The organism is Fervidicella metallireducens AeB, assembly GCF_000601455.1.
Taxonomy (GTDB): Bacteria; Bacillota; Clostridia; order Clostridiales; family Caloramatoraceae; genus Fervidicella; species Fervidicella metallireducens.
Map to the genome: position 1 here is coordinate 1 of NZ_AZQP01000002.1, position 57671 is coordinate 57671.

Below are 57671 nucleotides of genomic sequence, written 5' to 3' on the forward strand. Positions count from 1 at the left end.
CCTTTTATTAAAAGGGATGATTTAAATGAAAAAACTTACTTGGAGTCAAATTGAAGAAATGAGTGATACAGAGATAACATATTTACTTTATTTAGAAGGAAAGGATATAAAGACAATCTGCAGAATTCGTGGAATAGACAGAGTTGACGCTGAAAGACATATTATAGAAGGAAAGATTAAATATAGAATTTTTGAAGGTACAAAAAATACTGAAGATATAGTAAAAAGATTGTTAAGATGCCATAAGGATGAGAGACAAAATGCTCTTAAAATAATGGGAACCCAAGATATAAAAAAGCTTGAAAGATATGCTTTAGAAAACCTTTATACCTCAACTAGAGATGAATGTCTTTTCTATATTTGGCTTCTTGGTGAAATAAAAAGCAAGGATGCAGTCCAGGCAATAATTACTTTTTTAAGATGCAGGGATGGCAATATAAAAAGAATTTGCTGCTCTGCACTAGGTAAAATTGGAGATTTAAGGGCTGAAGATTCTTTAATTCTTTGTCTGGATGAAAACAGAACTCAGATAAAGGAGTACGCAATAAAAGCACTTGGAAGGATTAAGAGTAAAAAGGCCCTTGAAAGATTGAAAAAAATCAGTCTTGATGAAAATGAAAGGGATTATATTAAAAGGCTGCAGATTTTGCCATTAATGAGATAGAAGAAAAGGGTGATAGAAATGTCTAAAGATAATTATACTATATTAAAACAAGTAGAAGTTTCCTTTGAAGAAAAGAAATCAGTTTTTATATGTAATATAAAGCGAATATCTGATGAAAAGGAAGCTATGGATTTTATAGGGGAAATAAAATCAAAATATAAGGATGCAAGACATAATGTATATGCTTATATAACAAATAATGGTATTTCAATGAGGTATTCAGACGATGGAGAGCCACAGGGAACTGCTGGGCCACCAGTTTTAGAGGTTTTGAGGAGGGAAAATCTCAATGATGTAGCAGTTGTTGTAACCAGATATTTTGGAGGTATACTCCTTGGGGCAGGTGGATTAGTAAGGGCTTATAGTGCATCTTGTAAGCAGGGTATAGATGCAGGGGTTAAAGTAAGAAGGGAAGAAGGCTGCAGTTTTGAAATTAACTTAGACTATGATATGTATGGAAAAATGACAAACTATCTTCAAAAAAAGAATATTTTAATTAAAAATACTGAGTTTTTAGAGAGTATTAAAATGGAAATAATCTGTCTTAAATCAGATTTTGAGGATATAAAATGTGACATAATGGAGATGATGAATGGAAAGAATATAATTGAGTTAAGGGAAGAGTTTTTGTGTTTTGTAGACGATGAAGGTATGTTAATGGAGGTGTAACTATGGCGCTTAAGGAATTTATGGACAGGAAGGTTTGGGCCGTTGTAGGAAGTGTTTCTAACAAAGAAAAATTTGCCTATAAGATTTACAACTTCCTGAAGAAAAAAGGATATAAGGTTTATGCTGTGGATCCATCAGGGAAGGATGTTGATGGAGAAAAAAGTTATAAAACTTTAAGTGAGGTTCCAGAAACCATTGAAGCAGTAGATATGGTTATCAACCCAGTAAAGGGGCTTGACTTCCTTGATGAAGCAAACAGACTTGGAATTAAATATATCTGGTTTCAGCCTGGAGCTGAAAACAGTGAGCTTATTGAAAAGGCTCAGTGGTATGGTATGAATGTTGTATATGACAGATGTGTTATGGTAGATTTTTAATTTCAAAGGAGCTGTGGAAGTAGTATTTTTAGTTGCTAGTAACACAGCTCCTTATATAATTCTATTCTGTTGAACATTTATTTTTTTCTTTAACATTTTTACCTTTATAGAATACTTCATATGTACCCATAATAAACAAAAAGACACCGAAAAGCTTTCTTAAAATTTTAGGAGATAACATTATAGCAAGGTAAGAACCAATTACTGCTCCTAACACCCCACCGATTAAAAGCTTGAAAGTAAGCTTTTTTTCAATGTTTCCCTGTTTAAGATGACAGATTATAGCTATAATTGCAGTTGGAATAAAAGATAAAAGATTGACACTCTGGGCCACCTGCTGCTCAGTTCCAAAAATAATGGTAAGTGAGGGTATCAGAATAGTTCCCCCACCTATGCCCATACCACTTATAACTCCTGTTAAAAGACTGATTAAAAATATAATCATTACCAAAACACCATCCTGACAGAGGCAATAATCATTGAAATTCCGAAAATAATTCTTAAGGTTCTATCGGAGAATTTATTTAAAATCCTAGCACCGATATAGCCACCAATAGAGCTTCCAAGGGCAACTTTTAGCGTTAAACCCCAATCAATCATGTTTTTATAAAAATAAAATAAAACACTTATGATTGAAAGGGGCAAGATAACCGAAATTGCTGTTGCGTGTGCTCTGTTCTCTTTTACCCCTAAAAACATAACCATACATGGAACTAAAACGGTTCCACCACCTGAACCGAAGATGCCATTGCAGATTCCGGTTATAAATCCTATTAATATGACCTTAGTTAAATTAATTTTCATTGTCATACCTCGCTTTGATTTTTCCCGAGTCTTAACTATAATTTAACCATAAATAAAATGCTTATGCGATATTACGTTGCAATATAAAAAATATTGTGTTAATATTTTTTCGAAGAATTAGTATTTTTTGGAGGTGCCAATGATGAAAAATATAGATATAGTGGCAAAGGAACTTGTTGAATGGATAAAAAAATCAGTTGAAGAAGCTGGGGCAAAGGGCGTTGTTCTAGGAATAAGCGGTGGAGTGGATTCAGCAGTTGTAGCTGCTGCTGCAAAAAGAGCATTCAAGGATTCAACTTTAGGTATTGTAATGCCATGTCATAGCAATCCCCAGGATGAAAAAGACGCAATGCTGCTGATTGAAAGCTTAGGCCTTGATTATAAAAAAGTGGTTTTGGATGATGTATATGATACATTTTTAAGGACAATGGGATCGACTGGGGACGAATCAAAACTGGCAACGGCAAATATAAAGCCAAGATTGAGGATGATGACTCTTTATTATCATGCAGCATTAAATAACTATCTTGTACTAGGAACTGGAAATAAAAGTGAGCTTACAGTTGGCTATTTTACAAAGCATGGTGATAGCGGAGTAGACTTACTTCCATTGGCATCCTTTGTAAAACACGATGTCTGGGAATTAGCAAGGTATTTTAATGTTCCTAAGGAGATAATAGAAAAAGCTCCAAGTGCTGGACTTTGGGAAAATCAGACAGATGAGAAAGAAATGGGTATTACATATAGAGAACTTGATAATTATATATTAACTGGAAAGGCTGAAGAAAGAGTTAAAAAGAGGGTTGATGATTTATTTAGAAAGAGTCAACATAAAAGAGAAATGGCAAAGATGTTTGTTCCAACAAGTATAGAAAGATAGATTTAAAACCTACAGGGGTTTGAAAATATATTTAAATTGTGGTAAAATTTATTGTCGATTCCGAAGAAGTAAGGGGGAAAAAACGATGTCAGGTCATTCAAAATGGGCCAATATAAAGCACAAAAAAGGTAAACAGGATGCATTAAGAGGAAAAATATTTACAAAGATAGGTAAAGAAATTGCCGTTGCAGTTAAGGAAGGTGGAGCAAATCCAGAATCAAACTCAAGATTAAGAGATGCTATCGCAAAGGCAAAGGCAAATAACATGCCTTCAGATAATATAAAAAGGGCAATTCAAAGAGCTTCAGGAGAGCTTGGTAATGTAAATTACGAAACAATAGTTTATGAAGGATACGGTATATCAGGTGTTGCTGTTATTGTTGAGTGCTTAACTGAAAACAAAAACAGAACAGCGGGAGATATAAGACATGCTTTTGATAAATTCGGTGGAAACATGGGAACTACTGGATGTGTTTCGTTTATGTTCGATAAAAAGGGACTTATAATCGTTGAGAAGGACGACTCTATTGATGAGGATGAATTGATGATGATGGCATTAGATGCAGGTGCTGAAGACTTTTCTTCTGAAGAGGATGCATATGAGATAATAACATCTCCAGAGGATTTTTCATCAGTTAGAGAGGCTTTAGAAGCTCAGGGAATAAATTTTGCCCAGGCAGAAATATCAATGATTCCAACAACATATACCAAGTTAGATAATGAATCTGCAGTTAAATTTGAAAAGATGATAGATATGATGGAAGACAACGATGACGTTCAAAACGTTTGGCATAATGCTGAGTTCCCAGATGGATGGGGAGAATAATAGAGTATTTTAAAGGACTTTCATGATGACATACACCTTTTGTATTTTAATGTATAAATGTTAATATACAAAAGGTGTATTTTTATGTTGTTCCAATGGACAAGGGACAGTTACTTAAAGTACCAAACAATTACTAAGCACAATACATTTGGTTTAGTTTTGCAGTTAATTTCCATGGATTTATGTTATAATTGATATAATAATTTTAAAGAGAGGTTTAATTATGACAAAAGTTCCACATGTGTTAATTTGTGATGATAATCAAGCTATACACGACACGATAGGACTATATTTAAAGGCGGAAGGAATGACGTATTCTTCAGCTTTTGATGGATTAGAGGCACTAGATATTTTTACAAAAGAAAGACCGGATTTTGTTATATTAGATATAATGATGCCTAAACTTTTTGGCACAGAAGTATGTAAAGAAATTAGAAAAATAAGTGATGTTCCAATATTGATGTTAACGGCAAAGGGGGAAGAAATAGACAGAATAGTTGGACTTGAAATAGGGGCGGATGATTATGTAATAAAACCATTTTCACCTAGAGAGGTTGTTACTAGGGTTAAAACCATTTTAAGGAGATATCAGGTTAATAATAAAGAGTTAGAAGAAACTAAAAAAGTTGTTAAGGTTGATAATTTAGTTGTAGATTTAGAAAAATATACCATAGAGGTGGGTAATCAGCAAATTGAAGCTACACCTAAAGAAATCGAGATTTTATATTTGTTAGCCAGCAATAAAGGAAAGGTGTATACGAGAGAACAAATTTTAGCAATAGTCTGGGGATATGATTATTTTGGAGATACTAGAGCAGTTGATACACATATCAAGAGATTGAGAAAAAAATTGCCTGAAGATGATGTCAACTGGTGCATTAAAACCATTTATGGAGTAGGCTATAAGTTTGAGGTGAATAAATGAAGAAAAGCTTATTTAGAAAACTATTCACAAATATTGTTATAATTATGGTTATTGTTTTTTCTTTATCTTTGTTGGTTGGTAGATTTGTAATTGAAAAATACTATATTGATATTAAGGTGGACGAACTTAAACCGGAAATGCAAAGTATTATAAATGAAATTACAACTAAAGGTAAGAGCGATATAAATCTAAATAGATTGCCTTTTATTATAAAAGCTTATGATGTCTATAAATATGATATGAATGTTTTTAAAAACCCATTTAAGCCAATAGATGATCATGGTGAAAAAGACGAGCCTTATTTTGAAGAAAATATAAAAAAATCCATTGAACCTTATATGAATGATGTTTTTATGGGCAAAGAGATAAAAAAAATAACTACTCTTGTAGCAATAGAAGGTACGTCTGTTGTATTAGGAATACCAATTAAAAAGAATGGTCAAATAATTGGTGGATTATTTTTACTAAAACCAGTAAGTGACTTTACATCAGCATTAAGTGGATTTAATATGATATTTTTGATAATGAGTTTATTAATATTTACCATTATACTTTTATTATTATATATATCACTAAAGCCACTTATAACACCATTAAAAAGTATGACTTACAGTGCAGGGAAAATGGCCAGTGGAGAATACAATATAAGGATAGAAGAAAAAGGATATGGAGAAGTTGAAGAGCTTGCAGATAGTTTTAACTCTCTTGCAGCTAATTTAGAGGAAGCATCTAGGTTGGCAGAGGGACTTGAAAAGACAAGAAGAGAGTATATTGCCAACATTTCGCATGAACTAAGAACTCCAATAGCTTCTTTAAGGGCAATGAGCGAAACTTTGTTAGATGGTTTGATTGAGGATGAGGAAGAAAAACAAAGATATTACCAAATAATGTTAAAGGAATCTATTAGATTACAAAGATTAATAAATGACATGTTAGAACTTTCAAAACTTCAGTCGGGCAATTCATACTTAAAAAAGGATAAGGTTAATATTTCAAAACTTATAGATTCAGTCTATCAAAAGTTTTCTTGTATTGCAGATGATTTAGGAATTGAACTTAGGTTAACAGATGAAATTAATAATTTGCCATTAACTTTTACAAATAGTGAGAGAATTGAACAAGTTTTAGTTATTTTATTAGATAATGCATTTAAATTTACTCCAGAAGGTGGTATTGTAACTATATCTTCAAAAATTGATAATAACAAGATAATTATTAGCGTTGAAGATACAGGAAAAGGTATACCAAAAGAGGATGTCCCCTTTGTTTTTGAAAGGTTTTACAAAGTTGATAAATCAAGAACTACTCAGGGAACAGGATTAGGTTTAGCGATAGCCAAGCAGATAATGGAAGCATTAGATGAAAAAATTTTTGTAATATCTACAGTTGAAAAAGGTACTAAGTTTAGCTTTACAGTTGAAATGACAAAATAAGTTACCTTTTAAATCAAATTACCGCCATTTTTCCGCCACAATTATATTTTATATTTATAGCATAAAGGTAAAACGAAAGGAAAATTGGAGGTAATAAAATGAAAATGAAGAGGTTTATTGTTTTAACATCAGGATTAATTTTAGCGATTTCAACATTAGCAGGTTGTGCCAAAACTTCACAAAACAATACATCAAGTCCTACAAATACAGCACAGACACAACAAATTGCGCCACAAGGGGGAAGACCTATGGGTGGAGGGTTAGGAGGACAATCATTAGATACATCAAAGTATACAAATAAGTATCTTGATATTGCTTATGCTGATAAGTCACAAAGTCAGAAATTAGATATATACTTACCTAATGAGGGGAAAGGACCATTTCCAGTAATAGTTGCAATACATGGTGGAGCCTTTAGGATGGGTAATAAGACAGGTGGTGATTTAGCAGCTATGTTTGAAGGATTAAATAGAGGGTATGCAGTTGTTTCTGTTGATTATAGACTATCAGGTGAAGCAACTTTCCCAGCTGCTGTAAATGATGTAAAAGCAGCAATAAGATTTATAAGACAAAATGCTTCAAAATACAATTTAAACCCAGATAAGATAGCACTTTGGGGAGATTCTGCAGGGGGTAATCTTGCATCTATTGCAGGTACTACAGGAGGTACAAATGAACTTTATGATACTTCATTAGGATATACAGATGTTTCAGATGATGTAACTGCAGTTGTTGATTGGTTTGGACCAATTAATTTCTTAGAGATGGATAATCAGTTTCAGGCATCTGGTATAACCCCAAGGTTTGGGAAAACAAGTAGTGAGACTTCTCCTGAATCTGCATATATAGGAAAGCTAATTACAGAAGCTAAAGAGATTGTTGAAAAGGCAAATCCAGAGACATATATTTCAAAAGATGACCCAGCATTCCTTATAGAGCATGGTACACAAGATGCAAACGTACCAACACAACAATCAATTAATTTTGCACAAAAGTTAGAAAAAGTTTTAGGTAAGGATAAAGTTGAGTTAGTTCTACTTGAAGGTGCTTCACATGGCGGATCGCAATTTGAAGAAAAGAGTAATTTAGATAAGGTATTTGCATTTCTTGATAAGTATATGAAGTAAGAGGGACATATAAGTATTATAGGCTATCTAGGGGTGAGATGTTGGAGAATAGTACAACAACTCACCCTTTATTTTTATTAATGTCCTTTTTTCTTTTCCTTCTTTTTGTTCTGTCTTATTTGAAACTTAAGCTGCTCCAGTTTTTGACGTGTTTCTTTGGATTTCTTTTTATTCTCAAGTTTTTGATTTTCATGCTGAAGTTTTATTGCTTGCTGAGCTTTTGTTCCAATACCAGAGGCTGAGGTTTCTTTTTTTATCATTCTTTGAAGTCTTTTGGGATTTATATGTTTTTCTGAATCCATCTTAACCTCGATACCTCTGCTGAATTTAAGTTTATTATGAGGCAAGAGGGACATATAAGTGGTGTTATAAATAAATGAATAACATCTCCTTTTCAGGGGAATGCTAATAGCAAAATAAACTTTGGAAGGAGATGTTTTGTTATGCCTAGACTGGCAAGGCAAAAGAAAGAAGACGCCATTTTTCATGTAATGGCAAGGAGTATAAGCGAAGTTGATTTGTTTAAAGACAATACGGATAAGCTTAATTATTTAGCTTTGGTTAAAAAATATCAAAAAACCTATGAATTCAGGGTATATGGCTACTGCCTTATGGATAATCATTTACATTTAATTATAGATGCTAATGGAGCAGATATTTCAAGGATTATGCACAGCATAAATTTCTCCTATGCACAATATTTCAATCACAGACATAAAAGACATGGACATCTATTTCAAGACAGATTTAGAAGCAAAATGGTAAAGAGTGAAATATATCTCTATGCCTTATCGGCATATGTTCATAACAACCCTTGTGATATAAAGGGTTATGAAAACTGCCCAGAGAAATATGAATTTTCAAGTCTTTCAATATATCTAGGGCTTAGACACGACCCCTATGAACTTGTTGATGATGGCTTTATTATGGGTATGTTCAGCAAAAATTCAAAAAAAGCCAGGGAAAGCTATATGAAATTAGTATATAAATGTTCAGATAAGGTTTTTAAAGAGGAAGTGGAATTTCTAAACGAAGGTACAGAATATAGAAGCGAAAGAAAGATTTTAATAAGAAACATTAAAACCAAAGAAATACTGGAATTTATCGCATCAAAACTTGGCATTGAAAAAATAAAGCTACATACAAAACACTGCAGAGAAATAGTTGAAGCAAAGGCACTGGCTGTACTTTTAATGAGGAGCCTTTGTAACTTAAAATGCAGTGAAATCTGCCGCGTCTTAGGAAACATAACTCAAAGCAGGGTTTCAAAGCTCAGCAGTCTTGGGGTGAAGCTTTTAGATGAAGAAATATATAGAAATATAACAAAAGAATTCATGGAGCAATATGCCTGAATTAAATAAAATGTAAATAATAAGATTAAATTTAAAAAATATATAAAATAGTTTTATTTGTTAGTGATAAAAGTTGGACAAGCAGAAAAAAATTAAGAAAACAACAAGAAAAGGAAAGTTATATTAAATAAAAAATAAATCTTAGTTGATTTAGAAAAGACTTTTATGTACAAATAAGATAAAATAAATATATAAAATCAAAAGGACAGTAAGTATGTGTCCCAATGAATGAGGAGGTAAAAAATGAAAGTAGTTGCATTTAACGGGAGTCCAAGAGAGAAAGGCAATACATATTATGCCATAAAGACGGTTGCAGATGAACTCGAAAAGGAAGGGATAGAAGTTGAAATAGTTCATGTTGGAAATAAGTTAATAAGGGGATGTACAGCTTGTAATGCATGTGCACGAAATAAAAATGGAAAATGTATTATAGATAATGATGAAGTGAATGAATGGATAAATAAGATGGTAGAAGCAGATGGTATAATTTTAGGATCTCCAGTATATTTTTCAGGAATTAACGGAACTATGAAATCCTTTTTAGACAGGGCTTTTTATGTAGCTAGTAAGCAGCTGAGATATAAGGTAGGTGCATCTGTGGTTGCTGTCAGGAGATCTGGTGGTGTTGCTGTTTTTAATCAGCTCAATAATTATATCAATTATGCCGAAATGCTTATGCCAAGCACTAACTACTGGAACGTTATACATGGAAGGGCTGTAGGGGAAGCCTCACAGGATGAAGAAGGAAATCAAATAATGAGGATTCTTGGAAAGAACATGGCTTATCTTTTAAAGCTTGTAGAAAATGGAAAGGATAGCGTTAAAGAGCCTGAAAAAGAAAATAAAGTATATACCCACTTTATTAGATAGAATATTATTTTAAGGGGTGATTTAATGCTAAAAGTTGTTGCTAAAAATTTTGCTGATAAAAGTAAAATAGAAGAAATTTTGAAACTTTACAAGGAACTGGTGGAGCTTACAAGAAAGGAAGAGGGATGCATCAAATATGAACTTTTTCAGGATGAGAAGGATTCTTCAATTCTTTGTATGATTGAAGAGTGGGAGAGCAGGGATGCATTAGATAAGCATTTAAAATCAGAGCATTTCAGCAGAATAGTTCCGAAGATAAAGAAATTTATGATAAAAGAAACAGAATTAAATGTGTATAATAAATTGATGTAATTTAAGTATGGATTTGCAACCCTTGTTGGTACAACAACTGGAGGGGATGGAATAGGAATAGATCCAGGAATATTCGCCCTTCCTAACAGTGGACTTTTAATAAGACTTCCAATGGATATGGGCCTTAATCCAGATGGAGCTTCCAATGAGGAATACCACACTCAACCGGATATGTATGTTGAATGGAACTTAGATGATTTTATAAAATCCAGAGAATATGCTGAGAAAAATAAAGATTATATAGTAAATCCATATGATACTATATTGAATTATACAATTAATATGTGTAAATAAAAAAATATCCATCCAATAAAAATTTTTATTCCATTATTAGTTAAATATTCCATCAAAGTGATGAAACATGATTTTTATGTTATTACTTCGGTGGAATTTCTTTATTGCCATTGAATAAATTCTCTTATTAAGTTAAATAATAAATATCGAAGTTGAATTTAAGGAGGAATTTAAGATGCCAGGAAAAGCAAAACAATACGTAGATCAAAGCATGAGTACAGTTCAAAATGCTGTAAGTTCATTGCAGCAGGCTCTTACATCAGCAGAAAAGCCAGAAAACAAAGCTAAGATTCAGCAGGCTATTAATTCACTTAACACAGCAGCTGATCAATTAAGACAATACAAAGACTAAGCCATATTTAAGGAATGTTGCACTAACCACTAAGAAGTTTTGGTGCAACATTCCTTTTTATTTTATTATAGATACCCAAAATAAAAGAAAGGAAAGGTGTTGATTAATAAATAAAAAAATAGTAGTATAAATTTGATACAGTAAGGAGGAAGATAAAGTATGGAATATGTTGCAAATGAAAATAAAGAATTAACCAGAGAAGTTGATGATGGAATATACCAAAGAATACCTGTAAAAACAAGGGTAGTGATGATAGGTGATGTTATTGAGGATGTAGTTTATGAATATACTAAGGATATTTTAAAGGAAGATGATGTGGTATTTATATCAGAAAAATGTGTAGCTATTTCCCAAGGAAGGGCTTATAAAATGTCTGAAATAAAACCAAGCAGACTTGCAAAATTTTTATCAAAATTTGTTTATAAATCTCCATATGGTATTGGACTTGGAATACCAGAAACAATGCATTTTGCAATAAAAGAATGTGGATTGATAAGAATATTATTTGCTGCCTTTGCAGCAGCCATTTGTACAAAAGTATTTAAAATTAAAGGTGTTTTCTATAGAATAGCTGGTGAAAAGGCAGCCTCAATAGATGGACCAACACCAGGTACTCTTCCACCTTTTAATGAATACGTTGTACTAGGACCAAAGGAGCCGGACAAAACCGCTAAAAAGATATCAGACAAAATTGGAGCAAGGGTTTGTATAGTTGATATTAACGACTTAGGGGGGAAAGTTTTAGGGGCTTCACATGAAGATATAAACAGAGATAAAATAGTTAAGATTTTAAAGGATAATCCTTTAGGTCAGGGGCATCAGTCAACACCAATAGGAATCATAAGAAAAATAAAGGAATAATGTATAAAATTATATGAAATGGACATAATACCCTTGTGAAGGAGTGGTATTATGTACATAAGAAAATTATATCTGATATTGATATTATTAATAACTTTTATGGCAAGTTTTGCCACAGGTTATTTTATGGTTGAAAAATATGTGGGCAGTTCTATAAAAAACAAAAGCTATAACCTTGAAAAACAACCCAATGTAGTAACTGCAAAGAGTTCCAGCAATAACAATATAGATGCTGTTATAAACTCAAATACAAAGATAGTAAGATTTATTAGCTACCGAAGGGGAGTTGAGTATGAAGTTCCTAAAGTTGAGAAACCAAATGAAGAACTGTTAGGAATGAATTTTGAGTTAGCAAGTGAGTATTTTAAGAAGGATGGATATGTTATAAGCAGCTTTACCAGCGATCAGGTTACAGTAAAAAGATATATTGATGATGTTTGGCCGCCAAACACATATTTAATGATTGCTGAAGATGGGTTGGTTAAATGTTATAAAATAGATGAAAATTCAAAACCTATATTTCTTGAAGAAGTGGAAATTGAATTTGAGGTTCAGCCAGAGGATGTCCAAACTGAACTCAAAAGAGGAAAGATATTTGAAAATCAAGAAAAACTTGAAGAATACATCGCAAACATTGACTCCTGATTTATCAGGAGTTTTTCTATTCTATTTTAATTCCTGAAACTAAGTGATATAATACTATACGAACACATTTTCGATTTGGAGGAAGATAATGATAATAGTTGGAATTGACCCTGGAATAGCAATAGTTGGCTATGGTGTATTAGAATATAAAAACAATAGCTTTAAAGTTGTGGATTATGGAGCTGTTTTAACAACTCCTAAAAATACAATGCCTCAAAGGCTGGAGATAATTTATAATTTTCTTGGTGAGATTTTTGATAAATATAAACCAGATGCAGTTGCCTATGAGGAGCTGTTTTTCAATCAGAATGCAAAAACAGCAATAACGGTTGGACAGGCTAGGGGAGCTGCAATATTGTGTGCACAGGTTAGAAATCTGAATATATACGAATATACACCTTTACAGGTAAAACAGGCTGTAGTGGGATATGGAAGGGCTGAGAAGAAACAGATACAGCAGATGGTAAAGGTTATATTAAACTTAAGAGAAGTTCCAAAACCAGATGATACAGCAGATGCCCTTGCCATTGCAATATGTCATGGCCATTCAAGTCATGCTGGTGAAATGTTCAGAATAAAATAAGGAGTGGTTATATGATAGCCTTTGTAAGAGGGATAGTGGAAGAATATGGAGAAGACTTTGTTGTTTTAGATAATAACGGTGTAGGATATTTAATTTCTATGCCAGTCAGCGAAATAGAAAAATTAAAACAGCAAAAGGGAATAATAAAGATACATACTTATCATTATGTCAGAGAGGATAACATAGGATTATATGGTTTTTTAGATAAAGAAGCACTTAGCATATTCAAACTGCTTATAAATGTGTCTGGTGTTGGACCAAAGGCAGCCCTTTCAATGCTTTCATCATCTACACCGCAGAGTTTAATACTTGCTATAATAACTGATGATGAGAAAACCTTATGTAAGGCACAGGGCGTGGGGAAAAAACTGGCACAAAGAATAATATTAGAGCTTAAGGATAAGTTTAAGGACTACGATTTTATTAAGGAAAAGGAAGTAATCACATCAAGAACAGATGAAGGTGTAGAAGCTATAGGTGCTCTTATGGCCCTTGGATACACAAGGCAGGAAGCTGCTGCAGCTATTTCAAAGGTGGATACAGATAAAGGAATAGAGGAAATTGTAAAACAGGCACTTAAGGTATTAATGAAGGGTTAGGTGTTTTAAATGGAAGAAAGAATAGTAACTGGAGACGTCAGAAGTGAAGATTTAGATATTGAAAGCAGTTTAAGGCCGAAAACTTTTAGTGATTATACAGGGCAGGCAAAGGTAAAGGAAAAATTGTCAATATTTATTGAGGCTGCAAAAAATAGAGGTGAATCCCTGGATCACGTTTTATTATATGGACCACCTGGCCTTGGAAAAACAACCCTTGCAAGTATAATTGCAAATGAAATGGGTTCGGGACTTAGAATAACTTCTGGTCCAGCAATAGAAAGACCTGGAGATCTGGCAGCAATCTTAACAAATTTAGGTGAGAATGATGTTTTATTTATTGATGAAATACATAGACTAAATAGGAGTGTAGAGGAAATACTTTATCCAGCTATGGAAGATTATGCTCTGGATATAATAATAGGCAAAGGTCCAAGTGCCAGATCAATAAGAATTGATCTTCCTAAATTTACCCTTATAGGTGCAACAACTAAGGCTGGTATGCTGACATCTCCATTAAGGGACAGATTTGGAGTAATCGCAAAGCTTGAACTTTACGAAGTAAAGGATCTTGCAGCCATTGTTAAGCGCTCTGCTAAAATATTAAATATTGGCATTGATGAAGAAGGTGCCCTTGAAATAGCGAGACGTTCAAGGGGAACACCAAGAATAGCTAACAGGCTTTTAAAAAGAGTAAGGGATTATGCTGAGGTCAGGGGAAATGGATTTATAGATAAAAAAGCAGCAGATGACGCCCTTAATCTTTTAGAGGTTGATAAGCTAGGTCTTGATAATGTAGATAGAAAAATGGTTTTAGCAATCATAAACAAGTTTGCTGGAGGCCCTGTTGGTTTAGACACACTTGCCTATTCAATAGGTGAAGAAAATGAAACAATTGAAGATGTGTATGAACCATATCTTCTACAAATAGGATTTTTAAACAGGACACCAAGGGGAAGAACAGCAACCAGGGCAGCATATGAACATTTTGGAATAAAACATCCCTGTGAGTAAAAAATGGTTGATTTTTCAGTGTTTTTTAAATATCATAAATAGGTATGTAACAACAGCAAGGGGTGAAAAAATGAAGGTACAGGATTTTTACTTTGACTTACCTGAGGAATTGATTGCACAGGAACCACTGACAGAGAGGGATGCATCTAGACTTCTTGTTTTAAACAAGAGAACTGGTGAAATTGAACATAAAATATTTAGAGATATAATCGAGTATTTTAATGAAGGAGATTGTCTGGTGCTAAATAACAGCAGGGTAATACCTGCAAGGCTATTTGGTGAAAAGGAAGGTACAGGTGCAAGAATTGAATTTGTTCTGTTAAAGAGAATAGATAAAAACAGATGGGAGACATTGGTAAAACCAGGGAAAAAGGCAAAACCAGGAACAAGATTTATCTTTGGAAATGGAGAGCTTAAATGCACAGTTATTGAAACAACTGAGGTTGGTGGAAGGATTATAGAGTTTGAGTATGAAGGAGTTTTTGAGGAAATACTGGATAAATTGGGCCAAATGCCTTTGCCACCTTATATAACTAAAACCCTTGAGGATAAAGAGAGATATCAGACTGTCTATTCAAAGGTAGAAGGATCAGCAGCAGCACCAACTGCAGGTTTGCATTTTACACCTGAATTATTAGAAAAAATTGCTTCAAAGGGCGTAAAAATAGTTTATATAACCCTCCATGTTGGCCTTGGAACATTCAGACCAGTAAAGGCGGAAAATATTGAGGAGCACATTATGCATTCAGAATTCTATTGTATTGATGAAGAGACTGCAAAAACTATTAACGAAGCTAAAGCTAATGGAAAGAAAATAATTTCAGTGGGAACAACATCAACAAGAACACTGGAGACGGCTTCAACTGAAGAAGGACAGGTGGAAGCTAAAAGCGGCTGGACAGATATATTTATTTATCCTGGATATAAATTCAAAGTTGTGGATAATCTAATAACTAATTTTCATCTTCCAGAATCTACTGATAATGCTAGTTAGTGCCTTAGCTGGGAGAGAGAATGTTTTAAATGCCTATAACATAGCAGTTAAAGAAGGATATAGATTTTTTAGTTTTGGAGATGCGATGTTTGTAAAGTAGGAGGATTAAAATGGGAGCAGTTAGATATGAGCTAATTAAACAGTGTAAACAATCAGGAGCAAGACTTGGAAGGCTTCATACTCCACATGGTGTTATAGAAACGCCTATATTTATGCCGGTTGGAACACAGGCTACTGTTAAGACAATGACACCTGAGGAGCTAAAAAATATAGGTTCTCAGATTATATTAAGTAACACTTATCATCTTTATTTAAGACCAGGGCATAAGTTAGTTGAAAAGGCAGGGGGACTCCATAAATTTATGAATTGGGATAAGCCTATTTTAACAGACAGCGGCGGTTTTCAGGTCTTTAGTTTAAGTGATTTAAGGGATATTACTGAGGAGGGTGTTACATTTAAGTCCCATCTCGATGGTTCAAAGCACTTTCTTTCTCCGGAAAGGGCAATAGAAATAGAAAATTCCCTTGGAGCAGATATAATTATGGCCTTTGATGAGTGTTTACCTTATCCCTGTGATTATGATTATGCAAAAAATTCCTTACATAGAACAATCAGATGGGCTGAAAGATGTTTAAATGCACACAAAAACACTGAAAAACAAGCACTCTTTGGTATAATTCAAGGCGGTATGTATAGGGATTTGAGAGAAGAAAGTGTCAGGGAAATGGTTAAACTTGATTTTCCAGGATATGCAATAGGGGGATTAAGTATTGGAGAACCAAAACCAATTATGTATGAGGTTCTTGATTGGACAGCACATTTACTTCCAGAAAACAAGGCTAGATATTTAATGGGAATAGGAAGTCCTGATGCTTTGATAGAAGGAGCTATAAGAGGAATAGATATGTTTGACTGTGTTCTGCCAACAAGAATTGCAAGAAATGGAACTGCATTTACAAGCAGGGGAAGGGTAGTCATCAAAAATGCAAAATATGCTGAGGACTTTGGACCATTAGATGCAGAATGTGATTGTTATACATGCAGAAATTACAGCAGGGCATATTTAAGACACTTATTTAAAGCTGAGGAAATCTTAGGACCAAGACTGGTAACTATTCATAATCTAAGATTTTTACTAAGGCTTATGGAGAATGTAAGGCAGGCAATTTTAGAGGACAGACTTTTAGATTTTAGAGATGAGTTTTTTGAAAAATACGGTTATAATGAAAGTAGCAGGAATTTTTAGAGCAAAATACTGCGATAATAAAAATATTTAGGAGGGTTGCAAATGCCACAGGGATTAAATTTTCTTCCCATCATACTTGTGTTTGTTGTTTTCTATTTCTTTTTAATTCTACCAGAAAAGAAAAAACAAAAACAATTAAATGAAATGTTAAATGCTGTAAGAGTAGGAGACGTAGTTCTTACCAGGGGTGGTATAAAAGGAAAGGTAGTATCAGTTGAAGGAGATAATATAGTTCTTCAGACTGGACCAGATGATGTAAAAATTTCTATGCTTAAAATGGCAATAGGACAAGTGCTTGAGAAGGCTGCTGATGTAAAATACAATGATATTAATGAAGAAAGTAAAGTTCAGGAGATTGCAGCAGAGGAAATAGAAGAAAAAAATGAATAAACGTACATAATAAATAGTTCCACCTCATATTAATTAATAGGAGGTGGAATTATGTTTGATAAAGAAAATACACAGGAAAAAAACTATATAATCTACACAAAGGCAGTCAGCAGGGGATTATTAATTTCAATTATACTTATTTTAATATCTGCAATGTTATTTTATTTTACAGATTTAAATGAAAATTATATGAGTTCAGCTGTGTGGATAATAACGATTTTAAGTATTTGCTACTCTGGAATATATGGAGCCTTTAAAATTGGACATAAGGGATATGTTCACGGAGCTTTATTAGGAGCAATTTATATGCTTATTCTGTTTATCGTTGCCCTTTTAGCTGAAAGGGGACAGGTAAATCTTAAAACTTATTTGATTATGTTTGTAATGTCAATAATAATTGGTGGATTATCTGGAATGATAGGAATTGTCTTAAAAAATAAGTAAAGTCTTTCTGAATACTTGTAGAAACTAGGGGCTTATGCTATAATGTTTGTGGAAACTTTGGCCTGTTATACCATGATGTGATATGAATTGCAGATGGCAAATGGGCAGTACTTAGAAGGAGGAGAAGGATATGAAACATATAAGAACTATAAACTCAGGAGCATTAAAGGCAAGTATCAATAAGCCAGGATGCAAAGAATGTGCAAACTCATGTCAGTCAGCTTGTAAGACTTCAGCAACAGTAGCTAACTTAGCTTGTGAAAACAAGTAATTTTATGGCAGTAACTAGGGAGTTACTGCTTTTAAATTGTAACGGGGAGGAAGAATTTTGAAAATTCATAAATACAAACAATGTGACTTAAATGTAGTTATAGATGTAAACAGCGGTGCAATCCATATAGTAGATGACATAGTGTATGATATTTTAGATTTTGTTGATGATAATCAAGTAAATGAAGAAATTATAATAAAAGGTCTTGGTTTTAAATATTCTAAAGAGGCAATTAATGAGGGAATAAAAGAAATAAAGACACTGATTGAGGAGAAGATGTTGTTTACAGATGATCCCTATAAAGAGATGATTGCAAATGATAAAAGCAAATCCTTTATAAAGGCTATGTGTTTAAACATTGCACATGACTGTAATTTAAGATGTAAGTACTGTTTTGCAGATGAGGGAGACTATCATGGAACAAAGCAGTTAATGAGTTTTGAAGTTGGAAAAAAAGCAATCGATTTTGTTATAAAAAATTCAGGACCAAGAAAAAATATAGAGGTTGATTTATTTGGTGGAGAGCCACTGATGAATTTTGAAGTTGTAAAACAGATAATGGAGTATGCAAAGGAAGAGGGAAAAATTCACAATAAAAATATTCGTTTTACAATAACAACAAATGCCACTTTATTGAATGATGAAAATATGGAATATATCAATGAGAATATGGGAAATGTAGTTTTAAGTATAGATGGCAGAAAATCTGTTACTGATAAAATAAGGGTTAGAAGAGATGGCTCAGGAATCCATGATATTATACTTCCAAAAATAAAAAAGATGGTTAGCATGAGAAACGAAGGCAAACAATATTATGTGAGAGGGACATTTACAAGAGAAAACCTTGATTTTTACGAAGATGTTATGGCTTTAGCAGAGGAAGGCTTTAAGGAGATTTCAATTGAACCAGTTGTATTAGATGATGATCATCCCCTTTCTTTAAGAAAAGAAGATCTTGGAGTAATTTTTGAACAGTATGACAAGCTTACTGAAGAGATGATAAAAAGAGAAAAACAGGGTAGGGGTTTTAAATTTTATCACTTTAACATTGATTTAAATGGAGGCCCATGTGTATATAAAAGAATTTCAGGCTGTGGAGCAGGTCATGAATATGTTGCTGTGACTCCTGAAGGAGATATATATCCATGCCATCAATTTGTTGGTAAAGAAGAATTTAAACTTGGCACAGTTTTTCAGGGTGAAATCGATAAAGAGTTAGAAAATCAATTTAAAAACGGCCATATATACAATAAACCAAAGTGCATGGACTGCTGGGCAAGATTTTATTGTAGCGGCGGCTGCCAGGCTAATAACTATAATTTTAACAAGGACATTCATATTCCATATGAAGTTGGTTGTGAAATGATGAAAAAGAGGGTTGAGTGTGCAATAGTTCTAAAAGCTAAGCTTATGGAGGAATAAGATTATGATTAGAAACTATTATGAAAAGCTTCCAAAGATACATGACAAGGCATTTGTTGCTGAAACATCAGACATAATTGGTGATGTTGTAATTGAAGAGGGAGCAAGTATATGGTATAGAGCTGTTCTAAGGGGAGATATAAATAAAATCACTATCGGAAAGAACAGCAATGTTCAGGATGGAGTTATAATTCACTCTGATATGGATGTTGAAACAATTATTGGAGACAATGTTACAATAGGTCATAATGCAATTATCCATGGTGCAAGGATTTCTGATAACTGTTTAATTGGTATGGGAGCAGTAATTTTGAACAATGCATGTATAGGTGAAAACTGCATAATAGGTGCAGGGGCTGTTGTAACAGGAGGGAAAGAAATACCACCTGGAAGCTTAGTATTAGGTGCTCCTGGCAAAGTAGTCAGACCTTTAACAGATGAAGAAGTTGAATCGATTAAAACTTCAGCTAAACACTATTTAGAGCTTATAGATGGATATAGATATAATGGTTGATAAAATAGTGAGGTTTTTCCTCACTATTTTACTAAAGTTTTTTACTCTAGATTTATATATCGAATAGAAAAAAAATAACCGGAAAATATATTAAAGTAAAATCAAAGAAATAATTATTAAATTTTGAAGGAAAAAAGGCGAACAGATAGAATAATAAAAGGGAGTGCTGCCTGTGATAACATTAGAAATGGTTAAACAAAATGAAGAGATAAAAACTTATATAGAATATGGAAATTTACACTTAGGGGCAATGGGCTTTACTGAACATAGTTTCAGACATGCTAATATTGTTTCAAGTATTGCTTCAAGAATTTTAAAAGAACTTGGTTTTTCTGAAAGAGAAGTTGAATTGGCAGCTATAGCAGGTTTTCTTCATGACATTGGCAATGTTGTGAGTAGACATGATCATGGACAAACAGGAGCAATAGTTGCTATGAGGGTTCTAAGGGAATTAGGAATGGATTTTAAAGAAATAGCATTGATATGTGCAGCTATAGGAAATCACGAAGAAGAATACGGGCAGTCAGTAAATAACATCGCTGCAGCATTAATCCTTGCAGACAAGTCAGACGTTCATAGAGGGAGGGTGAGAGATAAGGAAATCGCAACCTTTGATATTCATGACAGGGTAAATTATGCCGCTAAAAAATCTGAGGTTATAGTTAACAAAGAAGAAAAGTTTATTCAGTTGAACATTGAGATTGATACTGAGATATGTCCTGTTATGGAATATTTTGAAATATTCTTAAACAGAATGTTAATGTGCAGAAAAGCAGCATCTTATCTGGGAACTAAATTTCAATTGACAATAAATGGTGCAAGACTGTTATAAATTAAGGAACAATTAGAAAAGTTGACTAAAAATACTACTGGTTGTATAATTAGCATATCACCAATAACATGGGGGGGAAAGTTATAATGAAAAACAAAAGTAAAATTACTTTTATTATAAGCGCATTATTGATAATTTTCTGTGCTTATGCATTATCATCAGGACTTATATTAGGTGATTATCAGATTTCATCTATTGGTAAAGCTTTAAAGCTAGGCCTGGATTTAAAGGGTGGAGTTTATATTGAAGAGGAAATCGTTGATAAAAACGTAGATAAAGACACAATAAACAGAACAAAAGAGCTATTAGAGCTTAGAGTTAATAATCTTGGAGTTTCTGAATCAACAGTAGTTTTAACTAATCAAAATAGAATCAGAATTGAAATTCCAGGGATTTATGATGCAAAAAAGGCATTAGATGTTGTTGGTAAAACAGGTAAACTAAGATTTGTTGGACCAAACAACGATGAAATAATTACAGGTGATGATGTTAAGGAAGCAACAGTTGGTGTTGATCAAAGAACTAATGCACCTGTTGTTCAATTAAAATTAAAGGATTCAGGAGCAAAGAAATTTGCTGAGGCAACAAGCAAATATGTAGGTAAGGTAATAACCATATATATGGACGATGATGTAGTATCAGCACCACAGGTAAATGAAGCTATTCCAAACGGTGAAGCTATAATAAGCGGAAGTAAGGATATAGAAGAAGCGAAAAGGCTTGCAGGCATTATTCAATCAGGTGCTCTGCCAGTAAAACTTCAAGCTGCAACTGTAAAAACAATAGGTGCTTCATTAGGATCAGAAGCTATACCAACCAGTAAGAAGGCAGCTGTAATAGGTATTTTATTAGTTATGATATTTATGGCTCTTTATTATAGAATACCTGGGCTAATTGCCGATCTGGCACTTGCTGTATATATAATGTTAACATTACTGATTTTTGTTGGTATAAATGCCACACTAACGCTGCCGGGAATTGCAGGATTGCTTCTTTCAATAGGTATGGCGGTGGATGCTAACGTACTGATTTTTGAGAGAATTAAAGAAGAGCTTAAGCTTGGTAAATCATTAAAAACAGCTATAGATCAAGGCTTCAGCAGAGCATTTTCATCTATTTTTGATGGAAACATTACAACTTTAATAGCTGCATTTACATTAAATTTCTTAGGAACAGGGTCAGTTAAAGGTTTTGCCCTTACTCTGATTATAGGTGTTCTTTGCAGTATGTTTACGGCAATTACAATTACAAGATTTTTACTTAAGTCCTTTGCAAATACAGGTTGGATTAAGAACACCAAATTCTACGGAGCTTAAGGGGGGGATTTAGATGTTTAAGATAGTGGAAAAATCAAAACTGTGGTTTTCAATTTCTATCGCAATTATTGTGATAGGTATGGCAACATGGGCATTTAGAGGATTAAATCTTGGTGTTGATTTTAAAGGTGGTACAGTTGTAACAATTAGAATAGGAAAAGCCTTTGATATAACAGAAATAAGACCTATTGCGGAGAAATATGATTCCCAGGCTATTGTAAGGGAGATAGAAGGAAATGAAATAACAATTACTGGTCAGAGTTTAACTCAGGAAGAGATTCCGCAATTATTTAGTGAAATTAAGGCAAAATATAATCTTCAGGATAATGACTTAAGAGAAACAGAACATATAGGACCTTCCATCGGAAGTGAAACAAGAAGAAGTGCATTTATATCTGTAGTTGTAGCGGTTTTTCTAATGCTTGTTTATATTTCCTTCAGATTTGAGTATAAATCTGGTGTAGCTGCAATTCTCGCACTGCTTCATGACGTACTTGTAACTATATCTGTGTATGTATTATTACAGATTCCTGTAAATAACAGCTTTATAGCTGCTATGCTTACGATTCTTGGATATTCTATTAATGATACAATAGTAGTTTTTGATAGAATCAGAGAAAATAACAAGCTAGGTAAATATAAAGACTTTACAACTCTTGCTAATGCTAGTATTACACAAACTTTAGCAAGATCAATCAATACTGTTTTAACAACATTGTTTACAATAACTTCAATTTATATTTTAGGTGTTCCATCAATAAAGGAGTTTGCATTACCTTTAATAGTTGGTATATTAAGCGGTACATATTCATCAATCTTTATTGCAACACCTATTTGGATGTTGTGGAAGAACAAAGGGTTAAAAGCATAATTAAAGCCAGCGTAAGCTGGTTTTTTTTTAGACAAAATTTTGCAATACAATTAATTTAGGATTGCACATATTCCATATCTAAATTATAATATATATGTTTTCAATTATACTAAGGGGAACAATGTTATGGAAAAATGGCTTTTAAATAAGAAATTAGACAGTGGTTATTTATTAGGGAAAAACAACTTAATATGTAAAACAGCGGTTCCCAAGGAGCTGAAAAAGGAATTTTCTAAATCTGGATTTAATGATGTATTCAGATTATATAATCCTTTTTTGCTGAAGGATATGGATAAGGCTGTAGATAGAATAGATGCAGCTATTAAAGGCAGGCAAAGGGTTATAGTATTTGGTAATAACGGCATTGACGGAATTTTAAGCACATCTATTATTTACAAGGCATTAATGAAACTTGGTGCAGACGTTAGCTATTATATACCTGATGGTAATTCTGGGGAAAAGGGACTTAGCATAGCAGCTGTGGAGTATGTTAAAAACCTTGCCTATGATGTTATTATTGTTGTAGGGTGTGGTAATAGTTCAGATTATGAAGCTGAATATGCTAAAGCTCTTGGGATGGATGTAATAATAGTGGATTATAATCAGTCAGTTTCAGGAAAATCTGATGCTATTGTTATTAACCCTAATAGAAATGATTGTGAATATCCATTTAAGGATTTAACAGGATGTGGAGTAGCCTTTAAATTCATTCAGGCACTTTGGCACTATTATGGGTTAAATGGATGTGAAGACTTTTTTAGATATCGTTGCAATTGCTTCAATATCTGAAAAAGTTCCTTTGGTAGATGAAAACAAATCTATAGTTAAGTACGGTTTGAAGTTGATTAACAAAACCCAAAGATGTGCAATTAAATCTTTGATTGCAGGATTAGAAGAGCAGGAAAAAATCTCTTCATATGGAATATTTGAAAAAATTGCAAATAAAATAGATATAGCAGTTAAAGTCTGTAATCCCAGAATTGTAGTTGAACTATTTACTACCTGCGATTATTATAAGGCACTGCAAATAGTAAAATATATTGAGCATGAAAATAGAAATTATTTAAAAGTGCAATTTCATGATGGAATTTATGAAGAGATAAATACAAATTATGATTTATGCAGATGCTTTTAAGATTTTTGTTTAATGAGAAATGTGAATGATATATAATATTCTTATCAAAGAAAAACAATCTCTTTGTTTTAGGAGGAATTATAATGGATTTAAAAGAAAAAATCAGAGTCATTGAAGATTTTCCTAAGGTTGGAATCAGTTTCAAAGATATAACTACTATTCTGGATGATGGAGAAGCATTTAAATACACAATAGATAGCTTAATTGATTTAGTAAAGGATGAAAAAATTGACATAGTTGTTGGACCAGAGGCAAGAGGATTTTTATTAGGTGCTCCTATTGCATATGCTTTAGGAATTGGATTTATTCCAGTTAGAAAGCCAGGAAAGCTTCCTGGTGATACTTTAAGATATGAGTATGCTCTGGAATACGGTAATGATGCTTTAGAAATACATAAAGATGCAATTAAACCTGGACAGAGGGTTCTGATAGTTGATGATTTGCTAGCAACAGGTGGAACAATAGCTTCAGTTGCTAAATTAGTTGAACAGCTTGGTGGAGAAGTTGTTGCAATGAATTTTGTAGTTGAACTCACAGGGCTAAAGGGAAGAGATAAGCTTGAGGGCTATAAAGTTAATTCCCTAGTTCAATATGAATTTTAATATCTTTATTACACTTATATAATGATTGTCGAAAAAATTTGCAAAATGATACAAATTAATATATAATAGTAAAAAATATGGCTGGTAGTGTTACCAGCCATATATTGTAATTTTAAGGAAAGAGGGCTACTATGCTTGAAAGGTTACTGAATAAAATTCAGGAGTACAAACTAGATGTAAATATTGATTTGATTAAAAAAGCATATTATATAGCTGAAAAGGCACATGTCAATCAATTTAGAGATTCAGGTGAGGCTTATATAGTTCATCCTGTTGAGGTTGCCTGTATTCTTGTTGAAATGGGTCTTGATACAGATACTATTTGTGCTGGTCTTCTTCATGATGTCGTAGAGGATACTGAGTATACCTATGAGGATATAAAGCTAGAGTTTAACGAGCAGGTTGCAAATCTAGTTGAAGGGGTAACTAAACTTGGGAAAATTGAATATAAGACTAAGGAAGAACAACAGGCAGAAAATATGAGAAAAATGCTTATAGCTATGGCTAAGGATGTAAGGGTTATACTTATAAAGCTTGCAGACAGGCTACATAATATGAGAACTTTAAAGTATAGACCAGTAGAGAAGCAGAAGTCTACTTCCCAGGAGACAATGGATATTTTTGCACCCCTTGCCCATAGACTTGGTATTTCTAAAATAAAGTGGGAGCTTGAAGATTTAGCATTAAGATATTTAAAGCCAGAGGAATATTATGATTTAGTTAATAAAATCCAAACTAAGAGAGCCGAAAGAGAAAAACTCATCGTTGAAATTGTAAATACATTAAAATCAAATCTTAAAATGTCAGGTATAGAAGCTGATATAGACGGGAGACCAAAACATTTTTACAGTATTTATCGAAAGATGGTTTATAAGAATAAAACCTTTGATCAGATTTTCGATTTACTGGCAATCAGAGTTATTGTAGATACGGTAAAAGATTGTTATGCAGCACTTGGAATCGCACATACATTATGGAAACCAATACCAGGAAGATTTAAAGATTATATAGCTATGCCAAAACCCAATATGTATCAATCTATACACTCAACTGTGATTGGGCCAGGAGGTCAGCCCTTTGAAATACAAATTAGAACCTGGGAAATGCATAGGACAGCAGAATATGGTATTGCAGCCCATTGGAAGTATAAAGAAGGTATTGAGGAAAGTGATATTGAAGATAAGCTAAAGTGGCTAAGGGAAATTGTTGAAATACAAAGGGAGGCCAAGGACCCAACAGAATTCATGGAAACCGTTAAGATGGATTTATTCACTGATGAGGTCTTTGTATTTACTCCAAAGGGTTCTGTTGTTGATTTACCGGTAGATGCAACACCTATTGACTTTGCATATAGAATACACACAGATGTAGGAAATAAATGTATTGGTGCTAAAGTTAACGGAAAGATGGTGCCACTTGATTATAAACTTAAGACAGGGGAAATAGTTGAAATAGTTACTTCAACAACATCAAAGGGACCAAGCAGAGATTGGCTTAATATTGCAAAAAGTTCACAGGCAAAAAGTAAGATAAGACAATGGTTTAAAAAGACTTTTAAAGAAGAAAACGTAGAAAAGGGCAAGGAAAGTATAGAAAAAGAAATAAAAAGGCAGGCTCTTTCCTACTCTGAAGCCATGAAGGGCGAATATATCGATGTGGTTTTAAAGAGGTTTAACTATAATCAGCTTGAAGATTTATATTTATCTGTTGGAAGTGGTGCAATAACTGCTCAGCAGGTAGTTTTAAGAATTAAGGAAGAAATAAGAAAACACGAAGGAATAAAAGAACCAGATTGGAGAGCTTTAGAGAGACAGCAGAACAGGCGAAAGCATAAACCAGAAAACAAGAAGCCTGGAGTTGAAATAAAGGGTGAAAAGGACATTTTGGTGAGATTTGCTAAATGTTGCAACCCTGTTCCTGGAGATGAAATAATAGGATTTATAACTAAGGGCAGGGGCGTTTCCATTCATAGAAAAGATTGTTCAAACTTCAGCTATCTTGCTGCAAGTGAGCCGGAAAGGGTAGTTGAGTCTAGATGGACAGGAGACCATAATACTAACTTCCTTGCTGAAATTCAGATTGAAGCTCAGGATAGACACGGTCTATTAGCAGAAATAACTATGGCTATTGCAAATTCCAAGGTTGAAGTCAGGGGTATAAACGCAAGAACAAATAAAAATAACGAAGCTATAGTTTCCCTAACCTTACAGGTAGTTGATATAGAACAGCTTGAAAAGGTTATGAAGGAGTTCAGGAAAGTACCTGGGGTTGTTGATGTTTATAGAAATAGAAGCTAAGGAGTGGAGAATATGAGAGCTGTTGTACAAAGGGTGAGCAAAGCAAGTGTTAAAGTTGATGATAAAATAGTAGGTGAAATTGGCAAGGGACATGTTGTTTTACTTGGAATTGAGGATGCAGATAATGATGAGGATATTAAATACCTTGCTGAAAAGATTTGTAACCTTAGGGTTTTTGAAGATGAAGATGATAAAATGAATTTGTCCCTTATGGATGTTGAGGGAGAACTTCTTGTTGTATCACAGTTTACTCTGTATGGTGATTGCAGAAAGGGCAGAAGGCCTAATTTTATGATGGCTGCTAAACCACAATATGCAGAAGAGATGTATTTAAAATTCGTAGATGAGTGCAAAAAATACGTAAACAAGGTAGAAACAGGACAATTTCAGGCAATGATGGATGTTGAACTGGTGAATAATGGACCAGTAACACTTATCTTAGATAGCAAAAAAAATTTTTAAGCGTGCAGTCATGCACGCTTTTATTTATTTACATCCCTCTCAGGACTATTCCATTTTCCTGAGTTCTCAAGGCTCCCAAATAGTCCTTTTATAAAAGTTGAAACTACTAAGAAAGCTCCAACAGAGAAGAAAATTAAAGGATACCAGGGAATCCAAAAAATACTCTTAATCAGGCTTTTATCGTAACGAAGATTAATAAAAATTGCGATTAGCATTTGAAGAACACAAATAAAGCAGAGAATTGAGGCAGTCCATCCAAATAGATTTACAGGATTGTGATTTCTTATGACAAATAAAATAATATCTATGGAAAAAACAATAACAAAACAGAAGGCCCATAGATAAGCAGCAACAGTTTCGAGATAAATCGTCCAAAGTTTTTTATTTTCTTTTTCAGTAAATACAGATTTATGGGTTCTTAAAAGATGCCATCCACCTAAAGCCCATCTTTTTCGCTGTTTAATATACTCTTTGAATTTCGTTGGTACTTGTATATATGCAATAGCTTCTGGCTGAAACCAGATTTCATAGGACAATCTTTGAAGTTTCCATGATACGTCAATATCCTCAGTAGCGGTATAGGATGAAAATCCCCCTACATTCTTCAAAGCTGATGTACTATAAAGAGTAATGCATCCAGAGACAGTGAAAATTTTTCCCCAAAATGACTGGCATCTTTTTATTAATCCGATTATAGACATAAATTCAGCAGTCTGAAACTTACTTAACAGATTAGATCTGTTTAACGGTAAAGGGTTGCCAGTAACTGCTGCAAGTTTTGTATTAAAGTAGAATGGAGCCACCAGCCATTTTAAAGATAGATTTAACAAGATTGTATCAGCGTCAAGAACTAAAACAAATGGAGTATTGACATAAGACAGGGCTTTGTTTAGTGCCCCAGCTTTTCCAAGATTTTTTTTTAATGATAACAAATGAAAATAGGCTATGTCCCCTATGAATTCACTGATGATATTACTGGTAGCATCACTACTGGCATCATCAATAAAGATTACCTGGTAATCTAAATAGTTAAGATATCTTAGCCTTTCACAGGTTTTTCTTATAACAGCTTCCTCATTATGACATGGTACCAAGATTGTTACCGGAGGCCAGTCTTTGATTTCATTTAGATTTAAGGGGGCTTTATTTTCAAAGTTTGACCAAAAATATATACCACCTACTATCCAAACTATACTCATTATAAGGGGATAAACAAAAACAAAATAGGAAAGATACTGATAGATAGAATATAAAAACATGCTATTCCTCATCATTATCTTCAATTGATGTTAACGCCAGAAGAAGCTCGCCATATAATCCCTTATCGATGATATTTTCTATTAGTCTTGGTGTTAGTATAGAGTTTTTTTCTACTATAATATTTCCTGATGCGTCGCAAAGATTCTTTTTTAGTTGTTTGCCTAAAAATAATGAAGTATCTATTTTATCCCATCTATCTTCAATTGAATCTAACTTAATATTCTCCTCAGTATTAACATCACATTGTTGATTATAATCAAAATTTTTAGGATAATTGTTCTCATATTTTATAATAACATCTTCTATATCTTTGCAGAAATCCTTTTCTAGTCGCTCTATATGATTTCTTGCTTTAGAGTAGAAATTATTTAAAATCAGCCTTAGATCATGTTCATATCCATAGAAGTATTTGTATATATTTTCTTTAAATTGCGAAGTTTCTTCAACTGTTTTGTCTATCAATTCCTGTCTTTCTTTTTCAGCCTTCTCTATTATTTGTTTAGCTTCATTCTGGGCATTTAGTTTAATTTGTGAAGCAGTCTGCTCAGCTGTGACTAATGCTGATTTTATATATTTTTCCTGATTTGTGTAATCTTCCAGTAATTCTTTACATTTTGTAAGTTCATTTTTCAACTTTTCGTTTTCTGCAATTAGGTTGTTAATAAAAGAATTAACTTCCTCAATTGAATAACCTTTTAAAGTCCTGTTGAATTTAGTGGTAAATTGATTTACAGAGTTACTCATATTTTTTTATCCTCCTTTAACTTAGCTGAGGCATTTTTGCCTTCAATATTTATTACTGAAAATAACTTTTTAAGCTCATGTTCTGAGGCTTTTTTTATTATTGCCGGTGTGGATTCATCTTTTATAAGATGCCTTAATATGCTGACTGCAACTGGAATATTTCCCTTTTTAACTTGAATAAGGGCATATGATATTAAATATTCTGCTGGATATTCGCTTAAATCATGTTTTTTGATTTGTTTATTATTAAGTTTCGGAAAATTTTCTGTTGAACAACTAAGTTCAGATAAATAACTTGTCCAATGTTCACTGACAAACTCACAAGATTTCTGATAGTATTTAGTTTTCACTTTAAATATGTGTTTACTACGTATTTTAAATATAATGGCTGTGATTAAAATCCATAAAATCGATAGTGCAATAGTAAGGATTGTATTTATTACTTTCTGAGGTATAAAAAGTTCGTTGTAGATAAATTTGCCAAGAAGCCACCATATTGTAGAAATAAATATCCAGCATATCAGAAAGCTTATGAAAATCCATAGAATTGAAGTTAAAGCTTTAATAAATGTTTTCTTAAAGAAACTCAAATCAAACACCATGCCTTAGAAAAAATTTATATTAATTTTATTAATACAATATGCTGCTAAACCTTTATTGATGATAAAAACTTTTAATTTCGAAAATAATTTGTGATATCAGTCAAAAAAATTTGCATATAATCTACAAAGTACAGATAAAAGTTTAGGGGATATGTATGAAAAGTTGTTTTAAATTCCTGACATTAACACTCCTTATTTGTCTGATAATTTTTTTTAGTTCATATAAGAAAACTGTCAATCATTATAATGACATTGAATTAAATGGAAGTGGATGTTTAATATTGTGCTATCACAGGGTATTGCCTAAGGATTATTCAACAAAATTGTTTTATAAAATAGTTACGAAATATACAGATGATAATGAACTCAATATATATTCTGTTTTGGGAGAGGACTTTGAGAATCAGATTAAATTTTTAAAGGATAATGGGGCTAATTTTTTAACTCCAGATGAGCTTAAGTTTTACATTTCTAATAAAATAACTATCCCTGAAAAGAGTGTAATCATAACCTTTGATGATGTTGATGAGAGTGTCTATAAAAATGCTTTTCCAATTTTGCAGAAAAATAAAATACCCTTTACTTTGTTTATTATTACTGGGAGAGTTGGGGATAAGAATTTTAAAGGATTGAGACTATGTGATTGGGATATGATTAAAGAGATGTATCAGTCAAATCTGGTAACTGTGGGAACCCATACTCATAACATGCATTATTTAGATAAAAAAAACAATCCCCCCTTTATAAAAACAGAAAATGTAAATCTTTTCGTAGAGGATACTATTAGGTCACAAGAAACAATCAATAATTATCTAGGATTTTCTCCAAAATATTTTTCATATCCTTACGGTTTTGGAATCCCTGAAACTGATGAGAAAATTCTTAAAGTAGGATTTGAGCTAATATTTACATTAAATCCTGGTATTGTTAAATCTGATGACCCTAGTTTCTGTATAAAAAGGGTATTAGTTAATAAATATACCTGGTCAGATATTGAGAAGTGGGTTTTAAACAGAAAATAATTTGCAAGTGTTGTAAAAGGTTACCTAGGCATAATTTGAAAAGGAATAGAAGAAAAAGAAAATAGGAACACTAAATCCTGAAGATTAAAAATTAAGGAGTGAATTTAATGAAAGAAGAGATGTTTTGTTATCAATGCGAGCAGACCATTGGAGGAAAGGGATGTACAAAACTTGGTAACTGCTCTAAGGATCCAGAGGTGGCTGCACTTCAGGATTTGCTTATATATCTACTAAAGGGAATAGGATTTTATGGACAAAAACTTATAGAAAAAGGCATGGTAATTGATGATGAAACCCATAAATTTATGATGGATGCCTCTTTTTCTACCCTTACGAATGTTAATTTTGATTCAGAGAGATTTGTTGAATATTTAAGAACAGCAGATAAGATTAAAGAGGAATTGAAAACAAAGGCTAAAGACATATGTAATGAAGTACCAGAAGCAGCTGAGTATAAGCTTCCAGCTACAAAGGAAGAAATGTTAAGAGATGCTGTGAAAGCCGGAATAATGTATGATCAGACCCTTGATGCAAACATCCGATCCTTACGAGAAATGCTTATCTATGGTATGAAGGGTATGGGAGCATATGCACACCATGCACATGTACTGGGTTTTAATGATGTGGAAGTAAATAACTTCTTCTATAAAGGGTTTGCTGCTACAATTGATAAAAAACTAGGTGTTGATGATTTACTGGCTTTAATAATGGAATTCGGTCAGGTTAATTTAAAGTGTATGGAGCTTTTAGATAAAGCTAATACAAGCTCATATGGTAATCCAGTCCCAACTGAAGTTTTGATTACAATGAAAAAGGGTCCTTTCATTGTTGTTTCAGGCCACGATTTAAAGGATTTAAAGGAACTCCTAGAGCAAACTGAAGGTAAGGGAATTAATATCTATACCCATGGAGAAATGCTGCCTGCCCATGGATATCCTGAGCTTAAAAAATATAAACACTTAATTGGAAATTTTGGTGGTGCATGGCAGGATCAGCAAAAGGAATTTGATGGACTACCAGGATGTATTCTTATGACAACTAACTGTTTAATGAAGCCAAGAGATTCCTATACAGATAGATTGTTTACAACCAGCATAGTTGGATGCCCTGGAATTTCCCACATAAAAGAGGTTAATGGTAAAAAAGATTTTTCCCTTATCATAAATAAGGCATTACAGTTAGGTGGCTGGCCTGAAGATGAACAAGAGAAAAAAATTATAGTAGGTTTTGGACATAATGCAGTTTTAAGCAATGCAGGAAAGATTGTTGAAGCAGTAAAAAATGGAGCAATCAAACATTTCTTCCTTGTAGGTGGATGTGATGGAGCTAGACCTGGAAGAAATTATTATACTGAATTCGCTCAAAAAACGCCGCCAGATACATTGATTTTAACCCTTGCCTGTGGTAAATATAGATTCAATAAAATGGATTTTGGAAAAATTGGCGAATTCCCAAGATTATTAGATGTTGGTCAATGTAATGATTCCTATTCAGCTATAAAGATAGCCCTTGCATTGGCAGAGGCATTTAATTGTGGAGTTAACGATCTGCCATTATCTTTAATACTATCATGGTACGAACAAAAGGCAGTTTGTATTTTAATCACATTACTTTCTCTCGGCATAAAAAACATCTATTTAGGGCCATCTTTACCAGCATTTATATCCCCTGATGTACTTCAGGTATTAATTGATAAATTTAATATTAAACCAATTTCAACCCCAGAGGATGATTTAAAAGTTATTTTAGGACAATAGAATTAAAGTTAGCCACCCAAAGATAAAAACATCTCTGGGTGGCTTTTTTATGAAGGGGAGATAGTCAAAAATATTAATAATATTGAAAAGATGCTGTATTAATATATAATAATAACTGTACGCTAAAATGTAATTATGATTTAAGGGGTGGTAGCAGTGATTTTGGAGGTTTTTCCATTAGGTGCATTTCAATCAAATTGTTATATTGTAGCAGATGAGGACTTAAAGGAAGGTATATTGATAGATATAGGTGGAGATCCTGATACAATTTTAAAAAGGTGTGAAAAATTAGGGATAAAATTAAAATATATCCTACTAACCCATGGACATGGGGACCATATTGCTGGTGTAAAAGAGGTTAAGGATAAAACTGGGGTGAAGGTGCTTTTACATAGGAATGATGAATATCTTGTAAAGGGTGCAAATGCAGAGCTTAGCAGGTTATTTACTTCTATCCATCCATTTGATATCGATATATATGTTTGTGAAGGGGATAAATTTAAAATAGGAGAAATGGATATTGAGGTGATAGAAACACCTGGACATACTCCAGGAGGAGTCTGTTATAAAATAGGAGATATAATTTTCACAGGAGATACAATCTTTAATGGTTCTATTGGAAGAACAGACTTTCCATTCGCCAGTCATGAGGAGCTTGTTCTATCAATAAAAAATAAGATAATGAAATTCTCAGATGAAACAAAATTATATCCAGGTCACGGTCCCTATACTACAGTTGGCTATGAGAGAAAATATAACCCATTTCTTTAGTGAATAAATGAGGTATATGTGGGTAACCTAAAGTTAAAACTTTAGGAGGGGTAATCATGAAAAGAAAACAAAACTACAAAGGCTTTAACATGGATTATGATTCATTTTCGTCATTTAGTTTTGATACATATAAAAGCATGATCGATTTAGGATATAAAGATAAAGAGATAGCAAAATTTTTAAATGTCAGCGAATCAAATCTTCAAAGATTAAAGGATGATACAACAGAAGAATATTAAGGGGATTAAAATGATAAGGATTAAATTAGTTGGACACGCTTTCCAATATGAAGTTTTCCAGATTGCTTCACTTTTTTACGACAAATCACAAATCCATTTTGTTACAGATGGTGAAAGTGATGTAGTTAGTATTTTTGATGAAGATAACAAAAAAGTTTATTGCAAAATGGCAAATGGATTACATGATGAGATTAGTCTAAAAGAAAGTGACATAAAAAAAATCAAGAATTCAATAAAAATGACTCTTTTAAGATGCTTTAAAAGAACTACAGGGCAGGATGTACCATGGGGAATACTTGTTGGTATAAGGCCAACGAAAATTGTGCACGATTGTTTTAAGAAGGATTTTAAGGATACAGAAATAATAGAATATCTGATTAATGAGTATGATGTAAATAAAGATAAGGCTCAGCTTGCCCTTGAAGTTGCAAAAAATGAAAGGAAGTTTTTAGACCAGGGCACCAAAAATGTAAGCCTTTACGTTGGTATTCCATTTTGCCCAACAAGATGTGTTTACTGTTCTTTTACCTCCAATTCTCTAAAAGGGAATGAAAGGCTGGTTGAAGAATATCTTGATGCGTTAATCAGAGAGATTAATTTTACTTTAGAATACCTGGCAAAAAACAATTTTTCAATTGACACCCTGTATATAGGAGGGGGGACTCCAACATCCCTCACAGCTGGGCAATTGGAGAGACTCTTTTCTACAATGAAATCACATATACAACTTGATACCTTAAGGGAATTCACCGTTGAAGCAGGCAGACCTGATTCCATTGATGAAGAAAAATTAAGGGTAATCAAGGGCTATGGTTGTACAAGAATAAGTATTAATCCACAGAGTATGAATGATGAAACCCTTTTAAGGATAGGAAGAAAACACACTGCAGAAGATATAATAGAAAAATTTGAAATGGCAAGGAAAATAGGATTTGATAATATAAATATGGACATAATTATAGGCTTACCTGAGGAAGGGCTTAAAGAGATTGAAAACACTATGAATATCTTGAAAAATTTATCACCAGAAAGTATAACAATCCATACTATGGCAATAAAGCGTGCATCGATTCTAAATCAGCATGAATACAAAAATAAAAATCATATGATTGATATGATGTATGAAAATGCCTGCAGTGCCTCAAGGGAAATAGGTATGTATCCATATTATATGTACAGGCAAAAGAATATGGTAAGTCCCCTTGAAAATGTAGGATATTGCAAAGGTGGCAGAGAGTGTATATACAATATACAGATGATTGCAGAAAATAAATCTATAATCTCTATGGGTGCAGATGCAGTTACAAAACTAGTTTTTCCTGAAGAAAACAGAATTGAACGAAGTGCAAATGTAAAGGATGTCAGGGAGTATATTGCAAGGATTGACGAGATGATAGAAAGAAAAATTATGGCAATAGATATGTTGACAAAATAAAACTTTGGATATATAATACTTACAAATATCTAGTGTGTTGAAGGGAAGGAGTAGGCTGCAAACACCATACAGGGAGAAATATCCGTGATTGAAAGGTATTTCATGGTTAAGGTAGTTGAAAGACATCCTGGAGCAGAGGTCTGAATTGAGTAGGGCTTTCCGTTTTCCGCGTTAAGGAATTAAGTGGGTTAATCCAATTAGGGTGGTACCGCGGGTATACAGCTCGTCCCTTTGCAGGGACGGCTTTTTTTATATTTTTTTCTAAAAATTATGTTTAGATTTGTAGAAAACTGATTTTTGAAAGGAGGATAATTATGTTGACAAAGGCACCAAGAGGTACAAAGGACGTTTTACCACAGGAGGTTTATAAGTGGCATTACATAGAAGACCAGGTAAGAAAGATATGCAGGGATTTTGGATTTGGAGAAATGAGAACTCCAACCTTTGAGCATACAGAACTTGTTCAAAGAGGGGTTGGAGAAACAACAGATATAGTTCAAAAAGAAATGTACACCTTTGATGACAGAGGTGGAAGAAGTATAACCTTAAAACCTGAAGGAACAGCACCAGCAGTCAGGGCTTGTATAGAAAATAACATATATTCTGAAACTCTTCCAGTGAAGTTATTCTATTTAACACCGGTATTCAGATATGAAAGACCAGAATCAGGAAGATTAAGAGAACATCATCAGTTTGGAGTAGAAGTCTATGGAGCTCCTGATTATACTGCAGATGCTGAGGTTATCAGTTTAGCTATGACCTTCTTTAATAGATTAGGTGTTGAAACTTAAGGGTTAATATAAACAGTATTGGCTGCTCTAAATGCAGAAAAGATTATAATGAGGCTTTAAAGGCATATTTTAAAGAAAACTTAAGGGATTTATGCGAAACATGCGGTGATAGATATGAAAAGAATCCTTTAAGAATTCTGGATTGTAAGAGTCCTGCATGTAAAAAAATTACAGAAAATGCACCTGTTGTTTTAGATTATTTGTGTGATGAGTGTAAGAATCATTTTGAAGGATTGAAAAAAGAATTGCATATACTTAACATTCCATTTTTAGTGGATCCCGGTATAGTAAGAGGACTGGATTATTATACAAAGACAGTTTTTGAGATTATCTCAGAGAACATAGGCTCTAAAAGTACAGTATGCGGTGGCGGTAGATATGACAATCTGATAAAAGAGTGTGGGGGACCTGATATACCTTCAGTTGGTTTCGGTTTAGGTCTTGAAAGACTTATTTTAACCCTTGAATCAAATGGAATTGTTATTCCTGAGCCAAAGGGACCTGAATTGTTCATAGCTTCAATTGGTGACATGGCTAAGACAGAAGTTTCTAAGCTTATAATGGAGCTGAGAAGAGCTGGAATATCCTGTGAAAGAGACCTGGTGTCAAGAAGTCTTAAAGCTCAGATGAAATATGCCAATAAAATTAAGGCTCAATTTGCAATAGTTCTTGGAGAAGATGAAATAAAGTCCAACAAAGGAAAGCTTAAGAACATGGAAACTGGTGAAGAAGTTGAAATTGAACTTAGCAACCTCAAAAATGAAATTAGAAACAAGGTTAAGGGGGATTTATAATGGGAGAATCAATAAAAGGTCTTAAAAGAAGCTGTATGTGCGGACAATTGAATGAAAGCAATGTAGGAAATACTGTAACCCTTATGGGTTGGGTTCAAAGAAGAAGAGATTTAGGTAGTCTCATATTTGTTGACTTAAGAGATAGAACGGGAATAGTACAGGTAGTTTTTGGTGAAGAAATAGATAAGAACGCATTTCACAAAGCAGAGGCAATTAGAAGTGAATATGTTCTTGCGGTAACAGGAAATGTTGTTTTAAGGGAATCACCAAATCCTAATATGCCAACTGGTATGATAGAAATAAAGGCAACAGACCTTAGAATTTTATCTGAATCAGAAACTCCACCTATATACATTAAAGAGGAGCTTGATGCAGCAGAACAGATTAGATTAAAGTATAGATATTTAGACCTTAGAAGGCCTGATATGCAAAGAAGACTTATGGTCAGACACAGAGCAGCAAAAATCGTAAGGGATTTTATGGATGAAAATGGATTTTTAGAAATGGAAACTCCAATGCTGACGAAAAGTACTCCTGAAGGTGCAAGGGATTATCTTGTTCCAAGCAGAAATTTCCCCGGAATGTTTTATGCTCTGCCACAATCACCTCAGCTGTTTAAACAGCTGCTGATGGTTTCAGGTTTTGATAGATATTTCCAAATAGTTAGATGCTTTAGAGATGAGGATTTAAGGGCAAACAGGCAGCCGGAATTTACCCAGATAGATATAGAAATGTCCTTTGTTGATGTGGATGATGTAATTGAGATGAATGAAAGACTTATACAGAGGCTATTTAAAGAGATATTAAATGTTGATGTAAAACTTCCTATTATGAGAATGCCATATAAGGAAGCTATGGAAAGATACGGTTCAGATAAGCCGGATATTAGATTTGGACTTGAGCTTGTTAATCTTACAGATGTAGTAAGAAACAGTAGCTTTAAGGTATTCCAGGATGCAATAGCTAATAACGGCGATGTCAGGGCTATAAATGCTAAGGGATGTGCTGATTTTGGAAGAAAAGAGATAGATAGATTAGGGGAATATGTAAAAACATATGGTGCAAAGGGCCTTGCTTGGATAGCAATAAAAGAGGACGAAATAAAATCCCCTATTGGGAAATTCTTTAGTGAAGATGAGATGAAGGCTATTATAGATAGAGTAAATGGAGAAGTTGGAGATTTAATTCTGATAGTTGCAGATAAACCAGATACTGTTTTTGCTTCCCTTGGTGCATTAAGATTAGAATTAGGCAGGAAATTAAACCTTATAGGACCAGAGAACAAAGAATTTAAGTTCTTATGGGTAACAGAGTTTCCACTTTTTGAATATGATGAGGAAGAAAACAGATATGTTGCAAAACATCATCCTTTTACAATGCCAATGGAGGAAGATCTTGAGTTCCTTGAAACTGAACCAGGTAAAGTCAGAGCAAAGGCTTACGACATAGTGTTAAATGGTGAAGAGATAGGGGGAGGAAGTATCAGAATTCATGATACAAAGATTCAGGAAAGAATGTTTAAGGCATTAGGTTTTACAATGGAATCAGCATGGGAAAAATTTGGTTTCCTTCTTGAAGCCTTTAAGTTTGGGCCTCCACCACATGGCGGTTTAGCATATGGTTTTGACAGACTTGTTATGTTCTTAACTGGAACTGAAAATATAAAGGACGTTATTGCTTTCCCAAAGAACCAAAATGCTGCATGTCCTCTAACAAATGCTCCAAATGTAGTTGATTCTAAGCAGCTTACTGAACTTGGTATTTCAACTATAAATAAAGAGTAATAAAATAAATATAAAAAATATTGTTATAAAAAAACAATATCTGATTATAATACTAATAAGCAAGAAAGATATGGACTGACGTTAATTGTATGTTAATAAAAATGGCCTGCTGTATTCGATAGAATGGAATATGTATTGATCCAACACCTTTTAATCGGGAGTTTAACTTCTTGTGGGGAATGTATGCCTTTATATTTAAGGAAACAAGAAACATGAGAGAGAACACCCACCTGCCATTGCAGGTTCAAACATTCCATTTAACGGTACAGCGGGCTTAATTTGTGTATATGGAGGAAGATATGTTAAATTCATTTTCACGTACAGAACTTCTTTTAGGTAAAGAAGCAATGAATAAATTAAAAAACAGTACAGTAGCTGTTTTTGGTGTCGGAGGGGTAGGTTCCTTTGCGGCAGAGGGAATTGCCAGATGTGGAGTAGGAAAAATTATTTTAATTGATAATGATGATATATCTATCACTAATATCAACAGACAAATACATTCAACAACTAAAACCATAGGAAAGCCTAAGGTTGAAGTTATGGCTGAGAGAATAAGGGAAATAAACCCTGAGGCAGAGGTAATACCGATAAAAAACTTTTTTACTTCAGAAAATGCGGAAGAACTTTTAAAAAGAGAATATAGTTATGTTGTTGACGCAATTGATACAGTTTCTGCAAAAATCCATTTAATTTATATGTGTGACAAAATGGGAATTCCAATAATGAGCAGCATGGGGGCAGGAAATAAACTTGACCCAACCAGATTTGAGGTTACAGATATTTATAAAACAAGTGTATGTCCCCTTGCTAAGGTTATGAGATATGAACTTAAAAAAAGAGGTGTAAAAAAATTAAAGGTAGTTTATTCAAAGGAAGAGCCAGTAAAGCCTAAAAATGAAGCTTTACAAGAATATAAAGAAAATAAGGAAAAGGCACCAGAGCTTGAGATAACAACTGTAAGTAAAAGACAGACACCTGGAAGTATATCCTTTGTTCCATCAGTTGCAGGACTTATAATAGCTGGGGAAGTTATAAAGGACCTTATTAAATGATTTATGATATAATGAAAATAAAGTCTATATTGTTATTTTGAAGATTTCATGTATAATTTTTCTTAAGGTAACATACGTTGGGAGGGTTATTTATGGCAGGAAATTGCTCATTTGATGTAGTGTCAGAAATTAACGTTCAAGAAATGGATAATGCTGTAAATCAGACAATAAAGGAAATTTCACAAAGATTTGATTTTAAGGGCTGTGTAGCAGAGATTGAGTTTAACAAGGAAGAAATAAAAATTCATGCAGAGGATGAATATAAGCTTAATACAATCTTAGAAATACTTAGGGGGAAAATGGTTAAGAGAAATGTTTCTCCCAAATTCTTAGATCCAGGTAAGCTTGAACCTGCTTCAGGAGGAACTGTAAGACAGGTGGTAAAAATTAAAAAGGGAATTTCAAAGGAAAAGGCAAAGGAAATAATACAAGACATAAAAACATCTAAAATAAAGGTACAGGCTCAGATAATGGATGATGTTGTCAGAGTTTCTGGAAAAAACAAGGATGACCTTCAAGCAGTAATACATATGTTAAAGGGAAAAGACTATGATATTGAACTGCAGTTCACTAATTATAGGTCGTAAGGTGGGGTATAATGGATAAGACTAAGGAGGATATAATAAAAAGACTTAGAAGAATAGAAGGTCAGGTTAAAGGTATTGAAAGAATGATAGAAAAAGACCAGTGCTGTAATGACATATTAATTCAGATTGCTGCTGTAAAGGCGGCTATTTCAAAGGTTGGAGGTCTGGTATTAGAAAACTATTCCAGATCCTGTATTAAAAAAGCAATTGAAAATGACGAAAGTGAAGAGAATATTGAAAATATGATAGAAACAATAATTAAATTTATAAAGTGAAAATGCTTGAAAATTATAGAATAAAAGTTTAATATTAATGAAATTAAAACCCATAGTCTATTTAGCATATAAAGGATAAATAATTAAAAGTTATATTATACCCTTAATGCTGGTTACTTAGATTCATGGGTTTTCTTTTTATTGTGTCAAGAAATAAATAGAAAATTAAGTCGTAAAAAGTAAATGTAGGTACTAAAATTCAATAAATTGTATAATTTTCATAAACAATAAAGAATATTTTGAAAATTTCAAAAAATATATTGTGGGAATTTTTGCAAAATGTTATCATATTCTATGTAAGGGGAAACCGACAATAAAAACTTAACAAAAACCATTACAAGGGGGGTAAAATAATGCATAAAAAATTATTTATTCCAGGTCCTGTTGATGTCAGAGAAGATGTACTTCAACAGATGACAAAACCAATGATTGGGCATCGAACAAAGGATGCATCTGCACTTCAAAGAAGGATAAGTGAAAAATTGCAAAAGGTTTTTTACACAAATGAGGAGATTCTTCTTTCAACTTCATCAGGCTCAGGTCTTATGGAGGGAGCTATTAGATCATGTACTAGAAAAAGAGCAGCGGTATTTTCAGTAGGAGCCTTTGGAGACAGATGGTATGAAATGGCTGTTGCTAATAATGTTCCAGCAGATAAATTTTCAGTAGAACAGGGTAAAGCAACAACAGCTGAAATGGTTGATGAGGTTTTATCAACAGGTAAATATGATTTAATAACTGTTACACACAATGAAACTTCCAGTGGCGTTATGAACCCAGTAGAAGAAATTTCAGAGGTTATGAAGAAATACCCAGAAGTTATATGGTGTTTAGACACTGTAAGTTCTATGGCTGGTACAAAGATAGAAGTAGACAAATTAGGTGTAGATATATGTATCACTTCAACTCAAAAATGTATAGGACTTCCTCCGGGAATGGCTATTGCTTCAATGTCAAAGAAGGCTGTTGAAGCAGCTAAAGAAGTTCCATATAGGGGAGTTTATCTTGATCTTCTTGCACTCTATGACTACATACAGAAAAAGGATTACCAGTATCCTTCAACTCCTGCATTATCACTTATGTATGCCCTTGATTACCAATTAGACAGAATTTTAGAGGAAGGCCTAGAAAACAGATATGCAAGGCATTTAGAAATGGCTCAATATGTAAGAGAATGGGCTAAAAAGAATTTTGAGTTATTCCCAGAAGAAAGATATGCTTCAAATACATTAACAACAATAAAGAATACAAGAAATATTGATGTTTCAGCATTAAATAAGGCACTTGGGGAAAGAGGATTTACAATTTCAAATGGTTATGGAAAATTAAAGGACAAGACATTTAGAATTTCACATATGGCTGACTATACTTTAGATGAAGTAAAGAGTTTGATAGCTGCCATAGATGATATATTAGGTTTATAATATATAATTTATTTTATTAAGGGGTAATGGGTATGATTAGAATATTAGCTGCTGATGGCATGGAAAAGTCAGCAATTACAAAATTAACTGAAATGGGTTTTGAAGTGGTTGAGCGGCATTATGAAGAAACAGAATTGGCTGAGGAAATTAAAAACTTTGATGTGGTGGTTGTTCGTTCAGCAACTAAAATAAGAAAGCCAATAATAGATGCTGCATTAGAAACAAAAAGACTTAAGCTGATAATTCGAGGCGGAGTTGGGGTTGATAATATAGATGTAGATTATGCAAGGGCAAATGGGATTGAAGTGAACAATACTCCAAATGCAAGCAGTGCATCGGTGGCAGAGCTTGCAATAGGACATATGTTTACCCTTGCAAGATTTATTCATAGTGCAAATGTAACCATGAGACAAGGAAAATGGAATAAGAAGCACTATGAGGGTATTGAACTTGCTGGTAAGACTTTAGGGTTAGTAGGGTTTGGAAGGATAGCAAAGGAAACGGCAAAGAGAGCGGAAGCCTTGGGTATGAAAATAGTTTATACTGATATTTGTGGGCCAATGGATGGATATGAAAGATATAGATTCTGTACACTTGATGAGTTATTGCAGGTATCTGATTTTGTTTCATTACATATTCCATTTAATAAGAACCAGGGCCCAGTTATCGGTAAGGAGCAGATTAATAGGATGAAGGACGGCGCATATATAATCAATTGTGCCAGAGGCGGTGTAGTTTCAGAAGATGACTTATTAGAGGCACTTGATTCAGGTAAACTTGCAGGTGCAGCTCTGGATGTATTTGTTGAAGAGCCAACAAAAAATATGGCACTCTGTTCACATGAAAAAGTATCATTGACTCCACACATTGGGGCATCAACAGTTGAAGCTCAGGAAAGAATAGGAGAGGAGATTGTTGATATAATAACAAAATTCTTTGCATAGGAGGAAAGGCTATGGCTGTTTTTAGACCTTTTAAAGCTATAAGACCAACAAAGGAACTTGCAGAAAAAGTTGCAGCACTTCCTTATGACGTTATGAATAGTGATGAAGCCAGGGAAATGGTTAAGGACAATCCCTATTCATTTTTACACGTTGATAAGGCTGAAGTAGATTTAGATCCTTCCATTGACTTATATGATAAGAGAGTTTATGAGAAGGCTGCAAGTAATTTAAAGACAATGATTGAAAATAAAATTTTTATACAGGATGAAAAAAATAATTATTACATCTATAAACAAGTAATGAATGGCCGCTCACAGATTGGACTTGTTGGATGTGCTTCAATAGATGATTATATTAACAATGTTATTAAGAAGCATGAACATACAAGGGCAGATAAAGAGCAGGACAGAATAAACCATGTTGATTATACAAATGCAAATACCGGACCCATATTTTTAACTTATAGAGCAAAAGGTGAAATAAATGAAATCATAAATCTATGGATAGATGAACATACTCCAGTTTATGATTTCGTATCTGATGATGGAATAGGCCATACTGTGTGGGTAATAGATTGTAATAATGTCATTGAAAGGCTAGAAAATCTCTTTAAGGAAGTTGATTATTTTTATATTGCCGATGGACATCACAGAGCAGCTTCTGCTGTTAAAGTTGGAAAGATCAGAAGAGAGGAAAGACCAGGTTATAACGGAACTGAAGAATTTAATTTCTTCCTTGCTGTACTCTTCCCAGATGAACAGCTCTATATAATGGATTATAACAGGGTTGTTAAGGATTTAAATGGATACAGTGAAGAAGAATTCATGTCAAGGATTAATGAAAAGTTCGAAGTGGAAGTATATGAGGGTGAGGGACAATATAAACCTGATAGAAAACATACATTTGGAATGTATTTAAATAACAGATGGTATAGTCTCAAGGCTAAGGAGGGAACCTTCAACCCTGATGATCCTGTAGATAGATTAGATGTTTCAATACTGCAGAATAATCTTTTGAATCCAATCTTAGGAATATTGGACCCAAGAACAGATAAGAGAATTGATTTTATCGGAGGAATAAGGGGTCTTAAGGAACTTGAAAAAAGAGTTAATGAGGGAATGAAGGTTGCATTTTCAATGTACCCAACAACAATTGATGATTTAATGTCAATTGCAGATGCAGGTCAGGTAATGCCTCCTAAATCCACCTGGTTTGAACCAAAGCTTAGAAGTGGTCTTTTCATACACGATCTGGAATAGTTTATTTGAGAAAAGTGGCTGATGCACTAGATAATAGTGTTCAGCCTCTTTTTATTGTTAACATTTGTTATTCACATGTGAATTTTGAAAAATGTCATGAATGATGACATAAGCTTCAAGGCGCTTCATCAGGGAAATTTAAATGTTTCCTTGTTTTAATAATCCAGAAACTCATGGTTGCTAGAAAAGTAACAGTGCTTGCCTTTGCTGCATATTATGTTATTGTGTATCAACTTTTTAGGAGGAAGATTAACGTAATGAAAAGGGACCATGAAAAAGATAATGAGATGCAAAGCAAATCACAAAAGGATATGGAAAAATGCGTTTCACAGGAGTTGGTAATTAAAAACGTCAGGCTGGCTGCAGCATACGTTCCTTATCAGAAAATGTGTAATACCTTTTCGCCAATTGATGCATTAAAAAGGGGGACTGCATTTCCAGAACTTTTCAGTCCATATGATAAAAAGGACAAGAAATCAAAACTGGAAAAAGAAGATAAAGGGAGGGACTATTATGAAGAATGAAAATGAAAGGTTTGATTTATTGAAAAGATTAACTGCAGCACGTTTCATGGTAGAAGACCTCCACTTATATCTAGACACTCACCCCAATGATCGTGAGGCTATTGCCAAATTCAATTCATATCTTATGCAAACAAAAAAATTAAGGGAAAGCTACGAAAAATCATATGGAATGCTGACAGCACATGATTCCTTCAGTCAGTACCCCTGGCAGTGGATAAATGAACCATGGCCATGGGATTATGAAGCTAATTTTGAACTAAACAGGGGGGAAAATTAATCTATGTGGATTTATGAAAAAATGCTGGAGTATCCAGTTAAAATAAAAAATCCTAATCCTAAAATGGCCAAAATTATAATAACCCAATATGGTGGACCAGACGGTGAGTTAGGAGCAGCTTTAAGATATTTAAGTCAAAGATTTTCAATGATTACTCCTCAGGCAATAGGAACGTTAAATGATATAGGAACTGAAGAATTGGCACACTTAGAGATGGTTGGGGCTATGGTACGTCAGTTATTAAAGGGTGCAAGCTTGGAAGAAATAGAAAAGGCTGGGATGTCAGCTTATTATGCAGACCACGACAGGGGTGTTTATCCAGCAAGTGCATCAGGTGTTCCTTTTAGTGCAGCTGGTATTCAATCTAAAGGAGATCCTATTGTTGATTTAACAGAAAATCTTGCTGCAGAGCAAAAGGCAAGAGCAACTTATGAATATCTTATAAATATGGCAGATGATCCTGATGTTATTGAGCCTTTAAAATTCCTGAGGGAAAGGGAAGTAGTTCATTTTCAAAGGTTTGGAGAAGCCTTAAGAATAGTACAGGATTATCTTCAGGAACCACATTTATTTATTATGCCAAAGCCTGATTTTTTAAACAAATGATTTTTAGATGTTAAAAATGAACATCACCTGAATCTGCAGTTTTATTGTTGCAGGCTGAGGTGATCTTCATAAAAAAGAGGCTGTTAGACAGCCTCCTCAGTTATATTAGCATGGGCAGATTTCTACACAAACTTTAACGCAACCAGTGATTTTATATCTTCTGTCTTTGCATTCACAGCAGCTATTTGGAAGTGGAGTTAATTCAAGACTGTCAAGATCAACACAAACATGAACCTTAGCTATATTAAAATGTTTGTAGTTAGGGCATTTTATGCAGATAACTTTATCTATAAATGTCTTAGCACAGCAGCTGAAGAATTTGTATTCGTCGCATTTTCTAGTTAATAATGAGTTTTGAATTAATATTGGACCACATAATCTAAGCTTTTTAACAGGAACGTCGCAGCATAATTTTCCTAAAGGTGTTTTAATTGGTACGTCCTTTACTATTGTTGGCTCGCATACAACTTTTACACAATGTTTTGAAATTGCTGATAAAATCAATGGTTTACATTTTGGACAATGTTTTCTGTCGCACTTGTCAAAGTCTTCGTATTCCTCATAACAGTCGTGTTTTTCGAATTTTTTGTAGTACTTCTTACATACTGAAACAATGTCGTATTCTTCTGGGACAGTTATGCAGCAGCAGAATGGTACAAGCTCTGTTTTGCAAATTATATCGTCACATTCAGGTTGTGGACAACATTGTTCAGTATGATGACAACTTTCATCTCTAAAATCATCATGACAATCTTCGAAATCACTGTCAAATTCAAAATTGTTGTCGAATTTTTCAAAATCCATACGTTTCACTCCTTTTTACCTATTCTCAATTTCATATTATGTAGAATAATGGTATAATGTTACTAAATTTGTATATTATATAAAAATTATGTAGTTAATTTCTTTGTTAATATAAATAACGTAATAGTTCTTTGCAAATGATATATTTCAACAATCTGGGTTAATAAAGTTATTTTCACCTTATTTTATGTAAGAGAATAGAAAAATGTTATTAAATCTGTCAGAAAATGTAGTAAAATATACATATAATCATCCATTGGGAGGGATAAAATGGATTTTCAAAGGGAATTACTTGAAATTCTATTAAGATATGTTGAGGAAGGTATTCATGTAATCGATAAAGAAGGTAAAACATTAATATATAATAAAGCAATGGAAACATTAGAAGGTCTTGAAGGAACAGAAGTAATAAATAGAAATATATTGGATGTCTTTCCAAGTTTAAATGAAAACACCAGTACATTATACAAGGTAATAGAAACAAAGGAACCTATAATTGAGAGATTTCAAACCTATGTCAACAAAAAGGGTCATAGTATAACCACTGTTAATACAACGGTTCCAATCATTAAAAACAATGATGTTATGGGGGCTGTTGAAATATCTAAGAATTTTACAAAGGTAAAGGAACTGTATGACAGGATAATCAATTTAACTGAAAAGACAACTGAAGTTAAAAATGAATCTGATTTCAATTTTGAAGGTATAATAGGCTGTAGTCCCAGCTTCATAAAAGCTTTGGATACGGCAAAAAAAGCAGCAGCAACATCTTCAACGGTTTTGATATATGGTGAAACGGGAACAGGTAAGGAAGTTTTTGCAAAATCAATACACAATGAAAGCAAGAGAAAGGATAGGCCTTTTGTTGCAATAAACTGTGCAGCACTGCCTGATGGACTTTTAGAAGGGATTTTATTTGGTACAGTAAAGGGAGGTTTTACAGGAGCAGTAAATAGGCCAGGACTCTTTGAACAGGCAAATGGAGGTACCATACTTCTTGATGAACTTAACTCCATGAGTCTTAATTTACAGGCAAAACTTCTAAGGGTATTACAGGAGGGGTATATAAGAAGAATAGGTGATGTAAAGGATATACCAGTTGATGTCAGAATCATTGCTACTACAAATGAAGAGCCTTATCGTTGTGTTGCAGAAAATAAAATAAGAAAAGATCTTTATTATAGATTAAGTGTTATAAATCTTAAAATACCTGCCTTTACGAGAGAAAAGAGGACATACCGCTTTTTGTAAAAAACTTTATCAATCATTATAACATAGTTTTAAATAAGGATGTATGGGATATCTCAACAGAGGTATATGATGCCTTTATGACATATGATTGGCCAGGAAATGTAAGGGAACTTAAAAACTATATTGAAGGTGCAATGAACTTAGTAAGTGGCCATATAATAAATAAAGAGCACTTTACTCCCCAGGTTCAGGAGATATTATTTAAATTGACTGAACAAGAATGTATGCCAATTGGAGTTAATGCAGATTATAATTTTTGTATTCCACTTGATGAATATATGGAAAATATTGAAAAAAATATTATTCTTCAGGCATTATCAAAAAGTAAAAATAATATTTCAGAGGCTTCAAGATTGTTAAATATAAAAAGACAGACCTTACAACATAAAATGAAAAAATATAACATAAATTTTTAAACAAAATTAGGCAGCCAGATGCAAAAAAAATTGCATCTGGTATTTTATTTTAAATTTTACCAATTTTATAAGGATTAATAAAAAATTAACAATAGCAAAAAAATTTGCAGTGATATTCTAATATAAACAGATATGATACTAAAAATAATAAATATTCACAATATTCAGTATAAAACCCATTAAATTTTAAGAAAAGATAGGACAACTCCATTAAAATTCTGGCATGGAAATTGCAGTTATAATTGCAGGAATATTATTTATTTTTAAAAAACGGAGGAGATAGTTATGAGAGAAAATGTAAAGGTAGCGATTTGGGGATTTGGTGCCATGGGTAGTGGAATGGCAAGGATGCTTCTTAATAAAAAAGGAGTAGATATTGTCGGTGTTTGTGATAGACATGAATTAAGGGTTGGAAAGAGCATGTATGATGTTCTTGGTGTTGAAAGAGGAAACAGACCAGAGGTTATAATAAAGGCTGATATCGATGAAGTATTAACTGAAAAATGCTGTGATGTATGTCTTTGTGCAACAGATTCATTTACTAAAAATGCTTTTCCAAGATTAAAACATGTTTTAGAAAAGAAGATAAATGTAATTTCAACTGCTGAAGAAATGGCTTATCCACAGGCACAAAATCCAGAATTAGCAGCTGAACTTGACAGAATAGCAAAGGAAAACGGTGTAACAATTCTTGGAACAGGAATAAATCCAGGACTTATGATGGACCTTTTAGTTGTATGTTTAACAGGATGTATGATAGATGTTGAGCATATTGAAGCAAAGAGAGTTAACAGTTTATCACCTTTTGGTCCAGCAGTTATGGTTGAACAAGGCGTTGGTGTTACTGTTGAGGAATTTGAAAAGGGAGTTAAAGACGGAACTATTGCAGGACATGTAGGTTTTGCTGAATCAGTAAGAATGATTGCTGATGCAATTGGCTGGAAGGTTGAAAAATTTGAGCAGCAAATGAAGCCTATAGTTACAAATGTTGATAGAAAATCACCTTATGGATTTGCTAAGGCAGGAAATGTTGCTGGAGTAAACATGACAGGTCAGGGATGGGTAGATGGAGAAGTTAAGATAGACATGATTCATCCACAGCAAATTGAACCTGAAATGGAAGGAACAGAAACAGGAGATTATATAACAATTAAAGGTACACCTGCTATTCATATGGCAAACAAACCAGAGGTTGAAGGTGGACTTGGAACAATAGCTATGTGTGTAAATATGATACCTCATGTAATAAATGCGAAGCCAGGTTTAAAGACTATGATAGATTTACCAGTTCCAAGGGCTATCATGGGGGATATGAGAGATTTCATTGAAGAATAAAAATAATCTATGGAAAATGGGAGTGAAATATATGGCTAGAAAAGGAGAATGGGTACAGGTACATCAAATTGTACTTAAGCCTGAAGAAAGACCAGCTCATCTTCCTGAGGATACAAAAAAAGTTCCTTTAGAACTTTGGGTTAAGGGATTTTTAAATCACGATGCAGAAATCGGTGATGAGGTTGAAATTACAACCTTAACTGGAAGAACGATAAAGGGAGAACTTGTTGAGATTAATCCTAAATATGAATACGGATTTGGTGAATTTGTTCCAGAGCTATTGCAGGTTGGTATTCAGTTAAGGAGCATCTTAAAGGATGGTGAGTGTCATGAGTAGGGATATGAGCTATGCTGGTGTAATTTCCAGGAAAAATGAAATTATGAAAAAGACAGTGGGAATGGATTATGGCATCTTTGAAAGTGGCTCCATTGCCTTTGATTATGAAAGAATGATGAGGGAAACTGGTTACAGTCTCTCAGAAATCCAGGAGATTCAAAGATCGGTTGGTGTTGGAAATACACCATTGATAGAGCTTAAGAATTTAACTGCACTTGTTAGAAAGATATCTCCAAAGGGAAAAGGAGCAAGGATTTTCATTAAAGATGAATCATGTAATCCATCAGGCAGTTTTAAGGACAGAAGGGCAGCTGTTTCAGTATATCATGCTGAAAAGCTTGGTTATAAAGGAGTTGCTGCTGCCACAAGCGGAAATTACGGGGCGGCAGTAGCTTCACAGGCTGCAATGCGAAATTTAAAGTGTATTATTCTTCAGGAATGTTATGATTCAAGAAAGGTTGGACAACCTGAAATATTAGAAAAACAGAGAAAATGTGAGTGTTATGGAGCAGAGGTTGTTCAATTATCTGTGGGACCTGAATTGTTTTACACTTTTTTAAAGACATTAGAAGAAACAGGCTATTTCAATGCATCCTTATATTCAACCTTTGGTATTGCAGGTGTTGAAACATTAGGATATGAAGTTGCAATTCAATGCAGAGAAATGATTGGTAAGGATCCTGATGTTGTCTTGATTACCCATGCTGGTGGTGGAAATGTAACTGGAACTGCAAGGGGACTTATTAAGGCAGGAGCAATTAACACTAAAGTAGTTGGAGCAAGTGTTGATTTATCGGGACTTCATATGGCTTCTGATTATGACTTTAACAGAAAATCCTTTACAACAGGTCATACTGGTTTTGGTATTCCCTTTGCAACATGGCCAGACAGATCAGACGTTCCAAGGAATGCAGCAAGACCACTTAGATATTTAGATAAATATGTAACAATTAAGCAAGGAGAAGTATTCTATATAACTGAGGCTTTAGCTCAGCTTGAAGGCTTAGAAAGGGGACCTGCAGGCAACACATCTTTAACAGCAGCATTTGCTCTGGCAATGGAAATGGATGAAGATGAAGTAATTGTTGTTCAGGAAACTGAATACACAGGAGCAGGAAAGCATCCACTTCCTCAGTTAAGTTTTGCAAAACAAAATGGGGTTGAAGTAAAATTTGGAAATCCCGATGAAGAAATTGCAGGCAAAAACATAATTTTACCACAACACCCATCAATGATTAAGGCTAGAGAAATGGATTTAAATAAGATGAGAAAATCTTATGTTAAAAACTGCATTGAAAACACGAAGGTTCAGAGTGTTTCAATGAAGGATGTGGAGTTCTTATCAGAGGATACAAAGAGTTCAGTGGAAAATATAAAAGAAATATTAACTGATATGGGCATAAGTATTGTTTAGGAAAAATAAAAATCCAGTAAATAGGAGGTATAATAATGGCTATTAAAAGAGCAGATGATTTTGAAATCAGAAGAGAGCATATAAAGAATTTAACAGATGAGGAATTAGAAGCAAAGTTCTGGAGCCTTGCTGAAGAGATTGTAAATCCATTGCTAGAACTTGCTAGAACCCATACAACTCCTTCAGTTGAGAGATCAGTATTACTTAGAATGGGATTTTCAAGTATTGAAGCTAAAGGAATTGTTGAAAACACAATTGACAAAGGACTTATGGGAAAGGGATGTGGAAATATCGTTTACAGGGTAGCAAAGCATCTGAATAGAAATTATGTTGAGGTAGGCAGAGAGATGGCAGAGGGTGCACATTTTGATATTGCCTTAGATATTTTCAACGGAGGTGCAAGATAATGGAACTTAGAAGAGATCAGAAAATAGATGTTGAAGAGATTTTAAAAGACCTTGAAAATTATAGGCCTAGAAGAAGGGGATGGCATTGGAGAGAACCAGTTGAAAATTTAGAAATGGGGCCATTTACTTATCTTGAAATGAGTAAACCTCTAAAAAACAGCTATGGATTACCTTCATCAAAATATTTTAAAGACATTGATCCACAGCCAAGACCGGTTATAACAACAGAAATAGCTTCAGGAAGATTTGAAGATGATATAAGAAGAATGAGAATGGCTGCATGGCATGGTGCAGACCATATAATGGTTATAAGAACAGCAGGACAGAGCCATTTTGACGGTCTAATTGAGGGTACTCCACAGGGTATAGGTGGAATTCCAGTTACAAGAAAGCAAGTAAGGGCTCAAAGAAAAGCACTGGATATGATTGAGGATGAGGTAGGACGTCCAATCAACTACCACTCATATGTTTCTGGTGAAGCTGGTCCTGATATTGCAGTTATGTTTGCTGAGGAAGGTGTAAATGGTGCACATCAGGATCCACAATATAACGTTCTTTATAGAAATATTAATATGGTAAGATCCTTTGTTGATGCAGCTGAAGCTAAAAAAGTAATGTCATGGGCAGATATGGCACAGATTGACGGAGCACATAATGCAAATGCAACTGCAAGGGAAGCATGGAAAGTTATGCCTGAGCTCATGGTACAACATGCAATTAATGCAATATATTCAAGAAAGGTTGGAATGAATCCAAAGAATATATGTCTCTCAACTGTTCCACCTACAGCACCTCCAGCACCATGTTTAAGACTTGACTTACCTTATGCAGTGGCTCTTCGTGAACTCTTTAAGGAATATAGAATGAGAGCCCAGATGAATACAAAGTATATGGAAAGCTGTACAAGGGAAGCAACTGTAACCCATGTACTTGATTTGTTGATTTCTGAATTAACAAGTGCTGATATACAATCAACTATAACTCCAGATGAAGGACGAAATGTGCCATGGCATTATAACAACATCCATGCTATAAATACTGCAAAACAGACTTTTGCTGGACTTGATGGACTAAAGGAAATGGTTGAATTAAAGGAAACTGGCTATCTGAGAGAAAAAGCAAGGGAGCTTAAGGAAAGAGCAGTTTTATTCATGGAAGAAATTCTTGAAGTTGGAGGCTATTTTAAGGCTGTTGAAGAAGGCTTCTTTGTTGACTCAGGATATTATCCAGAAAGAAATGGTGATGGTATAGCAAGAAAAATCGATGGAGGTCTTGGAGCAGGAACTGTTTATCCAAGGGATGAGGATTACATGGCACCAGTAACTGCCCACTTTGGATATAACAATCTTCCAGAGGGAATTAAAAATCCATCTGATTTAATTGAAGGATGTACCTTTGAGAAACCAGAAAAGATAGTTTATATAGACGAATTAGATGAAGAGGATAATGTTTATAAGAGACTTGATGAAAGCAGAAAATACTTTAAAAAGGAACATCTAAAACCAGAGGTTGAATGGGCTGGTGATGGCTACGTTCTTCAAACTATGTTCTTACCAATCGATGTCAGGGCAGCTGAAGTTGCAGCAGTTGAAATAGGTAAAAAGATGGGACTTGAGGATGTAGAAGTTGTTCACAAACAAGTTCTTCAGGAAGCTGAAGGTACTCTAATAGAAATTAAGGGTAAAGTTCAGTTTGAAATCGATGTTACAAAGCTGAATATACCACCAGTTCAACATGTAATGTCAGATGATGAAATCAGAGCAGAAATTGAAAGAAGACCAATGAAGATTGTTGCAGGTACAGTTGGACAAGATGAACACTCAGTTGGTCTTAGAGAAGTTATTGATATTAAACATGGTGGTATTGAAAAATATGGAATAGAGGTTATTTATTTAGGAACATCAGTGCCATGCGAAAAGATAGTTGATGCAGCAATTGAAGCCAATGCTGATGCGATATTGGCAAGTACAATTATAAGCCATGATAATATTCACTATAAAAATATGAAGAGAATCCATGAGCTTTGTATTGAAAAGGGAATAAGAGACAGGATTATGATAGCTGCAGGTGGAACCCAGGTTATAAATGAACTTGCAATTGAAGCTGGTGTAGATCAAGGTTTTGGAAGAGGTACTAAGGGAGTTCACGTTGCAACATTCTTTGTAGAAAAGAGAAGAGAATTAGAAGCAAAAGGCTTAATTTAAAGAAGGTTTTAATATGAAGATAGATGTTTTAGTAGCTGAAATAGGAAGTACAACAACGGTAGTGAATGCCTTTAATGGCATTCACACCGATTCTCCCAAATTTATAGGACAGGGACAGGCACCAACTACGGTACTTGAGGGTGACGTTACAGTTGGGCTTAAGGGGGCTATAGAAAGCTTAAGACAGGCTCTTGGAGAAGAGTCAATTGAATATGGAGAACTTCTGGCAACAAGCAGTGCTGCAGGGGGGCTTAAAATGACTGTCCATGGTCTTGTTTATGACATGACAGCAAAGGCAGCAAAGGAGGCAGCACTTGGTGCAGGGGCAATTATCCATATGGTAACTGCAGGTAAGCTAAGAAGAACTGATCTTAAAAAAATTGAGGATATTAAGCCAAATATAATTTTAATTGCAGGCGGCCTTGATTATGGTGAGAGGGATACTGCAATTGAAAATGCAGAAAAAATAGCTGAATTAGGTCTTAACATTCCAATAATTTATGCTGGTAATTGTGAAAACCAGGATGAAATGAGGGAAATTTTTAAAAGCTACAGCAGCAGGCTTTATGTTGTTGAGAACGTTTATCCTAAGGTGGATATGCTGAACGTTGAACCAACAAGAAGGGTTATTCAGGAAGTATTTGAGGAACATATAATTCATGCTCCAGGAATGACAAAGGTAAGGGATATGGTTACAGGGCCTATAATTCCAACACCGGGAGCAGTAATGGAGGCAGCAAAGCTTCTAAAGGAAGAAATAGGGGATTTAATTGTTATTGATGTCGGCGGGGCAACAACAGATGTTCATTCTGTAACTGAAGGTTCAGAGGAGATAAACAGAATCCTTTTAGCTCCAGAGCCAGAGGCAAAGAGAACGGTTGAAGGTGACCTTGGGGTATTTGTAAACATGAGAAATGTTGTTGAGAGAATTGGTGTTGAGAAATTAAGTAAGGAACTTGGGTTTGATGTAGTCCCATATATAGAAAACCATAAACCTATACCTAAAACTGAAGAGGAAATTAAATTTGTTGAAAGACTTACTCTAGAGGCTGTACTGACAGCTGTTGAAAGGCATGCAGGCAGAGTCAGAAGACTTTATGGTGAATCAGGAAAAAAATCTGTTGCAGAGGGAAAGGATTTAACACAAGTTAAGTTTATCATTGGAACAGGTGGTGCTTTAACAAGACTTCCAAAGAGGGTAGAAATAATGCAGCAAATAACAAGATACGGTAAAGGAGTAGAGCTTCTTCCAAAGGAGGGAGTTAAAATACTTGTTGACAATAATTATATCATGGCATCCTTGGGGGTACTATCAAAGGAATATAAAGAAGCATCCTTAAAGCTTATGAAAGAAAGTCTGGGTATTTAACTGAAATATAGGGGGGAATTTTATGTATCCCAGGATAGAGATTAATCTTAAAAAAATCACAGATAATGCCAGGGTATTGAATGAACTTTGTAAAAAGTATGGAATCACACCATGGTCAGTCACTAAGTGTTTTTGCGCAGACCCAAGAATTGCCAAGGCAATTGTAGATGGGGGAATTGAGTATCTAGCTGATTCAAGATTAAGTAACTTAATCAGATTAAAAGACATAGAGGCAAAAAAAGTATTGTTAAGACTGCCAATGCATTCAGAAATAGATGATTTAGTTAAGTATGTTGATTACAGCCTGAATTCAGAATTGTCAACTTTAAGATTGATTGGAGAAACCTGCGAAAAATTGGGAAAAACTCATAATGTTGTTATAATGATTGATCTTGGTGATTTAAGAGAAGGTGTATGGCCTGATGATTTAGAAAATTTCGTCAGGGAAGCTGTTGAAATAAAGGGAATATGTATAAAGGGATTTGGCGTAAACTTAACTTGTTATGGTGGCGTTATACCTGATAATGATAATCTTGGGAAATTAGTTGCCCTTGCTAAAAAAATGGATGAAAAGTTTAACTTGAATATTGAAATAATATCTGGAGGAAACTCAAGCAGCTTTTACCTCTTACAAAAAGGGGAGCTTCCAAAGGGCATAAATAATTTAAGATTTGGGGAAGTCCTGTTACTTGGCAGGGAAGCAGCCTACTGCACCCATGTTGATGGTCTTCATAAAGATGCATTTACACTTAAGGGACAGATAATTGAACTTAAGGAAAAACCCTCTGTTCCAATAGGGAAAATAGGTTTAGATGCCTTTGGGGAAAAACCACATTATGAGGATAGAGGAATAATCAAAAGGGCTATCCTAGGAATGGGACGACAAGATATAGAAACAGGAGCTATGCATCCATATGACAGCGACATAGATATTTTAGGTGCAAGCAGTGATCATATTATACTTGATGTAACAAAATCACAAAAACCATATCAAGTTGGTGAAATAGTAGATTTTACCCTTGATTATGTATGCGTTTTAAAAGCAATGACATCTGAATATGTAGAAAAGGTTATAATAGAATAATTCAGACTGCTTAAAAAGTCATGTATTTAGAATAGATAACTTAATAAAGAGAAAATACAAAGAAAACCCGTAATCTAGGAAGGTGTTTAATTTAAGTAGATTTACGGGTTTTTATAATTATTTGTTTAAAAAGTCAATGCAAAGTTTATTAAATTCAACAGCATATTCCTCCTGGGGAAGATATCCACAGTTTGGAAATATATAATACTCAAGGTCTGGGCGTAAATCTTTAAAACTTTGAATATTATTGACAGTATTCATTTTTGCATTCTCACCCCAGATGATTAAGGTTGGAGTTGATAGTTCCTGTAGGGGCCCTATTATATTTTGATTTAAATACCCTCCTAAAAATGATGCAGGAGCATATTTACTTAGATATCCATTCTGTCTGCTACTGTCAATATAATGATTTAAGACATATTTAGAGGCTAAATCTTTGTTGTAGTAGGTTTTGTTTCCAATAAAATATTTTATACCAGGCCTTGAAACAAGCATATTGTATAAGAAGGTACCTAGAATTGGAGTTTTGAAAACTGATGTTATAATGCTGCCTGAGGTACTTGGTGGCAGCGACTGTTCAAATATTCCAGATGGACAAACTGCAATTATTTTTTTAAATAAGCCAGGAATGTCATATTCAAGGCGAATAACATAAGCAGCGCTTTGTATATTTGCTATAACATTTGCAGGTTCTCCGATTACGTCTTTAATAAAATACTTGATAACATCTCTGTACATATATGATTTATATGTTATAGGAAGTTTTTCAGAACGTCCAAAACCGGGTAAATCAATAGCATATACTGTGAAATGTTTAGAAAATTCATCGAAATTCTTACGCCACATAAAGGAGGATACACCTGAGGCTACCCCATGCAATAACATCAATGGAGGTCCTTCTCCTTTCTTAACATAAAAAATCTTCCCATATTGACTGAAATAAAAGTTTTCTTCTCCGTTTATAGAATTTTCTATTTGCCTTACCTTACTAAAAATATATTTATTTGAAAAATGCATTGCAGCAAGTGTTGAAGAAACAAGAAGTGTTCCCTTTAATAATTTTTTTCTCATCCAGCCTTCACCTCAGAAATATTTTATCCTTCATAAATTATTTTATCCACAATAAACAAACATAAACTATTAAGGTATAGTTTTTATTGTATTTAATTCAATACTATATATGCTTGCTGTCTGGTGACTTTAAAATTCAGTAGTGGTATAATTTTTAAGAAATCTAAGTGAGAATTAAATTTGGAGGAAACAGAAATGCAGCCTTTAGCAGATAAAATCAGACCAACTTCCCTTGATGATGTCTTCGGTCAGGAACACATACTTGGGAAAGGCAAAATTTTAAATAAAATAATAAACTCTGGTTTCATACCCAACATGATATTCTATGGTCCTCCTGGGGTTGGAAAGACAACAGTTGCAAATATAGCAGCCAAAAAATCAAACAAGAAATTTTACAAATTAAATGCTACTAATGCATCGGTTAAAGATATTAAGGACATAGTTGATGATA

64 protein-coding genes, 1 other RNA gene, 3 pseudogenes and 1 other annotated feature (1 of these 69 running past the window's edge) are annotated in these 57671 nt (G+C 33.7%); of the genes and pseudogenes, 60 read left to right on the forward strand and 8 right to left on the reverse strand.

Annotation, left to right across the window (positions count from 1 at the left end):
- The first annotated feature begins 25 nt into the window (after positions 1-25).
- The 3 genes from Q428_RS00795 to Q428_RS00805 are packed head-to-tail and all read left to right on the forward strand — an operon-like array spanning position 26 to position 1710.
- Complete coding sequence (locus Q428_RS00795; RefSeq protein ID WP_035377298.1) at positions 26-664, forward strand: HEAT repeat domain-containing protein; 639 nt, start codon at positions 26-28, stop codon at positions 662-664.
- Between the two features lie 18 nt (positions 665-682).
- Positions 683-1333 carry a YigZ family protein gene (locus Q428_RS00800; protein WP_035377300.1) on the forward strand — a complete coding sequence of 217 codons (651 nt, stop codon included), beginning with the start codon at positions 683-685 and terminating at the stop codon, positions 1331-1333.
- Between the two features lie 2 nt (positions 1334-1335).
- Positions 1336-1710 carry a CoA-binding protein gene (locus Q428_RS00805; RefSeq protein WP_035377302.1) on the forward strand — a complete coding sequence of 125 codons (375 nt, stop codon included), beginning with the start codon at positions 1336-1338 and terminating at the stop codon, positions 1708-1710.
- A 61-nt stretch (positions 1711-1771) separates the two neighbouring features.
- Here Q428_RS00805 and Q428_RS00810 read toward each other — a convergent pair whose 3' ends face one another.
- The gene (locus Q428_RS00810; protein ID WP_035377304.1) at positions 1772-2155 is read right to left on the reverse strand and encodes a sulfite exporter TauE/SafE family protein; all 384 of its coding nucleotides are present in this window, start codon (positions 2153-2155) and stop codon (positions 1772-1774) included.
- Positions 2155-2514: a sulfite exporter TauE/SafE family protein gene (locus tag Q428_RS00815; protein ID WP_341348987.1), complete on the reverse strand. Its 360-nt coding sequence runs from the start codon at positions 2512-2514 to the stop codon at positions 2155-2157. Before Q428_RS00815 ends, Q428_RS00810 begins: the two co-directional genes overlap by 1 nt.
- Before the next feature lie 139 nt (positions 2515-2653).
- Between Q428_RS00815 and nadE the strand changes: the two genes are divergently transcribed.
- The 5 genes from nadE to Q428_RS00840 all read left to right on the forward strand — a co-directional run bounded on the left by nadE (position 2654) and on the right by Q428_RS00840 (position 7705).
- Positions 2654-3394: an NAD(+) synthase gene (nadE, locus tag Q428_RS00820; RefSeq protein ID WP_035377308.1), complete on the forward strand. Its 741-nt coding sequence runs from the start codon at positions 2654-2656 to the stop codon at positions 3392-3394.
- An 85-nt stretch (positions 3395-3479) separates the two neighbouring features.
- Complete coding sequence (locus tag Q428_RS00825; protein ID WP_035377310.1) at positions 3480-4220, forward strand: YebC/PmpR family DNA-binding transcriptional regulator; 741 nt, start codon at positions 3480-3482, stop codon at positions 4218-4220.
- A 223-nt stretch (positions 4221-4443) separates the two neighbouring features.
- Entirely contained in the window at positions 4444-5145 is a 702-nt protein-coding gene (locus tag Q428_RS00830; RefSeq protein WP_035377312.1) for a response regulator transcription factor, read from the forward strand.
- Entirely contained in the window at positions 5142-6578 is a 1437-nt protein-coding gene (locus Q428_RS00835) for a sensor histidine kinase (protein ID WP_035377314.1), read from the forward strand. The genes Q428_RS00830 and Q428_RS00835 overlap by 4 nt, the downstream gene beginning before the upstream one ends.
- Before the next feature lie 98 nt (positions 6579-6676).
- Positions 6677-7705, forward strand: a complete 1029-nt coding sequence (locus Q428_RS00840; protein ID WP_201769232.1) for an alpha/beta hydrolase — start codon at positions 6677-6679, stop codon at positions 7703-7705.
- Positions 7706-7782: 77 nt separating this feature from the next.
- Here Q428_RS00840 and Q428_RS14755 read toward each other — a convergent pair whose 3' ends face one another.
- Positions 7783-8193: a YjdF family protein gene (locus Q428_RS14755; protein WP_084478027.1), complete on the reverse strand. Its 411-nt coding sequence runs from the start codon at positions 8191-8193 to the stop codon at positions 7783-7785.
- Between Q428_RS14755 and Q428_RS00850 the strand changes: the two genes are divergently transcribed.
- From Q428_RS00850 to dtd, 25 genes and pseudogenes are all read left to right on the forward strand, one after another.
- A complete protein-coding gene (locus Q428_RS00850; RefSeq protein WP_035377316.1) occupies positions 8149-9057 on the forward strand; it encodes a transposase in 909 nt (302 codons plus the stop codon). The genes Q428_RS14755 and Q428_RS00850 overlap by 45 nt on opposite strands.
- 243 nt (positions 9058-9300) lie before the next feature.
- A complete protein-coding gene (locus tag Q428_RS00855; RefSeq protein ID WP_035377318.1) occupies positions 9301-9927 on the forward strand; it encodes a flavodoxin family protein in 627 nt (208 codons plus the stop codon).
- 24 nt (positions 9928-9951) lie between these two features.
- A complete protein-coding gene (locus Q428_RS00860; protein WP_035377320.1) occupies positions 9952-10239 on the forward strand; it encodes a putative quinol monooxygenase in 288 nt (95 codons plus the stop codon).
- Between the two features lie 18 nt (positions 10240-10257).
- Positions 10258-10533 (forward strand): annotated as a pseudogene (locus Q428_RS15090) (S41 family peptidase); the annotation flags it as partial.
- A gap of 175 nt (positions 10534-10708) precedes the next feature.
- Positions 10709-10885 (forward strand): hypothetical protein, encoded by a 177-nt coding sequence (locus Q428_RS15585; RefSeq protein ID WP_169734711.1) that lies wholly within the window; start codon positions 10709-10711, stop codon positions 10883-10885.
- Between the two features lie 159 nt (positions 10886-11044).
- Entirely contained in the window at positions 11045-11746 is a 702-nt protein-coding gene (locus tag Q428_RS00870; RefSeq protein ID WP_035377322.1) for a coenzyme F420-0:L-glutamate ligase, read from the forward strand.
- Between the two features lie 51 nt (positions 11747-11797).
- A complete protein-coding gene (locus Q428_RS00875; protein WP_035377324.1) occupies positions 11798-12391 on the forward strand; it encodes a hypothetical protein in 594 nt (197 codons plus the stop codon).
- An 88-nt stretch (positions 12392-12479) separates the two neighbouring features.
- Positions 12480-12974 (forward strand): crossover junction endodeoxyribonuclease RuvC, encoded by a 495-nt coding sequence (gene ruvC, locus Q428_RS00880; protein ID WP_035377325.1) that lies wholly within the window; start codon positions 12480-12482, stop codon positions 12972-12974.
- 11 nt (positions 12975-12985) lie between these two features.
- Complete coding sequence (ruvA, locus tag Q428_RS00885; RefSeq protein WP_035377327.1) at positions 12986-13573, forward strand: Holliday junction branch migration protein RuvA; 588 nt, start codon at positions 12986-12988, stop codon at positions 13571-13573.
- A 9-nt stretch (positions 13574-13582) separates the two neighbouring features.
- A complete protein-coding gene (gene ruvB, locus Q428_RS00890; RefSeq protein ID WP_035377329.1) occupies positions 13583-14584 on the forward strand; it encodes a Holliday junction branch migration DNA helicase RuvB in 1002 nt (333 codons plus the stop codon).
- 70 nt (positions 14585-14654) lie between these two features.
- Positions 14655-15678 (forward strand): annotated as a pseudogene (gene queA / locus Q428_RS00895) (tRNA preQ1(34) S-adenosylmethionine ribosyltransferase-isomerase QueA).
- 10 nt (positions 15679-15688) lie between these two features.
- Positions 15689-16825 carry a tRNA guanosine(34) transglycosylase Tgt gene (gene tgt, locus Q428_RS00900; protein WP_035377330.1) on the forward strand — a complete coding sequence of 379 codons (1137 nt, stop codon included), beginning with the start codon at positions 15689-15691 and terminating at the stop codon, positions 16823-16825.
- A gap of 42 nt (positions 16826-16867) precedes the next feature.
- Positions 16868-17215: a preprotein translocase subunit YajC gene (gene yajC, locus Q428_RS00905; protein ID WP_084478010.1), complete on the forward strand. Its 348-nt coding sequence runs from the start codon at positions 16868-16870 to the stop codon at positions 17213-17215.
- A gap of 51 nt (positions 17216-17266) precedes the next feature.
- The gene (locus tag Q428_RS00910; protein WP_035377332.1) at positions 17267-17659 is read left to right on the forward strand and encodes a TIGR04086 family membrane protein; all 393 of its coding nucleotides are present in this window, start codon (positions 17267-17269) and stop codon (positions 17657-17659) included.
- A 130-nt stretch (positions 17660-17789) separates the two neighbouring features.
- On the forward strand, positions 17790-17930 hold the full coding sequence (scfA, locus tag Q428_RS00915) for a six-cysteine ranthipeptide SCIFF (protein ID WP_035377336.1): 141 nt from the start codon (positions 17790-17792) through the stop codon (positions 17928-17930).
- Between the two features lie 54 nt (positions 17931-17984).
- Positions 17985-19352: a thioether cross-link-forming SCIFF peptide maturase gene (gene scfB / locus Q428_RS00920; protein ID WP_035377338.1), complete on the forward strand. Its 1368-nt coding sequence runs from the start codon at positions 17985-17987 to the stop codon at positions 19350-19352.
- Positions 19353-19356: 4 nt separating this feature from the next.
- Complete coding sequence (locus tag Q428_RS00925; protein ID WP_035377339.1) at positions 19357-19866, forward strand: gamma carbonic anhydrase family protein; 510 nt, start codon at positions 19357-19359, stop codon at positions 19864-19866.
- 172 nt (positions 19867-20038) lie between these two features.
- The gene (locus Q428_RS00930) at positions 20039-20698 is read left to right on the forward strand and encodes an HD domain-containing protein (protein WP_479723631.1); all 660 of its coding nucleotides are present in this window, start codon (positions 20039-20041) and stop codon (positions 20696-20698) included.
- A gap of 86 nt (positions 20699-20784) precedes the next feature.
- Entirely contained in the window at positions 20785-22014 is a 1230-nt protein-coding gene (secD, locus tag Q428_RS00935) for a protein translocase subunit SecD (RefSeq protein WP_035377341.1), read from the forward strand.
- 13 nt (positions 22015-22027) lie between these two features.
- The gene (gene secF / locus Q428_RS00940; RefSeq protein ID WP_035377342.1) at positions 22028-22885 is read left to right on the forward strand and encodes a protein translocase subunit SecF; all 858 of its coding nucleotides are present in this window, start codon (positions 22028-22030) and stop codon (positions 22883-22885) included.
- Positions 22886-23011: 126 nt separating this feature from the next.
- Positions 23012-23674: a DHH family phosphoesterase gene (locus tag Q428_RS00945; protein WP_035377344.1), complete on the forward strand. Its 663-nt coding sequence runs from the start codon at positions 23012-23014 to the stop codon at positions 23672-23674.
- A complete protein-coding gene (locus tag Q428_RS00950; RefSeq protein ID WP_035377346.1) occupies positions 23631-24020 on the forward strand; it encodes a DHH family phosphoesterase in 390 nt (129 codons plus the stop codon). Before Q428_RS00945 ends, Q428_RS00950 begins: the two co-directional genes overlap by 44 nt.
- An 83-nt stretch (positions 24021-24103) precedes the next feature.
- Complete coding sequence (locus Q428_RS00955; protein ID WP_035377348.1) at positions 24104-24622, forward strand: adenine phosphoribosyltransferase; 519 nt, start codon at positions 24104-24106, stop codon at positions 24620-24622.
- 131 nt (positions 24623-24753) lie between these two features.
- On the forward strand, positions 24754-26919 hold the full coding sequence (locus Q428_RS00960) for a RelA/SpoT family protein (protein WP_035377350.1): 2166 nt from the start codon (positions 24754-24756) through the stop codon (positions 26917-26919).
- Between the two features lie 12 nt (positions 26920-26931).
- Complete coding sequence (gene dtd, locus Q428_RS00965) at positions 26932-27381, forward strand: D-aminoacyl-tRNA deacylase (protein ID WP_035377351.1); 450 nt, start codon at positions 26932-26934, stop codon at positions 27379-27381.
- 20 nt (positions 27382-27401) lie between these two features.
- Here the strand turns inward: dtd and Q428_RS00970 are convergent, their stop codons facing one another.
- The 3 genes from Q428_RS00970 to Q428_RS00980 form a co-directional block, all read right to left on the reverse strand.
- A complete protein-coding gene (locus Q428_RS00970) occupies positions 27402-28580 on the reverse strand; it encodes a glycosyltransferase (RefSeq protein ID WP_242847736.1) in 1179 nt (392 codons plus the stop codon).
- Between the two features lie 61 nt (positions 28581-28641).
- Entirely contained in the window at positions 28642-29385 is a 744-nt protein-coding gene (locus Q428_RS00975; RefSeq protein ID WP_035377353.1) for a DivIVA domain-containing protein, read from the reverse strand.
- The gene (locus Q428_RS00980) at positions 29382-29975 is read right to left on the reverse strand and encodes a hypothetical protein (protein WP_035377355.1); all 594 of its coding nucleotides are present in this window, start codon (positions 29973-29975) and stop codon (positions 29382-29384) included. The genes Q428_RS00975 and Q428_RS00980 overlap by 4 nt, the downstream gene beginning before the upstream one ends.
- A gap of 167 nt (positions 29976-30142) precedes the next feature.
- On the opposite strand from Q428_RS00980, the gene Q428_RS00985 reads away from it, so the two are divergent.
- From Q428_RS00985 to Q428_RS01060, 17 genes and pseudogenes are all read left to right on the forward strand, one after another.
- Positions 30143-31009 (forward strand): polysaccharide deacetylase family protein, encoded by an 867-nt coding sequence (locus Q428_RS00985; protein ID WP_035377356.1) that lies wholly within the window; start codon positions 30143-30145, stop codon positions 31007-31009.
- Between the two features lie 107 nt (positions 31010-31116).
- Positions 31117-32766: a hydroxylamine reductase gene (gene hcp, locus Q428_RS00990; RefSeq protein ID WP_084478013.1), complete on the forward strand. Its 1650-nt coding sequence runs from the start codon at positions 31117-31119 to the stop codon at positions 32764-32766.
- A 156-nt stretch (positions 32767-32922) separates the two neighbouring features.
- Positions 32923-33537, forward strand: a complete 615-nt coding sequence (locus Q428_RS00995) for an MBL fold metallo-hydrolase (protein WP_035377357.1) — start codon at positions 32923-32925, stop codon at positions 33535-33537.
- A 56-nt stretch (positions 33538-33593) separates the two neighbouring features.
- Entirely contained in the window at positions 33594-33776 is a 183-nt protein-coding gene (locus Q428_RS01000) for a hypothetical protein (protein WP_035377359.1), read from the forward strand.
- A 10-nt stretch (positions 33777-33786) separates the two neighbouring features.
- A complete protein-coding gene (gene hemZ, locus Q428_RS01005) occupies positions 33787-35211 on the forward strand; it encodes a coproporphyrinogen dehydrogenase HemZ (protein WP_035377361.1) in 1425 nt (474 codons plus the stop codon).
- A 28-nt stretch (positions 35212-35239) separates the two neighbouring features.
- Positions 35240-35445: a binding site (T-box leader), on the forward strand.
- 80 nt (positions 35446-35525) lie between these two features.
- Positions 35526-36796, forward strand: a pseudogene (hisS, locus tag Q428_RS01010) (histidine--tRNA ligase).
- Positions 36796-38580, forward strand: a complete 1785-nt coding sequence (aspS, locus tag Q428_RS01015) for an aspartate--tRNA ligase (protein WP_035377363.1) — start codon at positions 36796-36798, stop codon at positions 38578-38580. The pseudogene hisS and the gene aspS overlap by 1 nt, the downstream one beginning before the upstream one ends.
- Before the next feature lie 100 nt (positions 38581-38680).
- A non-coding RNA gene (gene ssrS, locus Q428_RS14760) (6S RNA) lies at positions 38681-38859 on the forward strand.
- A gap of 20 nt (positions 38860-38879) precedes the next feature.
- Positions 38880-39632, forward strand: coding sequence for a tRNA threonylcarbamoyladenosine dehydratase (locus Q428_RS01020; RefSeq protein ID WP_035377523.1), 753 nt, complete (start codon positions 38880-38882; stop codon positions 39630-39632).
- A gap of 92 nt (positions 39633-39724) precedes the next feature.
- A complete protein-coding gene (locus tag Q428_RS01025; RefSeq protein WP_035377365.1) occupies positions 39725-40219 on the forward strand; it encodes a YajQ family cyclic di-GMP-binding protein in 495 nt (164 codons plus the stop codon).
- Positions 40220-40230: 11 nt separating this feature from the next.
- Positions 40231-40494 (forward strand): metal-sensitive transcriptional regulator, encoded by a 264-nt coding sequence (locus Q428_RS01030; protein WP_035377367.1) that lies wholly within the window; start codon positions 40231-40233, stop codon positions 40492-40494.
- Positions 40495-40847: 353 nt separating this feature from the next.
- Complete coding sequence (locus tag Q428_RS01035) at positions 40848-41918, forward strand: pyridoxal-phosphate-dependent aminotransferase family protein (RefSeq protein ID WP_035377369.1); 1071 nt, start codon at positions 40848-40850, stop codon at positions 41916-41918.
- 32 nt (positions 41919-41950) lie between these two features.
- On the forward strand, positions 41951-42862 hold the full coding sequence (locus Q428_RS01040; RefSeq protein ID WP_035377371.1) for a D-2-hydroxyacid dehydrogenase: 912 nt from the start codon (positions 41951-41953) through the stop codon (positions 42860-42862).
- Positions 42863-42873: 11 nt separating this feature from the next.
- Complete coding sequence (locus tag Q428_RS01045; RefSeq protein ID WP_035377373.1) at positions 42874-44121, forward strand: DUF1015 domain-containing protein; 1248 nt, start codon at positions 42874-42876, stop codon at positions 44119-44121.
- Positions 44122-44378: 257 nt separating this feature from the next.
- Entirely contained in the window at positions 44379-44645 is a 267-nt protein-coding gene (locus Q428_RS01050; protein ID WP_051514792.1) for a spore coat associated protein CotJA, read from the forward strand.
- A complete protein-coding gene (locus Q428_RS01055) occupies positions 44635-44922 on the forward strand; it encodes a spore coat protein CotJB (RefSeq protein ID WP_035377375.1) in 288 nt (95 codons plus the stop codon). The genes Q428_RS01050 and Q428_RS01055 overlap by 11 nt, the downstream gene beginning before the upstream one ends.
- Positions 44923-44925: 3 nt before the next feature.
- Positions 44926-45528 carry a manganese catalase family protein gene (locus tag Q428_RS01060; RefSeq protein ID WP_035377378.1) on the forward strand — a complete coding sequence of 201 codons (603 nt, stop codon included), beginning with the start codon at positions 44926-44928 and terminating at the stop codon, positions 45526-45528.
- A gap of 105 nt (positions 45529-45633) precedes the next feature.
- Here the strand turns inward: Q428_RS01060 and Q428_RS01065 are convergent, their stop codons facing one another.
- The gene (locus Q428_RS01065; protein ID WP_035377380.1) at positions 45634-46332 is read right to left on the reverse strand and encodes a hypothetical protein; all 699 of its coding nucleotides are present in this window, start codon (positions 46330-46332) and stop codon (positions 45634-45636) included.
- A 270-nt stretch (positions 46333-46602) separates the two neighbouring features.
- Between Q428_RS01065 and Q428_RS01070 the strand changes: the two genes are divergently transcribed.
- From Q428_RS01070 to orr, 9 genes are all read left to right on the forward strand, one after another.
- Positions 46603-47583 (forward strand): sigma-54 interaction domain-containing protein, encoded by a 981-nt coding sequence (locus Q428_RS01070; RefSeq protein WP_242847737.1) that lies wholly within the window; start codon positions 46603-46605, stop codon positions 47581-47583.
- A 23-nt stretch (positions 47584-47606) separates the two neighbouring features.
- Positions 47607-47999, forward strand: coding sequence for an AAA-type ATPase lid domain-containing protein (locus Q428_RS15830; protein WP_479723632.1), 393 nt, complete (start codon positions 47607-47609; stop codon positions 47997-47999).
- 285 nt (positions 48000-48284) lie between these two features.
- A complete protein-coding gene (gene ord / locus Q428_RS01075) occupies positions 48285-49334 on the forward strand; it encodes a 2,4-diaminopentanoate dehydrogenase (protein WP_035377381.1) in 1050 nt (349 codons plus the stop codon).
- Between the two features lie 31 nt (positions 49335-49365).
- The gene (gene ortA, locus Q428_RS01080) at positions 49366-49671 is read left to right on the forward strand and encodes a 2-amino-4-oxopentanoate thiolase subunit OrtA (protein WP_035377383.1); all 306 of its coding nucleotides are present in this window, start codon (positions 49366-49368) and stop codon (positions 49669-49671) included.
- Between the two features lie 4 nt (positions 49672-49675).
- Positions 49676-51085 carry a 2-amino-4-oxopentanoate thiolase subunit OrtB gene (ortB, locus tag Q428_RS01085; protein ID WP_423219567.1) on the forward strand — a complete coding sequence of 470 codons (1410 nt, stop codon included), beginning with the start codon at positions 49676-49678 and terminating at the stop codon, positions 51083-51085.
- A gap of 35 nt (positions 51086-51120) precedes the next feature.
- On the forward strand, positions 51121-51492 hold the full coding sequence (locus tag Q428_RS01090) for a D-ornithine 4,5-aminomutase subunit OraS (protein WP_152539049.1): 372 nt from the start codon (positions 51121-51123) through the stop codon (positions 51490-51492).
- Entirely contained in the window at positions 51492-53696 is a 2205-nt protein-coding gene (gene oraE / locus Q428_RS01095; RefSeq protein WP_035377387.1) for a D-ornithine 4,5-aminomutase subunit OraE, read from the forward strand. Before Q428_RS01090 ends, oraE begins: the two co-directional genes overlap by 1 nt.
- A 13-nt stretch (positions 53697-53709) precedes the next feature.
- Positions 53710-55065, forward strand: coding sequence for a GlmL-related ornithine degradation protein (locus tag Q428_RS01100; protein WP_035377389.1), 1356 nt, complete (start codon positions 53710-53712; stop codon positions 55063-55065).
- A gap of 22 nt (positions 55066-55087) precedes the next feature.
- The gene (gene orr, locus Q428_RS01105; protein WP_035377391.1) at positions 55088-56149 is read left to right on the forward strand and encodes an ornithine racemase Orr; all 1062 of its coding nucleotides are present in this window, start codon (positions 55088-55090) and stop codon (positions 56147-56149) included.
- 117 nt (positions 56150-56266) lie between these two features.
- On the opposite strand, the gene Q428_RS01110 is transcribed toward orr, so the two are convergent.
- Entirely contained in the window at positions 56267-57220 is a 954-nt protein-coding gene (locus Q428_RS01110) for an alpha/beta fold hydrolase (RefSeq protein ID WP_035377393.1), read from the reverse strand.
- A 195-nt stretch (positions 57221-57415) separates the two neighbouring features.
- Between Q428_RS01110 and Q428_RS01115 the strand changes: the two genes are divergently transcribed.
- Positions 57416-57671, forward strand: the beginning of a protein-coding gene (locus Q428_RS01115; protein WP_035377395.1) for a replication-associated recombination protein A. Its footprint extends 1016 nt past the window's final position; only the first 256 of its 1272 coding nucleotides appear in the window; it begins with the start codon at positions 57416-57418; the stop codon falls past the right edge of the window.

Bases quoted from the DNA above. Each gene is read 5' to 3' on its own strand.
- Q428_RS00850 (WP_035377316.1), top strand. From the start codon at position 8,149: ATGCCTAGACTGGCAAGGCAAAAGAAAGAAGACGCCATTTTTCATGTA.
- hcp (WP_084478013.1), top strand. From the start codon at position 31,117: ATGAAAGAAGAGATGTTTTGTTATCAATGCGAGCAGACCATTGGAGGA.
- Q428_RS00835 (WP_035377314.1), top strand. From the start codon at position 5,142: ATGAAGAAAAGCTTATTTAGAAAACTATTCACAAATATTGTTATAATT.
- secF (WP_035377342.1), top strand. From the start codon at position 22,028: ATGTTTAAGATAGTGGAAAAATCAAAACTGTGGTTTTCAATTTCTATC.
- Q428_RS01045 (WP_035377373.1), top strand. From the start codon at position 42,874: ATGGCTGTTTTTAGACCTTTTAAAGCTATAAGACCAACAAAGGAACTT.
- Q428_RS00945 (WP_035377344.1), top strand. From the start codon at position 23,012: ATGGAAAAATGGCTTTTAAATAAGAAATTAGACAGTGGTTATTTATTA.
- Q428_RS01035 (WP_035377369.1), top strand. From the start codon at position 40,848: ATGCATAAAAAATTATTTATTCCAGGTCCTGTTGATGTCAGAGAAGAT.
- hemZ (WP_035377361.1), top strand. From the start codon at position 33,787: ATGATAAGGATTAAATTAGTTGGACACGCTTTCCAATATGAAGTTTTC.
- secD (WP_035377341.1), top strand. From the start codon at position 20,785: ATGAAAAACAAAAGTAAAATTACTTTTATTATAAGCGCATTATTGATA.
- Q428_RS00875 (WP_035377324.1), top strand. From the start codon at position 11,798: ATGTACATAAGAAAATTATATCTGATATTGATATTATTAATAACTTTT.
- Q428_RS01030 (WP_035377367.1), top strand. From the start codon at position 40,231: ATGGATAAGACTAAGGAGGATATAATAAAAAGACTTAGAAGAATAGAA.
- ruvC (WP_035377325.1), top strand. From the start codon at position 12,480: ATGATAATAGTTGGAATTGACCCTGGAATAGCAATAGTTGGCTATGGT.
- yajC (WP_084478010.1), top strand. From the start codon at position 16,868: ATGCCACAGGGATTAAATTTTCTTCCCATCATACTTGTGTTTGTTGTT.
- Q428_RS00840 (WP_201769232.1), top strand. From the start codon at position 6,677: ATGAAAATGAAGAGGTTTATTGTTTTAACATCAGGATTAATTTTAGCG.
- scfA (WP_035377336.1), top strand. From the start codon at position 17,790: ATGAAACATATAAGAACTATAAACTCAGGAGCATTAAAGGCAAGTATC.
- Q428_RS00925 (WP_035377339.1), top strand. From the start codon at position 19,357: ATGATTAGAAACTATTATGAAAAGCTTCCAAAGATACATGACAAGGCA.
- Q428_RS00795 (WP_035377298.1), top strand. From the start codon at position 26: ATGAAAAAACTTACTTGGAGTCAAATTGAAGAAATGAGTGATACAGAG.
- Q428_RS00960 (WP_035377350.1), top strand. From the start codon at position 24,754: ATGCTTGAAAGGTTACTGAATAAAATTCAGGAGTACAAACTAGATGTA.
- Q428_RS00855 (WP_035377318.1), top strand. From the start codon at position 9,301: ATGAAAGTAGTTGCATTTAACGGGAGTCCAAGAGAGAAAGGCAATACA.
- Q428_RS01040 (WP_035377371.1), top strand. From the start codon at position 41,951: ATGATTAGAATATTAGCTGCTGATGGCATGGAAAAGTCAGCAATTACA.
- Q428_RS00810 (WP_035377304.1), bottom strand. From the start codon at position 2,155: ATGATTATATTTTTAATCAGTCTTTTAACAGGAGTTATAAGTGGTATG.
- Q428_RS14755 (WP_084478027.1), bottom strand. From the start codon at position 8,193: ATGAAAAATGGCGTCTTCTTTCTTTTGCCTTGCCAGTCTAGGCATAAC.
- oraE (WP_035377387.1), top strand. From the start codon at position 51,492: ATGGAACTTAGAAGAGATCAGAAAATAGATGTTGAAGAGATTTTAAAA.
- Q428_RS01020 (WP_035377523.1), top strand. From the start codon at position 38,880: ATGTTAAATTCATTTTCACGTACAGAACTTCTTTTAGGTAAAGAAGCA.
- Q428_RS01110 (WP_035377393.1), bottom strand. From the start codon at position 57,220: ATGAGAAAAAAATTATTAAAGGGAACACTTCTTGTTTCTTCAACACTT.
- Q428_RS00985 (WP_035377356.1), top strand. From the start codon at position 30,143: ATGAAAAGTTGTTTTAAATTCCTGACATTAACACTCCTTATTTGTCTG.
- Q428_RS00870 (WP_035377322.1), top strand. From the start codon at position 11,045: ATGGAATATGTTGCAAATGAAAATAAAGAATTAACCAGAGAAGTTGAT.
- Q428_RS01055 (WP_035377375.1), top strand. From the start codon at position 44,635: ATGAAGAATGAAAATGAAAGGTTTGATTTATTGAAAAGATTAACTGCA.
- Q428_RS00825 (WP_035377310.1), top strand. From the start codon at position 3,480: ATGTCAGGTCATTCAAAATGGGCCAATATAAAGCACAAAAAAGGTAAA.
- ortA (WP_035377383.1), top strand. From the start codon at position 49,366: ATGGCTAGAAAAGGAGAATGGGTACAGGTACATCAAATTGTACTTAAG.
- Q428_RS00970 (WP_242847736.1), bottom strand. From the start codon at position 28,580: ATGAGTATAGTTTGGATAGTAGGTGGTATATATTTTTGGTCAAACTTT.
- Q428_RS01065 (WP_035377380.1), bottom strand. From the start codon at position 46,332: ATGGATTTTGAAAAATTCGACAACAATTTTGAATTTGACAGTGATTTC.
- aspS (WP_035377363.1), top strand. From the start codon at position 36,796: ATGGGAGAATCAATAAAAGGTCTTAAAAGAAGCTGTATGTGCGGACAA.
- Q428_RS00975 (WP_035377353.1), bottom strand. From the start codon at position 29,385: ATGAGTAACTCTGTAAATCAATTTACCACTAAATTCAACAGGACTTTA.
- ortB (WP_423219567.1), top strand. From the start codon at position 49,676: ATGAGCTATGCTGGTGTAATTTCCAGGAAAAATGAAATTATGAAAAAG.
- Q428_RS01060 (WP_035377378.1), top strand. From the start codon at position 44,926: ATGTGGATTTATGAAAAAATGCTGGAGTATCCAGTTAAAATAAAAAAT.
- Q428_RS01100 (WP_035377389.1), top strand. From the start codon at position 53,710: ATGAAGATAGATGTTTTAGTAGCTGAAATAGGAAGTACAACAACGGTA.
- orr (WP_035377391.1), top strand. From the start codon at position 55,088: ATGTATCCCAGGATAGAGATTAATCTTAAAAAAATCACAGATAATGCC.
- Q428_RS00830 (WP_035377312.1), top strand. From the start codon at position 4,444: ATGACAAAAGTTCCACATGTGTTAATTTGTGATGATAATCAAGCTATA.
- nadE (WP_035377308.1), top strand. From the start codon at position 2,654: ATGATGAAAAATATAGATATAGTGGCAAAGGAACTTGTTGAATGGATA.
- dtd (WP_035377351.1), top strand. From the start codon at position 26,932: ATGAGAGCTGTTGTACAAAGGGTGAGCAAAGCAAGTGTTAAAGTTGAT.
- ord (WP_035377381.1), top strand. From the start codon at position 48,285: ATGAGAGAAAATGTAAAGGTAGCGATTTGGGGATTTGGTGCCATGGGT.
- Q428_RS01070 (WP_242847737.1), top strand. From the start codon at position 46,603: ATGGATTTTCAAAGGGAATTACTTGAAATTCTATTAAGATATGTTGAG.
- ruvB (WP_035377329.1), top strand. From the start codon at position 13,583: ATGGAAGAAAGAATAGTAACTGGAGACGTCAGAAGTGAAGATTTAGAT.
- Q428_RS00800 (WP_035377300.1), top strand. From the start codon at position 683: ATGTCTAAAGATAATTATACTATATTAAAACAAGTAGAAGTTTCCTTT.
- Q428_RS00860 (WP_035377320.1), top strand. From the start codon at position 9,952: ATGCTAAAAGTTGTTGCTAAAAATTTTGCTGATAAAAGTAAAATAGAA.
- Q428_RS15585 (WP_169734711.1), top strand. From the start codon at position 10,709: ATGCCAGGAAAAGCAAAACAATACGTAGATCAAAGCATGAGTACAGTT.
- Q428_RS00955 (WP_035377348.1), top strand. From the start codon at position 24,104: ATGGATTTAAAAGAAAAAATCAGAGTCATTGAAGATTTTCCTAAGGTT.
- tgt (WP_035377330.1), top strand. From the start codon at position 15,689: ATGGGAGCAGTTAGATATGAGCTAATTAAACAGTGTAAACAATCAGGA.
- ruvA (WP_035377327.1), top strand. From the start codon at position 12,986: ATGATAGCCTTTGTAAGAGGGATAGTGGAAGAATATGGAGAAGACTTT.
- Q428_RS00910 (WP_035377332.1), top strand. From the start codon at position 17,267: ATGTTTGATAAAGAAAATACACAGGAAAAAAACTATATAATCTACACA.
- Q428_RS00815 (WP_341348987.1), bottom strand. From the start codon at position 2,514: ATGAAAATTAATTTAACTAAGGTCATATTAATAGGATTTATAACCGGA.
- Q428_RS01000 (WP_035377359.1), top strand. From the start codon at position 33,594: ATGAAAAGAAAACAAAACTACAAAGGCTTTAACATGGATTATGATTCA.
- Q428_RS01050 (WP_051514792.1), top strand. From the start codon at position 44,379: ATGAAAAGGGACCATGAAAAAGATAATGAGATGCAAAGCAAATCACAA.
- Q428_RS01090 (WP_152539049.1), top strand. From the start codon at position 51,121: ATGGCTATTAAAAGAGCAGATGATTTTGAAATCAGAAGAGAGCATATA.
- Q428_RS00805 (WP_035377302.1), top strand. From the start codon at position 1,336: ATGGCGCTTAAGGAATTTATGGACAGGAAGGTTTGGGCCGTTGTAGGA.
- Q428_RS01025 (WP_035377365.1), top strand. From the start codon at position 39,725: ATGGCAGGAAATTGCTCATTTGATGTAGTGTCAGAAATTAACGTTCAA.